Origin of the sequence: Bacillus seohaeanensis, assembly GCF_042684945.1 — a bacterium.
GTDB classification, from domain to species: domain Bacteria; phylum Bacillota; class Bacilli; order Bacillales; family Bacillaceae_B; genus Rossellomorea; species Rossellomorea seohaeanensis.
In genome coordinates, this window is record NZ_JBHUMF010000032.1 from 1 (window position 1) to 49,763 (window position 49,763).

Here is a 49,763-nt window from a genome sequence, read left to right on the forward strand (position 1 = left end):
TGATTAGCTCTTTTAAAATAAAACTTGAATTAACGTTGACGTTTTGCTTTGTTCAGTTTTCAAAGTTCAATGTTTCTGCCACTTTTCAAAGCGACTAAATCATCTTAACATTTTGTTTTTCTGTTGTCAACCTCTGCATGAAAATAATTTATTTAACTAACTATTTTCTTCGCTCGTATCGGCGACGTATATAAATATATCACCCTTATTCGCAGAAGTCAACTTATATAACGATAAAAATTTATATAATTAATTATTTAAACTAAACCAGTTCATTTATTCTACCTTCTCTTATTACAATTATCTATTAAAAAACCTTGTATACGCATATTTTAGTTTCCTAAGAAACAAAAAGAGCAGCCCCTTACAAAGGCTAATAGGGCTACTCTTTTTCCTATTAAAATACTTTCGTTGTCCACGATTCACAATTCCATATATCTGTTGCTACTTCTTGATAGAATTCAGGTTCATGGGATATGAGAAGGATACTACCTTTAAATTCTTTAAGGGCACGCTTTAGTTCTTCCTTTGCATCAACATCTAAGTGGTTTGTCGGCTCATCGAGTACAAGCAGGTTTGTATCACGGTTGATTAGCTTGCAAAGACGAACTTTTGCTTTTTCTCCACCACTTAATACAGAAACTTTGCTTTCGATATGTTTCGTCATTAGACCGCATTTAGCCAGTGCTGCACGTATTTCATATTGTGTGAAGGACGGGAATTCATCCCACACCTCTTCGATACAGGTGTTTTGGCTCGACGTTTTCATTTCTTGTTCAAAGTAACCGATGTGAAGATAATCCCCCTGCTCCACTGTTCCTGAAATTGGCTTGATTTCACCTAATATGCTTCGAAGCAAAGTTGTTTTTCCAATACCATTTGCTCCTGTAAGAGCGATTTTTTGTCCTCTTTCCATTCGCAAGTTCAGCGGCCTTGAAAGTGGTTCATCATACCCTATTACAAGGTCCTTTGTTTCGAAGATGACTTTACCAGCTGTTCTCGCTTCTCTAAACCGAAATTCTGGTTTTGGTTTTTCTGCAGCTAATTCGATAACATCCATTTTATCGAGTTTCTTTTGACGGGACATTGCCATGTTTCTAGTAGAAACTCTTGCTTTATTACGAGCAACAAAATCTTTCAGTTCGGAGATTTCTTGCTGTTGTTTTTTATATGCTGCTTCTAGCTGCTGTTTTTTCATTTCATAAATCTTTTGGAACTCTTCATAATCACCTGTGTAACGGTTAAGTTCTTGGTTTTCCATATGATAAATAAGGTTGATGACACTATTCAAAAACGGAATATCATGGGAAATCAAGATAAATGCATTCTCATAATTTTGTAAATACCTTTTCAACCATTCGATGTGCTGTTCATCTAAATAGTTTGTCGGCTCATCAAGTAAAAGGATATCTGGCTTTTCTAATAAAAGTTTGGCAAGCAGTACTTTTGTACGCTGGCCACCACTTAGGTCATGAACATCACGGTCGAGACCAATATCGTCTAATCCTAAGCCGCGGGCAACTTCCTCTACTTTTGCATCAATAATGTAAAAATCATTATTTGTCAGGGCATCCTGTAATGTCCCTGTTTCTTCTAATAGTTGTTCCAATTCTTCTGGAGAAGCGTCTCCCATTTTTCCGAATAGCTCATTCATTTCAGCTTCCATGTCGAATAAATATTGAAATGCTGTTTTTAATACATCACGGACGGACATTCCTTGCTTTAAGGCTGCATGCTGATCAAGGTAACCGACTCGCACACGCTTAGACCACTCAACTTTTCCTTCGTCAGGTTCCAGTTTTCCAGTAATGATATTCATGAACGTTGATTTTCCTTCACCATTCGCACCAATTAAACCAATATGTTCTCCCTTTAATAAACGGAAGGATACATCATTAAAAATAGCTCTGTCGCCAAAGCCATGACTTAGATTTTTTACAGATAAGAGACTCATATGTTAACACCTTTTCTTTTCATAATTATTCTTTCTATATTATATAGGGTTTGAAAGCAAGTCGATAGGGGTGGAAATATTTTTAAGAGAAAAACAAGATATTCTTAATTTTGCAGCGGACTATCCAATGATGGTTAGCATATTTCCTTATCAAAAAACAAATAATAGAGAAACATTAAGGAGGGTAATTATGGGTTTTTCCATCTTTTTTTTAGTAGCATTTCTTATTTCCGCGACCTTTGTTGTTATGAAAAAAGAGTTATCAATTGTAGAAAATACATTTGTATATATGGTGATACTCGCTATAAGTATTAATGCATCATGGATTGTAGATGAAGAGTTAAAACTCATTAACGTATCAGAGGATTCCGTAAAATACGCAGTTTTTTTACTTATCCGTAGTGTAATTACACCAATGATACTAGTTGTTCAATTAAATATGCTCCAACGCTTTAATACGAGGGTTCAGACATTTTTAGTTACAGTTGTTTCCTTAAGTACACTCGTTTTACTTAGAGGATTGTCTTCTTATTTTGATATTTTACATTACTCAAAATGGAATCACGGCTTTGATGTTATCTATTTTGCACTACTCCAGCTTATAGCTTTTTACTCTTATAAATTCATTCATAAAATAGGTGAACGTGAGGTGAATTACTTATAATGTTATTTGAAAACTTCGATAAAAACGAAATTGGTATTTTAATTATGATTATTATATCTTTTTCTGCATTGTGGATTCTCCCAAAGAGATTACCTCGCAGTATCGCACTCTTAAGTTTGTTATGGGGATTAGCGAGCGGAATGTTGTTTGACTTTACAATAGGCGGAGGACAAATGGATTTTTATAAAGTGAATGACTCACAACACTACGAATTATTCGATTTTTTCTATTATGTTTTATTTACTCCTTCTAGTTATTTCTTTATATATTTTTATGAAACACTTCATATTAATAAAAAAACATTTATATGGTATGTAATTGGATGGAGCCTTGTTGGTTTAGGAGCTAATTGGCTATTAACATTATTAGATATTATTCATTTTCAAAATGGCTATGTTCTTTCCTATTCATTCACTGTTTTCCTACTCATTCAAACTACGACTGGCCTTTATTATGAACTAATTAAATCCAAACAAATACTTAGTAAGAAATACTAAAATTTACGCTTTAAATCTCTCATTAATACATAATAAAAAGAGGCTGGGACATAACTAAAGTACTATCCCCTAAAGACGAACAATGTCAGGTTAAATTGTTTAGTAATCACTGTTACACACCGCTGTTGATTTCCGTGTCAAGACTTCGCTTTCCGCGGGCGGTCGGTGAGCCTCCGAGAAAAGCGGAAGCGGCTCGTTTTGCTCGCGAAGAAAATAGGGAAATACCCAAAAGGCGCTTTTTGCCTTTAGGGTATTTCATCTTTTTCATAGCGAGTTAGCCGCTGGAGCTAGACATGCGCTGCGCTCTTGCGGGGTCTCACCTGTTCCGCTTTTCCCGCAGGAGTCTTCGTCTTGCACTCCAATCAACAGCTAGAACAAGTTAAAAAGAACAACAAGTTTTATGAAGACTTATAAAAAAAACGAACTAATTCGCCTTCAAATGAAAGAATTAGTTCGTTTTTTTATTCACCTAGAGCACATTTGTCCCAGCCTCTTTTATTTAAAGGTCCGTCCCTCAGTGCGTTAAGGCATGAAAGGTTTGTGCTGTATGTTGATTTAATAACTTAGTTCTCAACGGTGATGTATGCTTTATTGGAGAGAGATCATCAGCTAATTATCCCTACGCAACTATTTGTTCCCCACTATTAACGTACTCATTTCTATTATCTATACGTTTTTTCCCTATTGATTTTATCTACCTATTACTTACGTCTCTAGCAAGTCTATTATTAATATGATATATTTTCTGAAGATTCAAATTAATTAAGGAGGGTTCTTTATGGTAAGTGAAATTCGTTTAATTCCATATCAAACGGAGGAAATTTTACTCGATTCTAATGAAGTCCCTAAAGGTGTTGAGATGGTCCAAGCTTCTTCCTTGTGGGAAAAGGGATTTAAAGGGAAAGGAATTACGATAGCCGTACTCGACACTGGTTGCGATTTAGAACATCCAGATTTACAAGGACGAGTGATAGGAAAACGCAACTTTACAGATGATGATAATGGAGATCCAGCTATTGTGACAGATAAAAACGGCCATGGTACACATGTCGCTGGAACAATAGCAGCTAGTAAAAATAACGTTGGGGTAACTGGAGTAGCACCTGAGGCAGACCTTTTAATTGTCAAAGTGTTAGGTGGGCAAAATGGAAGCGGTGCTTATGAATGGATTGTGAACGGCATACAGTATGCTATTGATCAAAAAGTCGATATCATTTCTATGTCCTTAGGGGGGCCTCAAGACCATAAACCTCTTTATGAAGCAATAAAAAAAGCGGTATCTAAGGGGATATCTGTTGTCTGTGCTGCAGGAAATGAGGGGGATTCGAACGACTCAACAGATGAGTTGTCTTATCCTGCTTGTTACAATGAGGTCATTTCGGTAGGAGCCATTGACCTAAAACGAAACTCTTCATACTTTACCAATTCAAATAATGAAGTCGATTTGGTTGCACCTGGTGAAAATATCCTTTCTACTTATCCAGGTCAAAAATATGCAAAATTAAGTGGTACCTCAATGGCAACACCCCATACTTCCGGTGCATTAGCACTTATCAAACAATTTGGTCAACACGCTTTTGATCGCCAACTTTCCGAAGCAGAGTTATACGCACAACTCATTAAAAGAACCATCCCACTTGGGAATGCAAAAACACTAGAAGGCAATGGGTTACTTTATCTTACAGCACCTGAATTGCTAGAGGATCATTTACAAGAAAAGGAAATTACCCTAATGAGTTAAAGCCCTATATGATAAAAAAGCTCGGTCATCAAGGAATTCCTTGATGACCGAGCTTTTCATTATAAAAGTTTACTTTCCACTTGCTGACAAACTTCATCAGCATTTAGTCCATTTGCTTCAATGACGGAACCTTGAATTGATACATCTTGCATTCCCATTACGTTGGAATCAAGGCCTGTAACGACACAGCAATCACACCCTTGAGCGTCTGCTTCCTGTTTAAGCTCTACAACATCATGTCCTTTTTCCCGTAATGCTTGAACAACATTTGTTAAAGATTCTTCTACACCTATTCTTTTACCCATTTATGACAACTCCTTCGACTAGTTCTAGTGGCAATGTTTCCACTTTCAAATTATACCTATAGCATTTTCATTTCTTTCAGTAGATATGCACTCTTTTCTTTCTAATTAAAAGAGTTATTTTTTATTTACTTGCTTCCCGCTTTTTTTCTGACTTTGAGATTTTGCATTTCCTATTTGTACATCCTCGCCAAACTCCACATCATTCTTTCCTTTTTGCTTCGCAAGTTGTTTAGAAGTTTGATCCCTATCTTTTTTTCCTTGTTTGGACATAGTAGAAAACCTCCTCTTATTTTCCCGAAAAAAACGGGTCCATTGGTTGCTGCTCACTATTAGTACATTGTTAGCAGAACACTACAAGATATAGGATTCCCGTTTTATAGTAAATTTATTTTTAAAATTCCTGTTTATTTTAGTGTTGATGGGGTATTTATTAACTAAAGACAAATTTAAAAAAAGGTGGTTTTTTATTATGGATACGAAATTAAAAGAATTAATTGATGGGTTAAATGAAGATTTAGCAAATGAATATGCTGCCGCAATTATGTACACAAACTATGCAGCTGTTGTAACTGGCTTATACCGTCAAGTACTTAAACCTTTCTTCGAGGAAGAAATCCCCGATGAACAAGGACATGCTTTATATTTAGCGGAAAAAATTAAAACATTAGGTGGGGAACCTACTACAACTCCTGCTGCTGTCAAACAAACAAGTAATGTGAAAGAAATGCTTGAAGAAGGTCGTAAAGCAGAAGCGGAAACGATTAAACGATATACTGCTCGAAAGGAACAAGCATCTGAATTAGGTTATACGGAATTAGTCGTTAAGATTGAAGATATGATTGCAGACGAAACGCATCATTTAGAAGAGTTTGATCGTATACTTCAAGATCCAGCTTTTAATTAATAAGAACCAACGGACTGCTGACATGCTCAGCGGTCTTTTTTTATAATCTCTCGTTTAAGCTCTTTAAAATTACTTCTAATCGGTTATCGCCTATCATAATCTTTAAAAGACAAGCTATATGAAAATAGGTGGGGAATAATGATGCGGGTGAAGTTGGCATTTTTTTCATTTGGTTTACTTCTTTTAACTGCTGGGATTTCATTGATTGTTAAAGGAAATTTGGGCGCTGCTCCTTGGGATGCTTTAGCAATTGGGGAATCACAACTATTTCATCTTTCCATTGGGATGTGTATTTTTATTAATGGCTGTTTATTAATTATTGTAAACTCTATTTTACTTAGTGAAAGAATTGACTTTTTTGCAGCACTTTCCATTTTTTTAATTGGGATGCTCGTCAATTTTTGGATTAGTTATGGCTTCATAAATATATCTCCATCAGGTTTATTAGAACAATTCTCTTTCACGATGATAGGAATTATTATGCTGGGAGTAGGAATTTCTATTTATTTGCAAGCACGCCTCCCTTCAAGTCCTATGGATACCTTCATGGTTGCACTACATAAAAGATTCGGTTTAAATCTTAACAATGCTAGGTTATTAACCGAAGCAATTGCTGTTACTTTGGCTGTCATTTTTCAGGGAGCTGTTGGTGTTGGAACATTCCTCGTTGCTTGCACACTAGGCTTTGTTATTCATTTCTTTTACCCCATTATGGAAAAAATTTATGATAGATGGACGTTTAATTAAGTTTTCTATTCTCCCTCAGTCTTGCTTTGTCTAAAAGGTTTCTATGGTAGACTTCCTATTATAGAAACCTTCTATAGACATTTTACTCAACTGAAAGTAACTGCTTTGACATAATAACATTGGTCGGTTCAAATCCTATTTTGTCGTAAAGCGATAATGCACCTTTATTATGAGCAAATACATGTAGGGATAGTTTAGGTATTTGCTTTTCTTTTACGATTTCTTCTAATGCTTTAATAGCCTTTTCCGCATAGCCTTTGCGTCTGTGTTCCTTATAAACTAAAAGGTCATAAATAAATGCTTCTTTCTGAGAACCATGGAGCTTTGCTGCATACCATATATGTCCCACTTTTTCTTCCGTACCATCTTCTACTATAATAAATAACTCATTATTTTCACTGTCTTTTCCATTTGGGAGCAATTTTTGAAATTCTTTCTTCGAGTTTTCAAGTGCTTCTTCTTCTCCCCAATTACCCGATGCTGCTTTTTCCTTTGCATAACTTTCTATAGAGTATTGAAAAAACGATTGAAAGTCGCCCTCTGTCATTTTTTTTAGTTTTACCAAAGTAGTCCCTCACTTTCTCATTTCAAGAGGCTTAAGAACGCAATCACTAAAAAGTGATTACATGCCCCCGCTTAAGTTGCTTGAAACCTTTCCATCCCAGCATCCTCTACATGTCTATTCTCCATTATGCAATGCAATTCCTTTACCTTTTTCAAATTAACTACTGCCTTGGTCCCCAAAGAATAACGGAAACACCTATTAAACATATAGCTGCTCCTAGCCAATCATATAAATCAGGGGCTTTCTTATCAATTCCCCATCCCCAGAAAATTGCCAAAATGATAAATACTCCTCCATAAGCAGCATACACCCTTCCAAAGTCAGGAAACTTTTGCAACGTTGGAATGATTCCATATAAAACAAGAATAATCGCACCTATAATTCCATACCAATAAGGCTGTCCCTCTCGTAACCAAAGCCAAATCAAGTACCCTCCTCCAATTTCCGCTAGTCCTGCTAGTATAAAAAGAATAATGGAATTTACTATATTGAACACCCCTAGTGAATAATACTTTTCTATTGTTATTTTAAATAAAGATTTCTTTTAAGAACAGAGATGCAATAGGAGTTCACTTATATACTGCTTTACTTAATAGTGACTAGATGCAGGTTGACCCATTTGTCTTTATTTAGATTGACTTCCCACTTCTTTCAGTTCCTCCTCCGTTCTTGGTCAATTTCCTGTATTAAACACTCTCTCCTAAAATTCATCCTAATTCCACGTACTAAAATAGGCTGCCGCAACCCCATCACAGCAACCTTCAACATAATTATTACGTTTCTTTGAGTATAATTCTATCAAATAATTGGGTAGTTGAACTCCTTAATTAATTTTCCCTTTACATAATAGCTCAGAAGGGTCAGTGTCATCTAGTTTCCCTTCTAAAATTTTCTCCGCCCCGCTAATGGTGTCTTTTAATGCTACATACTCTCCAACTTTTTTTGTAAATGGCTCTGCTACAAAAAACGGTTGACTACAGAATGCTTCTAGAAGTTCCCCTCTTTTATATAATGCTGTATCCGCTTCGGAAATGTTCTCCATCCCGATTGTATTTGCGAGAACTCTTACTTCTCGGTAACGGCGCAAAAGCTTCCTTGCTTTACGCTGAATCGTCAGATGATTATTTTCTAATAAAGCATCTTCTTGTAGTACGGAAGTGGAGAACACGGGATGAATTGCAGGATATATGCGTCTAGCAATTAGATCCATATCGAAATAACATACTGTATCTAACAGTCCATAAGAATCCTCTTCATCCACTACCTCACCAGTCGGATCAAACAATACTGTTGTAATATCAGGAAAGCCTTCACTTTCTAATTTTTCCCGAAGCTGATACAGTTCACCTGTAAGAACAAAAGAACGATCTACTGCTAATAGAATATTATTTTTGTCCTCAACAAGAGAAACAGATGCAACAGTGTCATCAATAGTATGACAGCTATTATCAACAGTTTGATCTACATCATCAAGATTAGCAGTATTATCTTTAGGTGTCAGAAGTATCGTCGTATACTGTTTTTGTTTTAACCTATGCACTAGTTCAGAAAGTACAACGAGTTGCCCCATTTGCGCACGGGCAACAAAACCTGTTACTCCTCCTTTTACAATGGGGGCAAACAAATCAATCACTTTAATTCCTGTTTCCAGCATTTTCAAACCACTCCCTTGAATAATAAGGTCATCTATGGTGCAGTTTGCTAAGTTGGCTAGTGCTACAATCGTTTTTACTTCCGCCTTACCGACTGAAATTTTCCCTGTACATAAATTAGAAACCGTGGCAGGTCTTAAACCAACTGACTTGGCAGCAGAAGTCAAGTTAGGAACTCTACGCCGTAATAATGAAACATTCAACAGTAAATCATCATTCATATTAACCCCTCCCTTACTTTAAAGAGTAATATATTTTACTTTAAGAAGCAACAATATTTTTCTTTTAAAAGTAATTATTTTTCTCTACAGCGTAATAAACTTAATGAGAATTATTAGCATAAAACCCTTCCTCCACTAATAAATTTAAGAACAGGCTGTATCTAAAGAGTTGTTTTACAAGGAAGGTTTTTGAAATGAATTTACTCCCTTTTTTTAAACAAGAAAAAAAACTCATTCGGTCCATTAGTAATGTCGGGCTTGCATTACTAGTCATTATTTCCTTTGCATGGCTAGGTTATTGGATGCCAACAAAAGGCATAGAGGAAAAACCATTTTTTGAAAATAAAAAGGATGGTCCACTTGTGATTGCACACAGAGGTGGAGAGTCATTAGCACCTGCTAATACAATGGCAGCTTTCGAAAATGCAGTGGAAATGGATGTTGATGTTATTGAAACAGACATTCATATAACAAAGGATGGACATTTAGTTACCATTCATGATCCTACTGTAAACAATACTACGGATGGCCAAGGAGAAGTCGCGGAATACACGTTAGAAGAACTACAAAAATTAGATGCCGGCTATTATTATAGAGATAGAAATGGAGAACACCGTTTTAGAGGAAAAGGCGTTTATATCCCTACATTAGAAGAAGTCTTTCGTTCGTTTCCTAATATGAAATTTAACATAGAAATAAAATACGATAACCCTCCAGAAAGGATAAAAGAGATAGTAACTAAATTATACTCCCTCATTAAAGCGTACAACATGGAGGAAAATGTGCTCGTCTTTTCATTTGATCAAAAGATTATTAACTCGTTTAAAAAATACTCTCACGATGAAATAGCCGTCCAAGGTGGTACAAAAGAAGTGGAAAAATTCATGGTTCTTCACTCATTATTTTTAAGAAACTTGTATACACCTAAAGCAGATGGGTTCCAACTTCCTCTAAAAATAGATGGGTATGATCTATCCACAAAAAGAGTTATAGAGAATGCCCATCGCCAAGGCTTACGGATTCACTATTGGACCATTAATGACAGAAAAACAATGAAGGAGTTAATAGAAAAAGGAGCAGATGGAATAATTACAGACCGACCAGATCTGCTAATTGAGGTATTAAAAAAGATGGGATACAATAGAAAATAGCTGATTTTTAGGACTCCTTTCTTATCATCGCAGTCTCATTTATAATAACAAGATAAACCAATTTTAAAAAGAGGGTCTATATAGTGCAATTGTTTAAACACTTTCGTTTCGTGGGAGGAAGGGTCGTTAAAACAGGGATTGCCGTTTTCTTAACAGCCCTTGTTTGTGATCTATTGGATTGGCCGGCCATGTTTGCCGTTATCACTGCTATCGTGACGATTGAACCTACTGCAACAGATTCGATAAAAAAAGCGTATATCCGCTTTCCCGCTTCTGCCATCGGTGCTCTTTATGCGGCTTTTATCGCTCACTTCCTTGGTGATCGTCCTATTACGTACACGCTGGTTGCATTAGCGACAATCATCACTTGCTACAAATTACACCTAACTGCCGGCACATTAGTAGCAACATTAACAGGGGTCGCCATGATTTCTACCATTCAAGAAAATTACATTACAGATTTTTTTGTCCGATTAGGAACAACAACATTAGGACTGACAATATCTTCGGTGGTCAATATTTTCGTGCTTCCTCCCAATTATTCAACGAGAATAGCTAAAAACATTAATAGTTTATTTGTAAAAACCGGAAATGTATTGCATAGAAGAGGAATAGAGATATTACAAAACAAATCCTTGCACAAAGAAACAAAAATGATTTTTAAAGATATTCAAAGAGAATTGGAAAAAACAGATACATTATGTGAATACCAAAAGGAAGAATGGAAATTCCATCGATCTTCCCGAAAAGATGTTCGAAATTTTCATTATGAATACAAAAAGTTAAATACGTTAAGACAACTACTTTTTCATATTGGAAACTTAATTTATCTCCCTGCCCAGGATTACTCTTTTACAGAAGTAGAAGAGAAAAATATTCTAACTGCAGCTCAATCGATGCGGGGCATACTTCATCACCCTTCTTTTAACATGGAAGATCATCATTATGTATTAATGAAAAAACTGCTAGAAGAGTTTTGGGACGACCCCCAAGAACTTAATAAACAGAAATTCTCAAATGTTCGACATCATTTTACTTGTGAGACAGTACTGCTTTATGAGCTTCTCTCTATTCATGATCTTTTAGAGGAATTAAACCAAATTCATTCTCTTGAAATGCAGCGTGAGAAAGTATTGGAAAAGTCTCGTTCCCACCAACAGTAGATGAAAAATCACCATTAAAAATGGTTAGATAAAGTGAAGTCTCAATCAGTGGAGGGATACTGCCCGTTACTACTATATAAAAAGAAACACATCCTTTTTTTCGCAAGGATGTGTTTCTTTTTATCGGCTGTTTTCTAAAAGATTGTTGCTTTTAAAAACATAGAGTCAAATGGATTAGAGAGGAAAGGAACAGTCCATTTCTCACAAACAACAAACTTTATGAAAATAGCCTTTCAATAAAGATTAAATTCTCATCAATCAAGTGCATTTTTTGCTAGCGCATTAATGACAATATCATCCATTGGTGGATTATGAAGACCCGCTCGAACGTCACGATAGTAACGTTGCATCGGATTCGAACGGAAAAGGCTTCTTGCACCGACAATTCTCATTGCAGTATCTACGACATGAAAAGCACTGTTCGTTACAATATGCTTAACCGAAGAAAGTTCAGCAGCCATTAAAGAACGTTTTTCTGGTTGTTTATCCCACTTATCGGCAATAGAGAATAGTATTTGTCGCGCTTTGAATAATTCAAGTTCTATTACCCCTATTTTCCTTTGCACTTCAGGGACATCTTTTATTGGTCCAGGAAGGCTATTAGGTGCGTAGTTTTTCGCAAATTGAACAGCGTAGTTTCTCGCTGCAACAGCAACCCCTAAATAACAAGCAGGAATATGCAGAAGCCATGCGCTAGGCTCCGTCTTTCTTCGTTTATCCCGATCTCTTTCCACCAAAGCATCTTGCTCTAAAACAACATCTGTAAGAACAAGATCATCACTTCCTGTTCCTTGCATGGAAATGGTATCCCAAGTATCTTCTATTGTTACACCTTGTTGATTATGATCCACAAAGAAAAATCCTTTTTCATCTGATTCACCAATTCTTGCTGATACAAGAGAATAATCAAGAACCTTAGCCATGGAAGTAAAGTTCTTTCTGCCATTTAGGACCCATTTATCCCCCTGAAGCATCGCTTGCGTCTCGGGCATCCCTCCTCTTGTCGGACTCCCCGTTGCCGGTTCAGAGGCAGCACGATTAATTAATGCCTTTTCTGTCATGACCTTTTCACAAAGCAACTTAAATTTCTCTTCTTCCCATGGACGACTACCAGAAAGCTCCATTAATCCTCCAAGATGCCAGCCAATAGAAAGTGTCGTGCCTGCATCTCCTTGTGCCAACCGTTCTTGAATCATAACAAACTCATATAAACTTATCTCTTCCCCGCCATATTCTTTAGGAACCGTCAGTGTCACATATCCTGCCTTCTTTAGATCAGCGAAGTTTTCAAACGGAAACTTGCCTTCTCTATCATAGGCCTCCGCGCGTTTTTCAAACTGGTCAGCTAATGAACCCGCAAGCTCAAGTAATTTTCTCTGACGATCATTTTGTATAAAAGTTTCATATATATCCAAAGCGTAAAGTTCATCCTTTCTTTTCAAACACCCTTTTACCGTAACATTAGGATATTCTTTTTAGCTAATACTATTATGATAATCAAACAAAGCACCAATCTCAAAAATAATGCTTAATTTTGGAAATGGAGAATTGGAAGTGGATTAATTAGAAGAGACAAACTTTTCCTAGAAAACAGAAGTTTCATAAAGCACAATAGAAAGATCCTTACAAATCAAAAGAAAGCAGCCACAATAATAGCTGCTTCCTTTCTTATATTACGAAACGTTTTCTTTGTCAGGTGATTTGTATTCTTCTTCCCAGTATTCAGCATTTTTAATTCCAAGTTTAGCGGAATTGAAAACTGGATCAATCCCCTGTTTCCTTTGCTGCTCATAATCTTTCAGTGCCGCTAAGGCTGGTTTTGCCAAAATGACAATCGCTATCATGTTAAGCCATACCATGATTCCGAGGCCGATGTCTCCCATTGCCCACGCAAGGCCTGCTGTTTTAACAGCACCGTAGAAGGTTGCACCTAATAAAACAATTTTTAAAATAAACATCGCGGGCTTGCTGTTTTTCCCTTTTGTTAAGTAAGCAATATTTGTTTCAGCGATATAGTAGTAGGCCATAATTGTTGTGAAGGCAAAGAAGAAAAGAGCGATAGCGACAAACCCTGATCCAAAGCCAGGAAGCACGGACTCAATTGCTGCCTGTGTATACCCTGGTCCCGCCTCTACATTTTCTAAATTATTAACAATCATTGTTCCATCTGGAGCTTCTGTGTTATAAGAACCTGTGAAGAGAATCATGAAGGCTGTCGCAGAACAAACAAGCAATGTATCAATGTAGACTGAAAATGCTTGCACAAGTCCCTGCTTTGCTGGGTGGGATACTTCCGCTGCAGCTGCAGCATGAGGGCCTGTACCTTGACCTGCTTCATTGGAGTAAATACCACGCTTAACGCCCCAAGAGATTGCCATACCGACAATTCCCCCGAATGCGGAATCTAAAGCAAATGCACTTTTAAATATTAGAGCAAGAACCCCGGGTACTTCAGTAATATTGAAAGCAATAATTACTAGTGCAAGTATTACATATGCAATTGCCATAAATGGTACAACATAAGAGGCAACATTAGCAATACGTTTAACTCCACCAAAAATAATTAATCCGATTAAAACAACAAGGATAATACCTGTAACAGTAGTGTTAATTCCAAATGCATTCTCCAAACCAAGTGCAATCGAATTCGATTGAATACCCGGCATTAACAAACTCATTGCAAGCAATGCTGAAATTGCAAAAAGTACAGAGTACCATTTCCAGCCAATTCCTTTTTCAATATAATAGGCTGGCCCCCCACGATACTCACCATCTTGCTTTACTTTATAAATTTGAGCAAGTGTTGATTCGACAAATGCACTACCTGCTCCAATAAAAGCAATTGCCCACATCCAGAAAACAGCTCCCGGCCCACCAAATGCTATTGCCGTTGCAGTACCAGCGATATTTCCTGTACCGACACGACCTGATAATGAAAGAGCGAGTGCCTGGAACGATGATACCCCTGCGCTTGAACTTCCTCCTTTAAATATCTGCCTTATCATGTCCGTAACAAGTCTGACTTGTAATAGACGGGTTAACACTGTAAATAATAGCCCAATTCCTAAACACAAATAAATCATTGGCTGAGACCACAATACCCCTACTAACCAACCAACAAACTCTTCCAAAAAATTTCCCCCTTTTGTTCATATTTGTCATACTATTCTAAATTATATATCCAAAGACACAATTTAGACAACTTTTTTTAACAATTTTATTGACTTTTTAATAATACATAGATATAAACTCATTGGTAAATTAGCACATACAGGAGGATTTTTTTAAAATTGGGCAACTTAAAATTAAGGCTATAGTAACAAAAATAATTTTAACTATATGCAATGTGAGGAGGAATTATTTCATGACCCGAAAAAATAAAATAATTGTCCCAGAAGCAAGACAAGCATTAGATCAACTTAAAGCAAAGGTCAGTGGAACGGACGACCCTAACCAAGCAAAATTTGAAATAGCACAAGAACAGAATGTACCATTGCAAAAAGGGTACAACGGGAAATTAACATCGGAGCAAGCCGGGAAAGTTGGCGGAAATATCGGCGGAAACATGGTGAAAGAATTAGTGAGAATGGCTCAGGAAAATTTGAATAAAAATTGAGTTGATAACTTTATACCAATACCCTTGTTCCTTTTAGAATTGCAGTATTTTGTGTCAGGAACAAATTAGCAATTGCTTATTAAACAAAAAAACTAGAAATTGTTAGCATAAAAAACATGGAGGTTTGACATTTTACATTATTATGTATACAATAAAGATTCAACTTGTAACATTAACGATAAAAACGAATAGATAATTGTAATTCAATATTTGTTTTTTTATTTCAACTTAATCACACTGGATCGGCTTCGGAGCCGTAAGGATGTAAGAGAGGTAGGGCTTACGTCGTTTAGGTTTTCAGACGACAATGGAATTGCCCGCGGCTGTAATTTATCTATAACGTTCGACAATATATAATGATATTTACTTGTGATGTTGCAAGTTACGAAAGAATATTACCCGTTTGAAAACGGGAAAAGGTGAACTCGAAGGAATCGAGTTCACCTTTTTTATTTTTATTCAGCCTATCTCTTTTAATTGGCTATGAAAAAGTTCATAATAAAACCCTTCCTCTTCAAGTAGAGACTCGTGCGTACCATTTTCGATTACTTTTCCGTCATTGATTACCAATATCTGATCCGCCCGCTGAATTGTATTAAGCCGATGTGCGACAACGATGCTCGTTCTATCTTTCATCAACCTTCCTAGTGCTTCTTGAATTTTCACTTCTGTAACCGTATCAATACTGCTCGTTGCTTCATCCAAAATTAATAATGATGGGTCGGAAAGTATTGCTCGAGCAATTGAAAGCAATTGTTTTTGTCCCTGACTTATCCCGCTCCCTTCCTGCTTTAATACAGTGTCATACCCATTTGGGAGTTTTTCAATAAAGGTATGAGCATTAGCAAGCTTTGCAGCCTCTTCTACTTCCTTATCCGATGCAATCAATCTGCCATATCGTATATTTTCACGAATGGTACCTTTGAAAAGGTACGAGTCTTGGAGTACGAATCCCATATGTTCACGCAATTTTTCTCTGCCAATATTTTGAATATCTCGACCGTCTACTAAAACTCTTCCACTGTCAATTTCGTAAAATCTTGACAGGATGTTCGTAATGGTCGTTTTCCCTGCACCAGTTGGCCCGACTAATGCTAATGTTTCTCCTGGTTTTATCGTAAAACTCACATCTTCAAGTATTTTTCCATCTACTAAATTATAAGAAAAAGAGACATGTTGAAACGTAATCTCCCCTCTAATAGAAGAAATATTTTCTACTCCATGGTTCTCTATCCCCTCTACTTCTTCATCTAAAATATGGAAAACTCTTTCTGCCCCGGCAACCGCTGATAAAAGCGTGTTGAATTGATTCGCAAGCTCGTTCAATGGACGAGTAAACTGTCTTGCATACTCGGCAAAAATAACAATAACCCCAATGGTAATCATCCCGTTTAAGGCAAATATTCCTCCAACTCCTGCAATAATCGCAAAGCTCACGTTATTTAATACGTTCATTAACTTAGGAATAAACCCAGAGTATGTATCAGCCCAGTATCCGGCGCGACGCAACCTTTCATTCTTCTTCTCAAGCTCTGCCTTTACCATTTCTTCTCTTGAAAAAGTTTTAATTATGCTATGTCCAGAAATCGTTTCTTCAATGAAGCCATTTAAATCCCCAAGGTTTTGCTGGTACTCTTTAAATAACCGTCCAGTTCTATTGGTAATCCATCGTAATCCAAAAAACATGATTGGAATAACGGTAAGTGTAATAAGCGTTAAAAGTGGGCTAAGCCACAGCATAACAGTGACTGTTCCTATTAATGTAAGTATGCTCGACAGAATCTGGATAAAAGAACTATTAAGTGTTGAACTGACATTATCAATATCATTTGTCACCCTGCTCATTAACTCTCCATGCTGACGCCGGTCAAAAAACGGAATAGGAAGTTGATGAAAAGTGTGAAAAAGATCCTTCCTTAACCTGTATACGGTGTCCTGTGAGACCCTAATCATCCAAATATTTTGAAGCCAAATAGATAGAGAATGAAAAATATAGATAACGATTAAACTTCCGATTAACACAACAATACCGTTCCTATCTTTTGTAACGATAAAATCATCAATAGCCATCCCTACTAAGAACGGTCCTAGTAAACTTGCAGCTGAACTTATCATAACCATAACGAGAACGGACAGGAGCAACCCTTTTTTATAAGACAAATACTTCCATAACCGTTTCAACGTCCCTCTTGCATCTTGGACTTTTTCTCTTTTCCCTGGGTCCCTACTATGCCTTGACATGACTGTCCACCTCCATACCAAATTGAGATTGATATATTTTTTGATAAAGAGAGGAGTTCACTAGCAACTCTTCATGACTTCCTTCGGCTATTAGTCTGCCACCTTCCATCAATAAAATTTTATCTGATTCTAATGCAGTACTTACTTTTTGTGTAATAATGATGGTTGTACATGTGTATCCTTTTAATGCTTTTAATAGTTTCGCTTCTGTTTTTAAATCCAATGCACTGGTGCTATCATCTAGTAAAAGAAGCTTCGGCTGACGTATAAGCGCACGTGCAATAGATAGACGCTGCTTTTGTCCACCTGACAAATTGATCCCTTTTTGCCCTAAAAGAGTGTCATATTGGTTAGGCAATGTCTCGATAGTTTTATCTATTTGTGCATCTTTAGCAGCCTTTATAACTTCCTCCATCGTCGCATCTTCTTTTCCCCATAAAAGGTTCTCTTTTATACTTCCTGAAAAAAGAAGCGGTTGTTGTGGAACATATCCTATACTTTTCCTTAATGAGTCTGAAGTTATGTTTTTAACATTTTCACCATCAAGCAATATCTCCCCTTGTGTCACATCATATAGACGAGGAATTAGCTGAAATAATGAAGTCTTCCCTGCCCCTGTCGCTCCCATGATTGAAACCGTCTCACCAGGGCGAACAGCAAAAGATACATTGTGCAATATAGTTGTTTTTGTGTTAGGGTAACGAAAACAAACATTCTTAAATTCAATTAATCCCCTTGTAACATGATGCTTAGCATCTACTTCTTCCTCTTCCAATAAGTCTACCTCCGTATCTAATACTTCGCCGATACGGTTGGCAGATGCTCGAGCCCGCGAAAAGCTAGTAATAATGAAAGAAAAAACAGAGAAGATAGAAGAAATCCGCGTAACATACGTCACAATAGCTACCACTTCCCCTACTTGTGCTCCACCTGTACTTACTTCAAAACTTCCATACCATAAAACCACCAAAATAACACCATTCATCACAAGCATTAAAATCGGCATAATAATTTCCATAAAATTCAAAGCAGCCGTCGTTCTAAATTTCGCTTGCCTGTTTGAATGTTCAAAGCGCTTCTCTTCATAATCCTTTCTTATAAATGCCCGGATCAGTCTCATCCCTGCTAAATTTTCTTTTACGACGTTATTCACGCGATCGAGATTCTCCTGCACAAGTTGAAAAAGACCCCATCCTTTTTTTAACACCCAAAACAAGAATACCCATAAGAAAGGTATTACAACGAGGAGTATCAATGATAATTTCGCATTAACAAATAAAGCCATAATCGTAGCTCCAATCACAAGTAATGGAGCCCTTAGCATAATTCTCAAACTCATAAAAATAGTATTTTGCACTTGCTTAACATCATTCGTCATTCTTGTTATCAAGGAAGACGCAGGAATCTTATTAAAAGTTGCAAAGGAAAAGGACTGAATCTTATCATACAAACTTTTTCTCACATCAAAACCAAACCCCTGACTTGTATGGGCAGCTAAAAATGAATTCGACAGACCTGCAATAAATGCAAGAAGCGATATTCCAACCATTATCCCTCCCCATAGCATGACAACCGAAAGATCTTCTTTCACGATTCCTTCATCTATAATTTTTGCCATAAATAATGGATTCAGTAACTCCACCGCAAGTTCAACTAGCATGAGTGCCCAAGCGACGCCAACCGCTACCCGATAAGGCTTTATATATGTAAATATTTTCGACACTCTTTTTCCTCCTAAACCTTATTAATTTTCATTTTATTAAAAATTAAAAAAACTATATATTCACTATCATATCTCTTCTTTTTAGATCTTTTAAATAATATGTATCGTTAAAATTTGATTATTACCATCCTAAGGTTAAATCTATCTACAAAACAACAACCCCGAGCGCAAAAATAGGGTTCGGGGTTGTTCTATAATTATTGTAATTTTACTGAATTCATTTTTTTAAATTCTCCCATAGTATAAACAGCCACTTCCCTATTCGATATCGTATAAACTTTATCTTTAATATAAATTAGTCGTTGAATTTGGTTTGCCCAGCCTTCACCTGGAGACAAACCAGTTCCTTTTGACTCGTCAGCTAATTTCGCTTTACTTACTATACCGTTTTCAGGCGTTATCTCATACATCAGTGCCCCTTGAAAACTAAATGTTTGTTCCATGTCACTACCTTCTTTGTTGTTGTATATGGAGACTGGAAATCCATATAAGTTATCTTTGGGATAATGAAACAGTGCCTTATGATCAGCTAATAATGGAGAATGGGTTCCTCTCCCTCCTATTACTTCCGTATCGATTTCTTTCGGATTTGTAAAATCAGTTACGTCAAACAAGGAGATTTTCATTCCACCTCTTATCAGTAATGGCTCTTTATTATTTCCATTTTTATCTTCTACGACCTTTGTATCCACCCCAAAACCGATTAAGTGGTTTTCATCTATTGGGTGAAGATAGGTACTAAATCCAGGTATTTTAAGTTTTCCAAGTACTTTTGGTTGTTCAGGCTTTGATGTGTCAATGACAAATAACGGATCAACTTGTTTGAAAGTCACAACATAGGTTTTGTCTCCCATAAAACGGACAGAGTAGATTTGTTCCCCACGCGCAAGCCCCTTAAGACTTCCGACTTGTTGCATATTTTCATCTAAAACAAACAGGTGATTGGCAGATGGTTTTTCTTCATTCCAGACTTTCCCCTCCGTCGTTGCTACACGAAAATATCCATCATATTCATCCATTGAAAATTGATTTAACACAGTACCTGTTACTTCTCCCCTTGTATCAAATTGAACACCTGTGCCATTTACCGTAAATTTATAAATCTCTGTGTTTGGTGCTGCCCACTCCTTTTGTTTTTCTGTTGTGTACTTAGTAACAGCTATATAAAGATTTTCCTTTGACATATACAGTTGATTGCCACTACCTAAGTAGGATTCGACTTTGAATTCTGAACTATCGTCATTTATGTCAAGTGAACCAATCAATGTAAAATTTGTTTCTATCGATTGGGGCATGTACTTGATTTTGTTTAGTGCAATTGGCTCTAAATGGTCGCTTTTTTCACTATCATAAATTTTTGGACGAAGGTCGGTTTCTCGTTCTTCTTCCAATTTCCAGTAATCCGGGGAGTGGTTCGCTATAAGATAGAGATTTGAATCAATTTGTCTTGCTGATACAAAATGTCCTTCTAAGCCGATTTCTCTTACTAGTTTTGGTTTTTCTTGATTTGTAATGTCATAGACGAAAGCCTTTGTCACTCCCTCAACAGGCATTATCGCTATATTGGGGCTAGCCTGCGATTTCTTATGGGGAACAGGTTCACCCCATGAGTTTCCAATAACAATTAATTTGTCCTTTTGGAGGAACAATTGTCTTGGTGAAAAGTTTTCCTTTACTGTCATGGATGACACTACATTTAATTCTTCAGCTGGTAATGCTTTTGTAATGACCAATTTTTGTTCTTTAAGTTGATAAATATATTCACCGTCTGTTTTTACTATGTCCCCTTCAACTACATCTTCTACTTGATTATTTGTTTGTGAAAATCCTTCATTGGAGGACTTAGCGGTTTCTGTCTGATTAGCATTAGCGGATGATTCACTCATTTCTGCATTTTCTTGTCTAACCAAAGGGAACGTGCTACTATTTTCCTTTTTCATCACTTCTTTAAAATAACGAGTAAGCTGATTCTTTGATTCGATTACAGGCAATGTTTGTTTTACAGCAAATTCTATCTCCTTATTACCTTTAACGGAAAAACCAAATGTAGATTTAACATTATTGGAAATATGCAGGGTGAAAAATTCGTTTTCTAATGGGTACCCTTCTTTAGGTGCATGAATAAGGAGACTTTCTTGATTCTCCTGTAATTCAAGTGTTACGGGTACTTTCTTTCCAGAAGAGTCCGTAACAAAAACATTTTCTTCGTTTACGGTTTCTTTCTTGATTGGTCTTGAAAATTGTAAATTCCACGTTTTATCTGCTAACACTACCGGTCTATCCGCAATCTTTATTCCAGCACTGACAGTCGGCTTTTGTATATAATAAACAAGACCAAATCCAAGAATAAAGAGAATCACAAGACTAACTTTCAGATAGGGACGATGACGAAACATAGTTTTTCCTCCTAAATAGATAGAATTTGAAAAGAAACATTGAAGAATGGACGATGGGTTAGTTAGTGTCGAGATGAATGGTACGATTTCCTTAAAACCTTTACCAATTAGACGAAGTAGTAATACGAAGGTTACAGTTTGTATTGAAAGAAGTTGTACTAAAAAGAATAGTATTTACGCCCTTATACGTTTTGAGAAGAATGCTATAAAATAAAAAAGACCATCATGGCCTTTTTTATTTAGGGTATTTTCTAAAAGATTGTTGCTTTTAACAACAACTAAAAATTCAGAGTGGATTGGAGCGGAAGGCACTTGACTCCTGCGAGATATAGAGGAAAGCAAGTACCTGCAGCGGAAAGGAATGGTCCACTTCCCATAAACAACAAACTTTACAAAAACAGCTTTTATTTAAAACTGGATATTATAACTTAGCTTTCGGGTTAAGCTTTGCATTCCGAATAATTTGATTAATAACTTCCGAGAAAATTAACCCGACAGCAATGCTCCCTGAAATCATAAATGCCTTTGCAGCGAGGTTGATTGCGGCATTGTAATCATTTTCGACGAAGTTCCGCATTGCATCGTATGCGATGCCACCTGGAACTAACGGAATGACACCTGCTACACTAAATATAATGACAGGTGCTTTATACACCTTTGCAAAAATTTGACTTATAACCGCCACAACAAAAGAAGCCACTAGCGTCGCAAGAATCGTATCATACTCATACATAACCAGGATGATATAAATAATCCAGCCGAACATTCCAACGACTCCACATTTTATTAGCGATCTCTTCGGGGCGTTAAAAATGATACCGAATGCCGCTGCTGCAATAAAACTTGTGAGTAATTGTTCTATGTATATCATTTGCTTGCCCCCTTTTTACATTATCATGAACACAACGGCTATCCCTGTTCCAATTGCGAAAGCAGTCAGAAAGGCCTCTGCTCCTTTGGACAGACCTGATACGAGATGACCCGCCATTAAATCACGAACAGCATTCGTAATCAACAGTCCAGGAACAAGCGGCATAACAGAACCAATAATAATTTTATCTAGTTCTTGACCAAGTCCTAAAGAAACAAAAATAAAAGATAGCATTCCGATAAAAAAAGAAGCCAGAAACTCTGCAAAGAACTTAATCGGTACTACTCTGTGAAAATAAATTACACTAATGTATCCAACGCCTCCAGAAACAAGTGCTGGGAGGAAATCATTCCAGTCTCCTTGAAACATAATAAGAAAGCAACCACTTGAAATTGCAGCAGCAAGAACTTGTGTCAAAAAAGAATAAGATAAATTTGCTCGTTGTAAATCTTCCAATTCGTCATAAGCTTCATCAACCGTTAGTTCTCCCCCGCTGATCTTTCTTGAAATATTATTCACTAGCACTACCTTTTCCAAGTCCGTTGAGCGTTCGTTTATTCGTATTAACTTTGTTTTTGTTGGCTCTGACGTTTCAATCGAGAAGATAATTCCCGTAGGTGTCACATAGCTATGAGACTCCCTTATTCCAAAGGAAGCAGCAATTCGCATCATTGTGTCCTCTACACGATATGTTTCCGCACCACTCTGAAGCATAATTTTTCCTGCTAAAAGACATACTTCCATCACGTCATAACGATAAATCATTTTTTGTTCCAATAGTATCTCTCCAAATATTAGCCTAAGTAGACTATAGTTTAATGGAAAATAGTCGATCATAGCAATTTATTTTTTGACAAATGTAAAAATAAACCTAAACCACTTGAGGTTTTTTCCATAAAAAAAGCCGATTCAAACTTTGTTGTAGCAACCGCTCGTAGTGAACAACTACTACCTCAGAAAAAGAATCAACTTAAAAAGACCATTGCAAATTATAATCTTAGACGAGCGGAAATTCAATAGTAAATATCGTACCTTTCCCTACTTCACTATCTACTTTTATTTTCCCCTTCATCGCTTCAACTACTCTAAAGACAACCATCATACCTAGTCCCGTTCCCTTTTGATCTTTCGTTGTAAAATATGGTTCACCAAGTCTAGCTATCTGTTCTTTTGTCATACCACAGCCTTTATCAGATATTGTTAACAAGGCATGGGTATTATGCCTCTTCATCTTTATCGATAATTTCCCCCCTGACGGCATAGATTCAATTGCATTTTTAGCAATGTTAAGTAAACATTGTTGCAACTGCGCCTCTTCTCCTTTGACTGCTGCTTGAAACAAAGCAAGTTCAATTTCGACACTGTTCATATTGGCTAATGGTTGAATAATAGCCACTGTTTTATCTATTTGCTCTTCCAAATCTAATAACTCAAGCTTTTCGGGAGCTGGTTTTGCATAGGTCAAATAATCCCGAACAATTCCTTCTGCTCTTGATAACTCATCTAATGCAAGGTTTATGTATTGCGTTTTTTTCAGATCTGTTTCCTGTTCTTTTAACAGCTGAAGAAACCCATTAGTTGTTGTTAGAGGATTGCGAACCTCATGAGAAATACTTGCGGCAAGGTGGCTAACAATTTCCAGCTTTTCTGAATATGCAATTCTGTTTCGCAAATAGTTTGTATTACAGATAGCCTCAACAAGGTAAACAATGACCCCCATCGCTATTAATTCTGCAAGTAATATAGGAATAAAGACAAAGGTCCAAGTGTTTGGTAATTCATAAATATACTGACAGGATATAAGCAAAATAACCGAATAAAGTACTACTAAAGAACAAGCTGTAAAAAGTTTATTTCGAATTCTCATTTCCATGAATCGCTTAGATAGGATTGCGGAAAAAATCCCTAGGAACGATAAGGTAATAATAGTAATTCCGATCCCTAGCCCTCCAAATAGAAGGCGGTAACCAATAGTTAAGAAAAGTAGGCTAATCGCTACCACTGGTCCACCATATAATCCACCAATGATAAAAGGAATTTCTCTAAGATCGTAAAAGTAATTATCCGTAATTTTCACAGGAAAGGTTATGCAAAGAAAAATGGAAATGAATGCAAATAAAAAAATTAATATTTTAAAAGGTTTTTCATCATAATTCAACATTTGTTTTTTTACAAGAAAAAATTGAAACACTAATAACGTTGTTAATATGTAAAATAGGTTTGGTAGTAACTCCATATAAATAGATTTCATCTATTTCAACAACTCACAATTCGACAGGATATACAATAATTGTAATGGATACAACACGAGAAGAAAACATCAATGTTTAATTTTTTAGAAAATTTATAAATTAAGTAAAAACAATCCTCTTGCATAATGAAAGTACTTAACGAATTATCTAGCCGAACAGAGCACCAAATAATGTAAATCGGTACTCTGTATCGGTCAACTTAGAGAAGCTAAGCCCTTGTTAAACTAGCTTATATAAAATACAATGGTTACTCTCAGCCTAAAGCAACGTCTAAAATCATCATAACGACAAAACCGGACATCAAACCTAATGTTGCTAAGTCTGTACTTCCAGAGGATTGAGACTCAGGAATAAGTTCCTCCACTACTACAAAGATCATAGCTCCAGCAGCAAACGCAAGTGCGTATGGTAAAATAGGCTGAATAAAGAGAACGGCAGCTGCCCCTATTACTGCAGCAATCGGTTCTACAATTGCAGATAGCTGACCATAATGGAATGCTTTGTATCGAGACATCCCTTCTCCTCTTAATGGAACAGATAGCGCTGCTCCCTCCGGCATATTTTGAATACCAATACCAATTGCAAGGCCAATCGCCCCTACAATTGTTGCATCCCCGATTCCTAATGAGGCTGCACCGAATGCTACTCCGATTGCAAGTCCTTCTGGAATATTATGGAGGGTTATCGCTAGAAACAATAATGTTGATTTTTTTAATTGCGTTTGTGGACCCTCCGCTTTTTCTGCTGTGTTGCCGAGATGCAAATGCGGAACAACAAAGTCTAACAGTCTTATAAATAATCCACCTAGTAAAAAGCCAATTGCTGGAGCAAGCCATGGAATCTGGCCGCTTTCTTCACTGAATTCTATTGATGGGGCAAGCAATGACCAGAATGATGCTGCAATCATAACCCCTGCTGCAAAACCGAGCATCATATTAAGTAAATGTTTATCAATACGGCGAAAGAAAAAAACAGTTGCTGCACCAAGAGCCGTCAGTCCCCATGTCAACATTCCTCCAAAAAGTGCCTGTACAGTGGGACTTAATTCTTGGAACCATTCCATGAACATGTATACTGCTCCTTTCCTAACTAATCCCTTCATTATTCTGTTCCACTATGACTTGAGTGCGGAAACATTTCTTAATAGAAGCCATTAATTAGCCCTACGGGAGTATTTTCATGAACATCATATGTATTTACAACAAAAAAGTGCCTAACTATAAAAGTGGAAGCGGCTTGAGCAGCTCGCGAAGAAAATAGGGATTTCCCTCAAAAAGGCGCTTTTTTCCTTTAGAAGGAAATCCTCTTTTTCACAGCGAGTTAGCCGCTGAAACTGGACAAAGAAAAGTGGAAGCGGCTTGAGTAGCTCGCGAAGAAAATAGGGATTTCCCTCAAAAGGCGCTTTTTGCCTTTAGAGGGGAATCCTCTTTTTCACAGCGAGCTAGCCGCTGAAACTGGACAAAGAAAAGTGGAAGCGGCTTGAGTAGCTCGCGAAGAAAATAGGGATTTCCCTCAAAAGGCGCTTTTTGCCTTTAGAGGGGAATCATCTTTTTCACAGCGAGCTAGCCGCTGAAACTGGACAAAGAAAAGTGGAAGCAGCGTAGTAAAAAGCAACAAACGTTTCTAAGGAGTTCACTAAATCTAGCCATAAACTACTCAAACCAAAAAGAGCACCTGGCATCCCCAAAAAAATGCTAAGGGAGATACTAGGCGCTTTAACAGGCTGTCTTTGCTACTATTCTGAGTAAACAGAGGAAGGATTACCTATTTTCCTCATCTTTTCAAGTTGAAGAAGTCTTACTTCAAAAACAGCAAGAGGATCGTTATATAACTCTGGATTTTGCCTCATGTTACTTAACTCTTCTTCCTGCTGTTCAACGGCTAATTTAGTGTCTTCTATCGTCCGATTAATATTATTAAATGATGCGTTAAAAAATGCTGCGATATCTCTTTCTAAAGCATTCTCAAAGAGGTCAAATTGAACAAAGAATTTAGAAGAAATGGACGCCGTGATATCCTCGTAACTTTCATTTTCAAGATACTTCTTATATTGGTTATAAAGCAGCGTCTTGTTTTGTGGAAGAACTCCAAGCAATTTACCTGCACTTTTCAATAAAAACTGAGCAGGTTTGAGACGAAGCATGATATTTTCTTTTTCCACTCCTGCTCTATTGGCCATTCGATTGATATCCCGTCGCCAATCATCTAATACTTTGAAATCACAATTCAATTTTACCTTTTCTTCCCCAAACATTTCATTAAATGTTTCGCTCATTTCATTTAAATATTGCTGACTTTGCAGAAGATTTTCTAGAGATACTTCTACCCATCCATCTAATGAAGAACAAAGTTCCGGTATTACTTCTTTTTGTAAATACGTTTGGATTTTTTCATTCATCTTTTCATTTAACTCAGTGTGTATTTGTTTAAAATTACTATCTTCTTTTACAAGCTCCGAAGACTCTTTCAGAAGGGTTGGAATTCCTTTCTCAAGCTTCTTCTTTATTTCAACTTTTACAGAATGATAGGAATCTTTTATATCACTTGTCTTTTCCTTTTCGATGTCATCCAATTTATTTTGGAAGCCCTTCAAGCGAACTAAAATATCTTCGTTTAATTGAATAGAATCGATTAAGCCGTTTTCCTTCTCCACACGTTTCGTTTTCAAATCTATAATAACTTTACGAATAAGATAGAGCAGCTTTGCTACCCTGTTTTCCTCTGAAACGAAGTTGTGGAACGAATAATTAGAACGAACAAATTGTGACAAGTCTTTTTGCTGTATGGAAACAGCCTGTTCTGACGAATACGGAAATACGTTTGCGCTAGGGAATATCTCTTGAACACGCGCCTCCGTTACCTCTACAAGTTTATCTGCATCTTCTACCCGGGCAACTGTATCCATCTTATTCAAAATAAAGTGAACCGGAATATCTTTTACAAACTGCTTTAATTTCAATAGATTGTCTCGTTCTACCTCTTTTGCAATCGTGCTTGCATCAAGTACATATAACAAGCCATCGCTCAATGGAACATATTCAAAGAATTCCCTCTGTTCTTTTTCATTACCACTTAACCCTGGTGTATCAATAAAAGAACAATAATTATCACTTAATATCGTGGAAGAAACATTATATTCAACCCAAGAATCCTCGATAGCTTCCTCCTCCGAACTAGAATCATCAAAGTTGTTAGTGTCTCCTTCTTCTTGTGAATCAGAGTCGAAGGCATTTGCTTCGATAGTATTCTCTGTTAAAACAGAATGAATAAAGGATGATTTTCCACTTTTAACAGAGCCCGCAACAAATAGGTGGTTTCGTTTCCGATCAAGTAGTTGTTGGACAAGCAAGGAAACATTATTCCCTAGCTTAACCCCATTACTTTCCGCCCAATGTAAAATCAGTTCAACAAATGCTACTAATTCATCGACATTACCTTTTTGTGCTTCTGCTTTAAATAGAATGTTTTCTGCCTTAACAACAACGGATGAATCTATTGTTGATGGAAATACTTCACTCCATGCTAAAATTCCTGCCGATGGAATTAAGGCATTGTGTAGTTTAGAAGTTGTTAGCCAATTGGATACCAAATTCGGAATAACTTCTTTCAACTTGTCTACTAACAGTTCTCCGTTCATCAACTCAAAATACGTCGTACTGAATTGCATTGATAATTCATCATCTGCTTCCACACTGTCCCAATTGCTATTAAGAAAAATATTGTTAACCGTTTTGACCCATTCCAAGTAGAAAGATTCTGTCCTGTAGCTTTCCCAAAGCGAGATAGTTATTGTTTTAAATCGAGCTCTATCCACTGCATAAACCGTCATTAGGACATTAAAGAAATAATGTGGGTTCATCACTTTTGTAAAGCCTTTATCAACATACTCTTCTAAAATTACAAACCATTCCAAGGATTCTGTCCGAATCGACTCACGGACTGCAAGTTCGATAGCATTAATCCAATCTTCTTGCTCCTCGTAAAACGCACGAGCAATTTCTGTCACATTAGGATAATCTGGATCTAATTCTAATGCCCTCTTAATGGCTGAATAAGCATCCTCCATCTTACTTTGCTCCAGATAAAGTGAGAATAACTGTAAGGAAACCTCTACAGAAAGAGTGTTACTATCAGAATGAATCGCTGTATAAATATCCTCTGCAGCAGATAGCAATCCTAGTTCATAATAAGAATCACCAATATTCTTTTTTGCCCATGGTTCTAATTCATTATTAATATTTTCCCATTTAAAGATAGCTGCTTCAAAATCCTGACTGTGAAAATATACCTCTCCTTGAGCAAAGCGAATATAGGATAAATCATACATATCGTTTTTCTGCTCTTCCATATAGGCTTTTCCCAGTACTTCAACTGGATGATTTCTTTCTTCATTTGGATAATATTTCTCATAATACCTTTTTTCTATTAACTGTTTCTCTAATGTCATTTCGTCCTCCATCATGTAAAAAGTTCTGTTTTAGTCCAAAACATTATCAAAACTTTCGTATCTACTATCTATTTTAACAAATATACAAGCTTGTAAAATTTCAATTACTTTTCAATTTCAAAGTCGAAACAGCTCACTGAAACTAAACAAAACCACTACATTCACAAGCTACTATTCAATTGCTGCACTGATGTAAAGTTAGTATTGAAGGATAATAAAAAATCGTATCCCCTATTAAAGAGATACGATATGTTTTCCCGTTTTATTTCGGTTAAAAACTATTTTATTTTCTCCCATCTATTAGGAAAGGCCACTCTCCAAGCAATTATATTTACTACTAGCAGTATTCCCATATACATGTACACTCCGTAAGAAAACATTGTACTAAAATAATGAATTCCAAAAAATACTCCCGTTAAAAGAAGAAAGGGAAGTACTTTCCACCCATCACTCTGCTGTACAGCATCAAATGATTCTGAGAAAGGCAATCCATTATGTAAAAATTTAAAGCTAATAATCGTATACAGCATAAAGCTTAAAAATATTGTGATGAGATCCGGTAAAATTCGAATTCCGAAAAGAAAGATATACACGGCGCACAACGGGATATACACTGGAAGCAATAATCTCACGATAAATGCTTTTAATGTTCCTTTAAACAAGGAGGAGAGCTTGTTGATTGGAGTAGTCTTGTAAATCCAAGATCCTTTATACTTCCCAGAATATTTCAGCATCATAATAACCGTCGAAATCATCATACTAGCAAAATAAATAGATAAGTACCATTTACTATCCGCCACTTCTGCTAATGAACTCATCCGCACTTCATTAAAAAGAAAAATAAACGGAAAAATTAAGGAAAAACCTAGTGCAGGATATACCTTTAATTTAAATTCCCTTTCGTTTTTCATCATAATTGTTCCAAAGCGATAAAAAGCCTTTTCCTCTTTACTCGAACAAATAATGTTAGAGATGGCTAACCCTCTGTTTCCTTTTTGGCTTTTCACCTTGGAACTGTGATCGGAAAGCTTTTGAAGATGACGTTCAAAAGAAGCGATCATTTTTACATAAATAAAAATAGCCAGTATCGGAATGATGATAGCCAGTAGGGAAAGAACAATAAAATAAGTGTTTGTATTCTGTTTTAACAGCAATTCGTATGGTGCACCATACCACATTGGTGGTATAAAAAACTGCCACCACATTGGTGTAAAGGTTACATTTAATTCAACAATTTCAAATGACCTTGCTACAAATTGATACCCGACTGCTATCCCGATAGATAAGGCAATTTGCACATAATTAATGATATCCTTAAGCTTCTCACCATCAAAGAATCTTAATATCAAGAAATACAATAGAGCTGTAAGTACCACAATTAAAAGGTCAATTAGTACAATCTCTACCAAAAATATTATAAAAAAGGCAATTCCGTGTTTAACAAGTGAAACGACTAACGGGATTGCCGTTAACGCTCCCGTTAAAAAGAAGAGATAAATACAGATATGTAGTGTTTTTGCTGCATTCATAGTTTTTTGATTAATCGGTTTTGTACCCAAAACCGTTTTATCGCGAATATCTAACAGAACCGATGAAAAGTCTGAAATCATCGAAGTCGTAATAATAAACATCAACACACCAAAGATAATGCTCATCTGAAAAATATAGTTATTCCCAAATAGAAGAAATGGCACTAAAAACAAGCCGTAGAGAGCATAAATCCATAAAGACTTTATGAATCGATTCTCATTCTTATTTTCGTCCCCCTTCTTTTTTCCTGATTGATTAAAGATAGTCGGTACCCGTCTTTGATCCATCGTTAGTTTAACTTGTAAAATTTTACGCATAACAGGATAGTCAATTCCGATACTATCAAATAGCCGCTTGAATTTATCTAGAAACTTAAGTGTACGAAAATTTTTCATACTACTCATTCCCTTGAACAATGGAGACAAATTTTTCAGCTATCTCCTTATGCTCATGGAAGCCTGTTAGCTGATTAAAGATTTGTTCCAATGTCCCTTCCATGTTCTTCCCTTTCAATTCTTCGAAACTACCATCAGCGACAATTTGCCCTTTATTAAGCAAGACAATGCGATTGCTGATTTTTTCTACTACGTCCATAATGTGAGAAGAATAAAAAATGGTTTTCCCTTGGGCAGCAAGTTGTGCAAGTAACTCTTTAAACACCATTACACTATTTGCATCCAGCCCATTAATTGGTTCATCGAAAAATAATAATTCCGGGTTATGCAATAAGCTCGAGATGATTAATACCTTCTGCCGCATTCCCTTCGAGTAAGTAGCAATGCGAGAGTCGTACACGTTTGATAGACCAAATATATCCATTAACTTTTCAGCTTTATTGTCTACAATCTCATAATCTAGACCATATAATTCGCCGATAAACGTCAGATATTCTCTCGCCGTCAGATTATCATACACCTCAGCCGTCTCTGGTACATAGCCAATTTTTCTCTTGTAATCTATATCATTAGTAGAAACTTGCTTTCCAAAAATCTCAACTTCTCCTGTATAACCATCTTCAAGACCAAGCAAGATTTTGACTGTCGTACTTTTTCCAGCACCATTTGCTCCTATGTATCCAATAATCTCTCCTTTATAAACCTCTAAATCTATCCCCTTCAAAACTTGATTAATGCCATAACTCTTCTGTAAGTTCTGTATTGATAATACAGGCTCTCTAAACCCTTCGATCATATTCTCCTCCAAACTACTTTTTCCACATATTAACATAAAAGGTCCGTCCCTGGCTACTTTAACGCGGTAGCGTAGCCGGGGACGGACCTCTCAGTTATTAAATTACAGATTTCCTTCGACTTCTTTTACCATTTCAGAGACGGAGATTAGTCCACCGCCAGATAGGTACCAATAATTTGGATCTAAGTAGACAATGTTGTCATTTTTAAATGCTTTTGTCTTTTCTACTAAGCTATTTTCTACGATTTCTTTGGCTGATGATTCACCGCCAACTACAGCTCCACGATCAATAACAAACAGGTACTCTGGGTCTTTTTCTACAATATATTCAAATGAAACGTTTTGTCCATGAGTAGAAACTTCAATGTTTTCATCAACAGGTGTAAATCCAAATACATCATGAATGATACCAAATCTTGAACCTGCACCGTAAGCACTGATGTTTCCATCGTTTGCTAGAATAATAAGAGCATTTTTCCCTTCTGCTGTTGCTTTTTCATTTAAGCCTTTAATGGACTCCTCCACTTTTGCAAGCTCTTCTTCAGCAGCTTCTTGTTTATCGAAGATTTTACCTAGTGTTTTTGTATTCTCTTTGAATGATTCCATATATTTCGCTGTATCTACACCGATATAAATCGTTGGAGCAATCTCACTTAATTCTTCGTACGCATCCGACTGTCTACCAGAAATGATAATTAAGCCTGGATCGATTTCACTGATCTTTTCAAAATCAGGTTCTTTTAAACCACCAACATTTTCATATTTAGAATCTTCATATTTTGATAGATAAGACGGAATATTCGCTTGTGGAACCCCCGTTACTTCTACTCCTAATTTATCTAATGTATCAAGTGCACCGAAATCAAACACAACAACGTTTTCCGGATTCTTTTCTACTTTTGTTTCTCCCAATTCGTGCTTAATTGTTAACTCTGTAGATTCTTTAGATGCCCCAGAATTCTTATCTGATTCTGCATCTGATGAGCTTTCCTTTGTGCCACATGCTGCTGCAAAGATAGCTAACATAGCTATTATTAAAAATAAAATTAATTTATTCTTCACTTTGTTTCACTCCTAAAATTTTTTATAGTTAAATCAGTGGAGAAGGTTGCTGAAAGCTATTCCTTCTTTTTTAGGCTCTTTTCTCACAGAATGTTGTTTTTGTTAAAAAGCAACATTCTTTACGAAAAAAGCCTTTTTTAAAAGAATTGACTTCCTAGACCATCACACTAATTTTTAAACAATTAATAAGTTAAGCGAAATAAACACATATCCTCTCTTCATTAATGTCCTGAATAGCAATATCCATATCGTAGACTTCTTTCAGGACAGGCTGTGTAATAATCTCTTTAGCAGGACCATCTCTTACAACTTCACCGTTTTTAAGTGCTACGATATAATCGGAATAACAAGAAGCAAAATTTATATCATGCAATACAATTACGACGGTTTTGCCCAGTTCATCGACAAGTCTTCGCAACACCTTCATAATTTGAACAGAATGTTTCATATCCAAGTTGTTCAATGGCTCATCCAGTAAAATATATTCTGTATCCTGCGCGATAACCATGGCGATATAGGCTCTTTGCTTTTGACCACCACTTAGCTGATCAAGGAATTTATCTTGAATTTCTTCTAACTCCATATAGTCAATTGCTTCATTAATAAATTTCTTATCTTCTCTTGTTAACCTTCCCTGTGAGTAAGGAAAACGGCCAAAACTAACTAGTTCCTTCACCGTTAAGCGGAGATTAATATGATTGGATTGCTTGAGAATTGAAATTTGTTTCGCTAAATCATTACTCTTACACTTGCTAATTTCTTTCCCCTCAATGTAAATCTCTCCAGCATCTTTACTAATCAGTCTGCTTACCATCGAAAGCAACGTACTTTTTCCAGCTCCATTAGGTCCTATAAAACTTGTAATTTTCCCTTTATTAATTTTTAACGAAACATTATTGACAACATTTTTATTGCCATATCGTTTGGAAACTTCTCTTACATCTACCATGTTTTATTCTCCTTTAATAAAAGATAGATAAAGTACACACCACCAATGAAATTGATGATGACACTCAAGGAAGTGGAGAAGGTGAAAACTCTTTCCACAATGAGTTGACCGCCTACTAAGGCTACGATACTAATAAATACGGAACCAGCAATTAAATGTTTGTGCTGATATGTTTTTAAAAATTCATGTGCGACATTGGCCACAAGTAACCCGAGAAAGGTGATTGGTCCAACTAGTGCTGTTGAAACCGATACGAGGATCGCAATAACAACAAGCAACCTTTTGACAACATAGTCATAATCAACACCGAGATTTACCGCTTGTTCTTTTCCGAGTGAAAGAACATCCAAATATTTAACAAATCTTGAAACATAAATCCCTACAATAGCGATTGTCACAATTGAAATGATTAAGAGATCTGTATTGACATTATTAAAGCTCGCAAACATTCTATCCTGTACAATCAGGAATTCATTTGGATCGATCAGCACTTGCATAAAGGAGGAAATACTTCCAAAGAATGTGCCAAAAATCAATCCGACGAGTAGAAGAAAGTAAATATTCTGACCTTCTCGTTTAAAAAGAAGCCTGTAAAGAATCCCTGCAAATAGCACCATCAATCCAACTGATAACATAAAATTAATATTCTTATCTAAAACGGTTACACTCATGGATCCAAATACGAAAATAAGAACGGTTTGAATGAGCATATACAAGGAATCTAAGCCGATTATACTTGGTGTCAAAATCCGGTTATTTGTTATTGTTTGGAATACCATTGTCGAAAAAGCAATAGCAGATCCTGTAACGACGATTGCCAGAAGCTTTTCTCCTCTACGTGGAAGCACATATCCCCAGTTACTTCCAAGATCAATAAATAGAAACACTAGTATTAAAATGATAGACAATACTGCAAGAATGCTGATTTTTATCTTATTACTCATATGCCTTTCTCCTCATAATCAAGTAAAGGAAGATTCCGCTGCCAATAACCCCGACCGTAACACCTATCGCAATTTCATAAGGATAGATAATTACCCGGCCAAGAATGTCACAGAACAACACGAATACTGCTCCAAGAAGTGCTGTATGAGAAAGACTTTTTTTCAAGTTATCTCCCTGGTACATGGTGACGATATTCGGAATAATCAACCCGAGAAACGGGATCATTCCGACAGTCAGAACAACAACGGTAGTGACAAGCGCAACAATAACCAAGCCAATATTGACGATTTTTTTATGATTCATCCCTAAGTTAGTCGAAAACTCTTCTCCCATTCCTGCTATTGTAAACTTATTAGCATAAAAATAAGCAATGATTAATAGCGGAATACTAATATACAAAAGCTCATATCGCCCTTGTAAAATCATTGAGAAATTCCCTTGCAACCATGATGACATGTTTTGGATAAGGTCATTTTTATAAGCAAAAAATGTCGTGATCGACCCAATGATATTACCAAACATAAGTCCGACTAGCGGAATGAAAATCGCGTCTTTGTACTTTACTTTGTCTAGTATTTTCATAAATATAAAGGTTCCGAGAAGCGCAAAAACAAACGCAATAAGCATTTTTACAATCGGGCTTGCGGAAGTAAAGAGCATGAGTGAAACCAAAATACCTAGTCTCGCTGAATCCATTGTTCCTGCAGTTGTTGGTGATACAAATTTATTTCGGCTCAACTGCTGCATAATCAATCCACATATACTCATACTGACACCCGCAATAATAATACTGATAAGTCTCGGAAACCTACTGACAAACAGAATTTCCAATTGATCCTCACTTAGATTGAAAATATCAAGTGGTGTAATGTTTTTTACTCCAATAAATAAAGAGGTAACAGATAATATAACTAGTGCTGTAAATAAGTATCTTTTTTTCATAAATCATCCCTAAAATTCTTTGTGCAGTTACGTGAACTACTTATTCTGTTTCCTACAAATACTGCTAATTAGTAATTTGAATATTACTAATGGTCGTTATGTACTTGGCGCAATTGATAATCATTATCAATAGTTCATAAAAAAAGAGGGTGACAATTTATTAACTGTCTCTCCTTTCTACAAATACAATGATAATGATTATCAATATTATTTGTCAACGTTTTTTTAAAAAAACTGTAAAATTCACACATTTTTAACAAATTAACGTCACAAATAGGACATTGTACCCTCTAGATAATAGAAAGACATCACCTTACTTAAGATGTATTCACTCTGTATGACTTTTAAAACTGTTTGCACTGATTAATAAACGAAAAGGAGCAACCAGCATTATACTGATTACTCTGATATAGGTACCAAAAATATGTTACTTATCCAATCTATTTTAGTAATTAGTGCTTTTTATCCATTCTTCTTAGAAAATGCAAAAACGGTTGCTACTAAATGCTCCGCCATATCTTTTAACGTAGTAAATGCATAGTCTGCATGTAACCTTTCTGTTTGTTGATGAGGGTCCCGTCCAACTGGACCTACGTTTAATACAGGAACTCTCAACTGTTTCATTTCATAAACAGGAATTGAATACGTAACATCCCATACCGGAACATTTTCTATAAATGATCCAAGTGATGATAAATCTTCTTTCAAATTAACATAGCTTAAATCTGAAATACCATTGTAATAACGAACATTTTCTAATGAAATATCATGCTTTTGTTTAGCATAATTTTTTAAATCCCCCGTTAGCATACTAATAAATTCATCGTTATGATTCCCGACAGCAGGATAATAAGGTGGAGCAAAAAACAGGACAATCATTGGTGCTAGGTCTTTGCACAACATGGCATACTCATCGACAATTTTTATTGTTAACTGACGGTCATCGTACTGATCACGGTCCGCATAAATCTTTTGTTCAATTTCTTGTACTTTTGGAGCCCCGTATGTTTGCATCGCGTAATTTCGGATTTGCTCGAACGTAAGCACACCAACCCCTACGCTTTGTTCCCCCTTTTCTTTTCCTTGTAACTCAGCATAGCTATCGGTCCGTTTTTGATAAAGGGATTCAATTTGTTTCCCTACCCTTTTTCCAACGTCTAATAGATCATTTACAATTTTTTCTAGCGATCGTTCAAAAATAAATAAATTATATAAATTAACTGCACGGTGAGGAATTTGAACCGAGTAATCTAGTTTCAAATCTTTTTGGATAAGACTCGTTGGCGGAGGACTCGTTTGTTCTCCTGACGTTTCGCAAAAATGTGTATTTAGTTCCATCTCAGCCGTAATCAAAGAAGACATTAAGTTTGCATTTAACCCAGAAAGCGGCTCGCCTACATGTGTTTCCCGTCCATAGCACAAAAAACCTGGCATTACTTTTCCAATCGAACCTGTATAAAGATACTGGTTCGTATCACCTGGATATTGCGTAAACATTGGCTCTGAATTTAAAATCAATTCATACTCAAGGTCGTATTGTTGTGCTAGACGTAATAAAGCAGGAACCGCTTTTCGCATCCCTTCTGAATTTGCTTCCTCATCTGGAACTGCTAGTAAAACCAAATTGCCCTCAAACTCCCCAAGTGCCGCTTTTTCCAAAAGGGACATTTGAAGTGTTAACCCTGCCTTCATATCCATTATTCCACGTCCAAAAAGCCATTCGTCTGATTGTAAATGTTCTTGTACTTCTTCCGTATATTCTTCTAACCTGCTACACATCAATTCTTTCAATCTATAAGGGTCAAAAGCTTCCTCTTGCAACATACCGTAGTCTTCGACATTGACGACATCAAAATGATTCACCATTACCACAGTTTTCTTTGTATTTTCCTTTTTTGCTAGTGCCATAACAAAATACCTGCCATCGCCTGTTGGGTGTAATTGGAGATACTCGGGATAGTCCTGGTAGTAACGTAATTCTGCTAGTTTCTCAACGATTGTGTTCGCCATCTTCACTTCATCAGGAGTACCTGTAATACTTTTTACACTTACAAGCTCACATAACAATTCGATTAATTGTTCTTTTGTTTGCATTTTTTTAATAGTACTCATCTCATTGTCCCCCCTTTTTGAAAGCCAATATAGAAAATCTGAGAAGAGATAGGGTTTCCCTCTAAAAAGATAGCAATTCACCTTTTCTCAACTCTTTTAATTTTTAATATTATAGCTTATGCTATCATAATAATAAATGATTTTTCAGAAAAGTAAGCTAATTAGGAGAGTGTGCGTTTTGGAATTATTTAATGACCTAAAAAGAATGTTGCAAAGTGAGCAAATTTCAGCAAATGAAACGATTTTATACGAGCATAGTTTTGATGAATCTTCCCATCCATCTACCCCACCTAACATCGTCATCTTTCCTTACGACGTTTCGGACATTCAAAAAGTTGTTGGCTATGCAAATGACCGTAGCGTGCCATTGACACCTTATGGGATCGGGTCTGGCCTGGAAGGACAAGCTATCCCTGTTAAACAAGGGATTTCACTAGACTTCCAACATATGAATAAAGTATTAGAAGTTCGCCCTGAAGACCTATTAGTCAAAGTACAACCTGGTATAACAAGAGAAGAATTGAATCAAACATTAAAGAAATACGGACTATTTTTCCCTATCGATCCTGGAGCTAATGCAACAATCGGCGGCATGGTTTCTACTAATGCGAGTGGGACAACTGCAGTACGATATGGAGCAATGCGACAACAAATAGTTGATTTAGAGGTCGTATTGGCAGATGGTAGAAAGATACGGACAGGAAGTCTTGCAAGCAAATCATCATCAGGGTACAACTTAACTAATTTGTTTGCAGGTTCAGAAGGAACACTTGGAATATTTACTGAAATTGTTCTAAAAGTGTACGGCATTCCCGAGACCGTTTCTTCCGTTCGATCTTGCTTTCCGTCTGTTAAAGACTGTGGACAGGCAGCAGTCGCATTACTTACAAGCGGGGTATCCATTACTCGAATTGAACTTGTCGATGAACGCTCTATTCGAGAAATGAATAAGTTTCATAATACTACATACGAAGAATTACCAACTCTTTTTATCGAGATAACCGGCAATGAAGCTGGAGTAAATCATGATACAGCTTTTACAAAGGATATTTTAGAGGATTTAAACTGCTCTACTGTACTTATTGAAACAGACTCTAAAAAAAGGGCTGTTCTGTGGAAAGCCCGACATGAACTTTCCTATGCATTTCGACATAAACCTAACTGTAGCACCATTGGCACCGATGTCTGTGTCCCTCTTTCATCACTTCCAACCATTATTGAAAAAACAAGAAAAAAAATAGATTCATTAGGTTTGGATGGTGCCATTTTTGGTCATGTCGGAGATGGAAACTTTCACACTCTTATTCTATTTGATCCAAACTCTCCAACTGAAACGGAGAAGGCAGAAACAGTAAATGAAGCGATCGTTTCATGGGCTTTATCTTATGGTGGTACATGCACAGGGGAACATGGAGTTGGTTTAGGAAAACAAAAGTTTCAAAAAAAGGAACATGGTGAATCGTTGGAGATTATGATGGGAATTAAACGTATGCTTGACCCGAATAATATTATGAACCCAGGTAAAATATTTCCTGAATTGGATAAATGACTAATTAATAAGCGGTTATTGGGTTAGACGAGGGAACAAGAGTCGATGCTTGTCGCTTCGCTGATAAAATAGAAACATCACCGTTCGCTAATAATAGAGACAAATTCAAAAAATCCCTGAGTCTTTGGACTCAAGGATTTTTTGAAAACTTATAATGAAGCCGCACGCTCTTGTTGCTGTGCAATTTTTCTTTTTCTTCCTTCAAAAATCGTTACAGCGATTGCAACAAGAAGAAAAAAGCTCGAAATTTGGAAAAGCGTTGCGATTTCTACATACTCAGCGAGAATCCCAAAAACAAGCCCACTTAATCCAATACCAAGATCAATAGAAGAGAAAAACATTCCATTAGCAACTCCGCGTCGATGTGCAGGAGTTTGAGATAATATCCACGATTGTAATGTTGGAATAAGCGTACCATACCCTACCCCAAATAAAATACCTGCAATGACGATAAACAAGTTGGAATGAGCAAAGGATAAAAACCACATCCCAATGAACGTTAGGAATGTGCACAATAATACAAGCCCTTTTGGTCCATGCTGATCAAACCATTTTCCGGCAATCGGTCTCGAAATCGAAGCTACAATCGCATTACACAAATAGAAAAGAAATATTTGATCAATCCCTCGTTCCTCCCCAAAAATAACGATAAACGTAACAATTGACCCATATGCAAATGTTACCATTATCGTTACAAATGCTGGAAACCAACTTGATTTCTCTATTAATGAATCAAAATAGGAAAATTTCAACTCTTCTTTATTAGTGTTTTTTACAACTTCTGGTGTTTGGTAATGAACAGTTGCAAGTAATATTATTGCAATTACCCCTAAAATACTTGAAATTAATATCAAGTTAAAAAAGGTAGTGACTTGAAATAAATAGATACCTAGACTTGGCGCAACAATCATCCCGATTGTAATCGATAGCCCATAATAACCCATTCCTTCACCAAGCCTCTTGTTCGGAACAACGTCAACTGCTGCTGTTCCGTTAACTGTTGTTGACCATCCCCATGCTAAACCATGAATAAATCGGAACAGCAAAAATATCACCACAACTTGGGAGACCGGGTAAATAACAGTAATAAGCAATAGCGATAATGCACCAATTAAAACGAGTGGTTTTCTCCTTCTATACTCCAACATAAATCCAATAAACGGACGGGATAACACAGCACCTACTGAGAACAATGTTGTTACTAATCCTATTTCTAGGCCAGACGCCCCAATTGACTTTATATACGGAGGCATCGTTGGAATAAGCATTTGAAAAGACATGAACACAAATAAGTTTCCTATAATAAGCATAACGAAGGATTTCGTCCATAATGGTTCTTTTGCTATGTTGCTCAAGATTTCTCCTCCCTCAAAATATACTAAACTAAAAAACAACTGCCAAAAGACAGCGTTTTTCAGTCAATTAAGCACCTCTAAAAGCAATATTTCGCATCACTAAATATTAGCACAGAACCCCCATATTGAAAAGGTAAAAAAGTCTTCCAATGTCCGTCCCTATCCACTTCACCGCGCCACCGTGATGAGGGACGGACCTTTAGCACGTTACCGTGATTATCTATTAACACGTCAGTGCATCTTAGATAACCCTTTTATTATGTATAGTTTTTGTATATAATAGTTCTTATGGTCCGGAATTTTCAGAATTATAGACTAATTTGATATACTTTTACATCCAAAGTTAGATTGGAAAAACCATCCACTATTCAACTATTATTTTTGTAAATCCCTACTGTATCTTTATGCATAATAATGAATTCCAAGGAGGTGTTCAAAATGGAATTTCGTTTACGACCACTTGGGGACAATGCTGTTATCGTGGATTTGGGGACTGAAATCAATGTCGAAACACAACAAAAAATAAAAGAGGTTACATCCTTTTTTGACGAAAACAATTTTGAGTGGTTAATTGAGTACGTCCCTGCTTTTACAACCATTACTTTATTTTATGATCCAATAAACTTAATAGATGTATTTAATAAAAAGAACAAGCAACTTCCCTATGAGCTAGTTTGCGAAAAACTAGAAACGATTTTCACTCGCTTACAAACACAACAAAGCTTTCAATCTAGGGTAGTGGAAATTCCAGTTTGTTACGGTGGAGAATATGGACCTGATTTAGAGTATGTTGCAACTCATAACAACTTAACACCGGAAGAGGTAATTGCTATTCACTCTAGCGGAGACTACTTAGTTTATATGATTGGATTTGCCCCTGGCTTTCCATATATCGGCGGTATGTCAGAGAAAATAGCCACCCCTCGAAGAAGCTCTCCCCGTCTAAAAATACCAGAAGGAAGTGTAGGGATAGCGGGTGCACAAACTGGCGTCTACCCTATCGAAACTCCCGGTGGATGGCAATTAATAGGAAAAACACCATTAAAGCTATTTCGTCCTAAGGAAGATTCACCAAGTCTTCTACAGGCAGGAGACAAAATTCAATTCAAACCAATCACTCAAGAAGATTTCAAAGAATGGGAGGCAAAATATGATTAAAATAGTGAAACCAGGCCTCCTATCAAGTATCCAGGACTTAGGAAGATACGGTTACCAAAAATATGGTGTTATCGCAAGCGGCGTAATGGATCCACTTGCTCATAGGATTGGTAACTTATTAGTGGGAAACGAAGAAAACGCCGCAACAATAGAAACAACACTACTTGGTCCAATCATTGAGTTTACAGAAACAACATTAATTTCCCTTTGTGGTGGAAATCTCACCCCAACTATCGATGGACAAAATGTTCCGTTATGGCGTTCTGTTTTAGCAAAAAAAGGGAGTACACTCAAATTTGGACAAGCTAAAAACGGCTGCCGTTGTTACATTGCAGTTGCTGGAGGATGGGATGTCCCGACAGTCATGAACAGCAAGTCAACCTATTTACGTGCTGGGATTGGTGGGTTCAACGGACGTTCTCTTCAAAGTGGGGATGAATTAACTACAGGAACCATGAGTAAAATCTCCCGAGACATATATGATAGTCTCCTTCCTGAACTTGAAAGCAACCCCTACTCCGAAATGGATTGGTCTGTTACTTCTGAGCTCATTCCAATTCACCATAACAATCCGGCTATTCGAGTAATAAGAGGTAGAGAATATGATTTATTCTCCACAGAAAGCAAAGAAAAAGTTTTTTCCGAGGCATTTGAAATCACCTCTCAATCAGACCGGATGGGATACCGCTTAAAGGGTCCTAAATTAGCTTTGGAATCAGCGGCAGAGATGCTTTCAGAAGCAGTAAATTTTGGTACAATCCAGGTTCCTTCAGAAGGGAATCCGATCATTCTTTTAGCTGATCGGCAAACAACAGGCGGCTACCCGAAAATAGGACAAATCGCAACTATTGACCTACCGTATGTTGCCCAATTAAAACCAGGAGATAAACTCAGATTCCAAGAAATAAGCCACGAAGAGGCACAACTACTTTATTTAAAAAGAGAACAACAACTTCAACAACTAAAACAGGGAATCTCACTGAAAATTAACTAAGAAGTATATTTTGTTCCTGGTACAAAAACGGCATTCTGTGCCAGGAACAAATTAATATTAGGAGGAGAAGAAATGTATACCGTTGACTTAAATTGTGATATGGGAGAAAGCTTTGGCTCTTATAAAATGGGAAGAGATGCAGAAATATTAGACTATATTACTTCTGCGAACATAGCATGTGGATTTCACGCAGGTGATCCATCTACAATGAAAAAAACAGTGCGCATGGCACTATCCAAAGAAGTAGGAATCGGTGTTCATCCTGGACTTCAGGACTTACCTGGATTTGGGAGAAGAAATATGGACATCTCTCCTGAAGAAGCCTATGATCTTGTCACTTATCAAATTGGTGCCCTCTACGGCTTCGTCAAGTCGGAAGGTGGAAAATTACAGCATGTTAAACCACATGGTGCATTGTTTAATATGGCTTCTAAAGACGCAAAACTGTCTGAAGCAATTGCGGAGGCCATTTATAAAATTGATCCTGAACTAATTTTATTTGGACTTGCAGGTAGCGAGTTGGTCAAAGCAGGAAAAAAAATCGGGATTCGATCTGCGCACGAAGTGTTTTCTGATCGTACCTATCAAGAAGACGGCACATTAACGTCAAGAAGGCTTCCTAACGCATTAATTAAGGAGCACGAGACAGCAGTTAACCAAGTTATTCGAATGGTAAAGGAAAACAAAGTTACATCCTTGCAAGGAACAGATGTCAGCATTCAGGCTGATACTATATGTATTCATGGGGATGGAGAAAAGGCTTTAGAATTTGCTCAGTATATTTCTACTGCTTTAAATGAGGCTGGTATCAAGATAAGAAAAATTGGCGATTCTCTTTAAACAAGAAATTTAATTTCTAAGGCTCCCTACTCTAGAAATTAAATCAAGAATAATCATCTTTTAATAAAGGAGCAACGTGTATGAAAAAGTCAAATGCAAGCATACTTCTTGGTGCTGCCTTCTTAATGGCAACGTCTGCTATTGGACCAGGATTTTTAACGCAAACAACCGTTTTTACAGAAAAATTGTTAGCAAGCTTTGGTTTTGTCATTTTAATTTCTATCATTATTGATATTGGGGCTCAGCTAAATATTTGGCGGATTATTGCTGTTTCTGAAAAACGTGCACAAGATATTGCAAACGATGTTCTTCCCGGACTTGGCTATTTTTTAGCGATATTAATCGTAGCAGGTGGGCTTGCTTTTAATATCGGTAATATTGGTGGTGCTGGACTTGGAACAAATGTTTTATTCGGTGTATCACCTGAAATGGGTGCCCTTTTTAGCGGAATAGTAGCCATCGGTATATTTTTGGTACGAGAAGCCGGTAAATTAATGGACCGTTTCACCCAAATTCTAGGATTTGTCATGATTGCTTTAACTGTCTACGTAATGTTTACAGCAAACCCACCGGTGGGAGAAGCCGTTACAAAAACTTTCGTACCTGACACAATTGACTTTCTTGCCATTGTGACACTTGTTGGTGGTACAGTTGGGGGTTATATCACCTTTGCCGGCGGACATCGATTATTGGAAGCAGGCGTAAAAGGAAAAGAAGCACTTCCTGAAATTACAAAAAGTTCAGTATCCGCGATAGGGATTGCTTCAATCATGCGTATCTTTCTGTTTTTAGCAGCTCTCGGAATTGTTGCCCAAGGATTACAACTTGATCCTTCGAACCCACCAGCATCTGTGTTCCAACTTGCTGCCGGAAATATTGGTTACAAAATATTTGGAGTTGTCATGTGGGCTGCGGCCGTTACATCGGTTGTCGGCGCTGCCTACACATCCGTATCTTTTATTCGAACATTACATCCTATCATTGAAAAATATCATAAATGGTTCATCGTCGGATTTATCGCTGTTTCTACGTTTGTATTTGTAGTCGTAGGAAAACCCGTTAAAATTCTAGTATTAGTAGGTTCTCTCAATGGACTTATTTTGCCGATTGCATTAGGCGTGATGTTAATTGCCGCCTATAAAACAAAAATCGTTGGAGATTACAAACATCCATTATGGATGACACTCTTTGGACTATTTATCGTTATCGCTATGTCTTATATGGGAATCTATTCACTTGTAAATGGAATTCCAGAGTTATTTAAATAAGCAAAAAGGTGTGCCGTATAGCTGCGGTACACCTTTTTGCTTATGGGCAGTATGGGCGGAAACTTCCAACCGACAAATTCAAATTATTCTGTTAAAATAGAAATATATTCAAGGATGGGAGACTTGTGAAAAATGCATAAAAGAAAATTAGTTATCACGCAAAATTTAGAAGAAGAGCTAGTTCAAAAAATAAGTAATATTATACCCAATTGGGAGATTATCACCGGTAAAGACAATAAAATTTGGAGTAAACATATTGAAGATGCTGAAATTATCGCTGGGTGGAAAAAAGAAATCAATCACCAGATAGACTCCCTCGCAAAACTACGTTGGATTCAAACATGGAGTGCAGGAGTTAACACCCTACCACTAGAACAATTAAATTCAAAATCCGTACATCTAACTAGTGCTAACGGGGTCCATGCTTACCCAATATCCGAAACGATTTTTGCCCTCATGCTTGCCTTGACTAGAAACATCCATACATATGTAAAAAATCAACAAACCAAACACTGGCACCATGAAAACTTGAAACTCGAAATTCATAAGAAGACGATTGGCATTCTCGGGGTTGGAGCGATAGGAAAAGAAACTGCAAAAATTGCTAAAGCTTTTGGAATGAAAGTTTTAGGTGTACGTCACTCTGGAAGAAAAGAAGACTATGTAGATGAAATGTATACAACAGAGCACTTATCCGAAGTGTTACCTCGATGTGATTACGTTGTTGTTACACTTCCCCTCACAAAGGAGACCTATCAACTATTTGGTACTGAACAGTTTCAACAAATGAAGACAACTGCGTTTTTTATTAACATCGGACGTGGTGATATCGTTGTTGAAGAAGAACTTGTTCAAGCATTACAGGACGGCAGCATTGCAGGAGCTGGTCTTGATGTCTTCGAAATCGAACCTCTTGAAGAGAAAAGTCTACTTTGGGAAATGGATAATGTGATAGTTACTCCTCATACAGCAGGATCAACAGAACATTACGACAAACGAGTTATTGAGGAAATTTTTATTCCTAATTTACAGAATTATATTGATCACAAGGCACCTTCCGTTAACCTTGTTGATTATAAGAAAGGTTACTAAAGAAGCGAGGGATGGATATGAAAGGTCCGTCCCTCACTTCTTTAATGTATTAACGTAGCCGGGGACGAACCTTGTGTAGTGTTGCGTAGTTCTGCATCGTTAATTGCATATTTCATTATTAAAAGGACAATCTTAAAAGAAACATGCTAATCAAACGAAAGGATGAATACCGTGTCAGATTGGAATGAGCAAGCAGCACCTAATAATAATATCCCTTCCAAAACACTACGAAGTTCTAAAGCTAATTCTAATAATAAAGTCGAACAACGCAAATCTAAAATAGATAAACAAAAATAAAAAGAACCCAAAAGGTTCTAAAATAGAACCTTTTGGGTCATAAATTCGCAGTAGTGTATCTCAATTGCCCCCGATAATCTCTTTCACTCTTCCAACATTCCCATCCTTTAAACGAACTTTAATACCGTGCGGATGCGATGCAGAATTGGTTAAGATATCTTTTACTACTCCACGAGTTATTATCCCTGTTTTCTGATCTTTTTTCAACACAATGTCGACCTCAAGCCCTGGTTTAATGGATGCACGCTTTTGACCATTCATATTATACCCCCGTTCTTTTTCGTTGATTGTTTGGTTTTTTTGACAGCTGGTTTTTAAGCGGTTGTGTTTTTTTCACTAGGCCCTGGCCCTGTCTTTCCACAGCTTGACTTGTTTGTTGAGCAAGTTTTTGTTTCATTGCTTCGGCCAAACTTACCTTTTTCTTTTCAGACATAGTAATATGTCTCCTTCTTCATTCAATTTTTTCTTATTATACTAAATTTCACAGGAATAACCTCGTTTTCCGGTAGCCCTTTTAATCTTCATCTTTTATATCTGGATCTTCTGGCAGAGGCTCCTTCTTCCACTCCTCTAATTGCTGCTTTAGTTTCTCTAACTGTTCCAAATGTTGATTAAACTGGTCTTTGTTAATTAAATACTGTTCCCCATCATGAAATGCTTTAACTTTTCTTTGCGTAATTAGGCTTTCAATATAATTTTCCGGCATCGACAAATACTCTGCCGTTTCCTTCAATGTTAAGTACAAAAAAGTCCCCTCCTTTAATGCTTGTCCGCGATTACTTTAACATGCTACTACTATCTATTTATGATCTATTATAATACAAAGGTGTTAGTATTGAGTAATTTTTCTATCGTATCTACTTCTCTCTGTTTCCTATTCCTTCGACTACCAAAAGACAAAAAGATTTCTAAAAAGGCTTTGACGTTTCATTCACTCCTCTTATCAAAACAACCTCTACCAATTCATGTTATAATCAACTAATCAAAGTCCATTGGAGGGATACATAGATGACAAAAAACTTTATCGGATATATCGGAACTTATACCAAGGGAGATAGTGAAGGAATCTATTCTTTCACCTTGGATACAGAAGCAGAAAAAATAACCAATATTAAACTCGCGGCAAAGCTTGATAACCCTACCTACTTAACAATAAGCGACAACAATAAATTCCTTTATTCTGTCATTAAAGAAGGTACATTGGGAGGTGTTGCTTCCTATGCACTTAATGCTGAAACTGGAATGATTGAAGCACTAAACAAACAACTAGCAGAGGGATCACCTCCATGCCACGTTAGTGTGGACGCTAAAAACAGTGTTCTGCTCTCTAGTAATTACCATAAAGGAACAGTGGACTCTTATCTAATTAGTCAAGCAGATGGCACAATAAAACCGCCTTCTTCTATTGTCGAACACCATGGTTCTGGTCCTGACCATAGACAAGAAAAACCCCATACTCATTATGCTGCATTTACGCCTGATGAAAAATTCGCAACTGTCGCTGAATTAGGTAGCGACAAGATTTATACGTATGAAGTAAATAACGGTACATTAAAAGAAGTGAGCAGACTATCTGTTCAAGCAGGCAGTGGACCAAGACATATGGTGTTTCACCCTACGAAAACAATCGCCTATGTAATGACAGAATTTAGTTCAGAAGTAATTGTATTAAACTACAATACCGAAGATGGAAGCTTTACAGAGCTTCAATACATCCGTGCAATTCCGGAAGATTTTACAGAAAACAATCAAGGAAGCGCGATTCATATTTCCTCTGACGGCCGTTTTGTTTATGTTGGAAACCGTGGTTATAATAGCATTACCGTTTTTAAGGTAAAGGAAGATTCCGGTGAATTAAGTTTAGTTGAATATACACATACAGAAGGAAACTGGCCACGGGATTTTGAACTAGATCCTACGGAAAAGTTCATAGTTGCCTCAAACCAGGAATCTGGTAGCATTATTTTGTTTTCAAGAGACAAAGACACTGGAAAACTAACACTACTGCAATCGGACATATCCGTTCCAGATCCTGTATGCGTAAAGTTTTTACACGTTTAAAGGACAGCAATAATACCAAAAAGGATGAGCAAGTTAGCTGCTCATCCTTGATTTGTTTGCAATTCAATATTAATGGCACATTGGAAAAACTTTTCTCATAAAGATTTTTTAAGTGCTTTTTATTCTAACGTCTTAAATAACTTAGTCCTACACCATTACAACTCATCCTAGTGTATCATTAATAAAAACTTTATTAATTGCCTCTTCTAGTTTTAACTCCTCAACACAGAGTTTTACATATCTTCTTGTTATATTAATGTCTTTATGCCCTGCTAGTAGGGAAACAACCTCTAAACTGATTCCTTTATCAACAAGTTTTTGGCAAAAAGTATGACGCAACAAATGTGGGTAAACTCCATACTTTTTTAAAATATACTGGATAGATCTTTCTGTTAAACGGCTATTTGATTTAGAGCTAAAAATAGCTTCTTCCTTTATACCAGGTACCTTTGAATTCATATAATTTTGCAAGTGATACTTAGCATCTTTAGAAAGCGGTATAATCCTCTTTTCTCCCTTATTTGCAACAACGAGTTGATTATTAACAAAATCAACATCTGATTTATTCAAAGAGCATAGCTCGGATACCCTAATTCCAGTATGAAGTAATGTATATACAATAGCTATATTTCTTAAGTGTCCACTTTCCTTAACTTTAGCTAATAGAAGTACACAGTCATTAGGTGACAATGTTTCTACTTTTTCCTTTTTTTCTATCGGTTTTATTTGCACTCCAAATGTAACCTCTGGTTTTTTTAAAAATTTAGCAAATGTGCGTATTGCACCGAATGTTTTGTCAATCGTCACTGGACTTTTACCTTGCTGCTCCAAAAAAGTCATATATAATTGAATATCATTCTTTGACAAATTACTAATATCACCATTTTTTCCTTGAAGCCATTCTTGATATCTCTCTAATTCGCGTTGATAAGTTAGAATTGTATTTCGAGATTTCTTTTGTTCTTCCAACCATTCACAAAAATTAGCAATCAGCGGAACAGCTTCAATAGAAGTCTTTTTCAAATGAAGTCCTCCTAATTAATTAAGTTATTTAAATTGTAAATCAATTAACCTCTTGAAGTCAACTTCTACGAATATATTTTTTCTATTTTCTGAATATAGCACTTGGTTAGGTTAAAAGTCGAGAAACAAGCCATTTTGGGTTCTATCAAACAGCGCTTTATCATAGGTTTTCTTATTTTCCATAACAAAAAAAGCAACTCTAACATGAGCTGCTTTTTCCTTTGCCTGGCAACGTCCTACTCTCGCAGGGGGAGATCCCCCAACTACCATTGGCGCTGAAGAGCT

Annotated in this window: 44 protein-coding genes; 16 read left to right on the top strand and 28 right to left on the bottom strand. The window is 36.6% G+C overall.

Going from position 1 to position 49,763, the window contains the following annotated elements; all coding sequences use genetic code 11:
* Positions 1-397: 397 nt before the first annotated feature.
* Positions 398-1,954, bottom strand: a complete 1,557-nt coding sequence (locus ACFSUL_RS19615) for an ABC-F family ATP-binding cassette domain-containing protein (RefSeq protein WP_377937812.1) — start codon at positions 1,952-1,954, stop codon at positions 398-400.
* Positions 1,955-2,144: 190 nt separating this feature from the next.
* Here ACFSUL_RS19615 and ACFSUL_RS19620 point away from each other — a divergent pair, with 190 nt between their 5' ends.
* The 3 genes from ACFSUL_RS19620 (at position 2,145) to ACFSUL_RS19630 (ending at position 4,856) form a co-directional block, all read left to right on the top strand.
* Complete coding sequence (locus ACFSUL_RS19620) at positions 2,145-2,618, top strand: hypothetical protein (RefSeq protein ID WP_377937814.1); 474 nt, start codon at positions 2,145-2,147, stop codon at positions 2,616-2,618.
* Positions 2,618-3,115 carry a hypothetical protein gene (locus ACFSUL_RS19625; RefSeq protein ID WP_377937816.1) on the top strand — a complete coding sequence of 166 codons (498 nt, stop codon included), beginning with the start codon at positions 2,618-2,620 and terminating at the stop codon, positions 3,113-3,115. The genes ACFSUL_RS19620 and ACFSUL_RS19625 overlap by 1 nt, the downstream gene beginning before the upstream one ends.
* Positions 3,116-3,893: 778 nt before the next feature.
* The gene (locus ACFSUL_RS19630) at positions 3,894-4,856 is read left to right on the top strand and encodes a S8 family peptidase (RefSeq protein WP_377937818.1); all 963 of its coding nucleotides are present in this window, start codon (positions 3,894-3,896) and stop codon (positions 4,854-4,856) included.
* A gap of 59 nt (positions 4,857-4,915) precedes the next feature.
* On the opposite strand, the gene ACFSUL_RS19635 is transcribed toward ACFSUL_RS19630, so the two are convergent.
* Both ACFSUL_RS19635 and ACFSUL_RS19640 read right to left on the bottom strand, forming a co-directional pair.
* Positions 4,916-5,161 carry a YkuS family protein gene (locus ACFSUL_RS19635; RefSeq protein WP_071414263.1) on the bottom strand — a complete coding sequence of 82 codons (246 nt, stop codon included), beginning with the start codon at positions 5,159-5,161 and terminating at the stop codon, positions 4,916-4,918.
* Between the two features lie 114 nt (positions 5,162-5,275).
* Entirely contained in the window at positions 5,276-5,431 is a 156-nt protein-coding gene (locus ACFSUL_RS19640; protein WP_377937821.1) for a hypothetical protein, read from the bottom strand.
* Positions 5,432-5,630: 199 nt separating this feature from the next.
* On the opposite strand from ACFSUL_RS19640, the gene ACFSUL_RS19645 reads away from it, so the two are divergent.
* The gene (locus ACFSUL_RS19645) at positions 5,631-6,065 is read left to right on the top strand and encodes a ferritin-like domain-containing protein (protein WP_071414264.1); all 435 of its coding nucleotides are present in this window, start codon (positions 5,631-5,633) and stop codon (positions 6,063-6,065) included.
* Positions 6,066-6,203: 138 nt separating this feature from the next.
* Positions 6,204-6,812: a YczE/YyaS/YitT family protein gene (locus ACFSUL_RS19650; protein WP_377937823.1), complete on the top strand. Its 609-nt coding sequence runs from the start codon at positions 6,204-6,206 to the stop codon at positions 6,810-6,812.
* Positions 6,813-6,894: 82 nt separating this feature from the next.
* Here the strand turns inward: ACFSUL_RS19650 and ACFSUL_RS19655 are convergent, their stop codons facing one another.
* From ACFSUL_RS19655 to ACFSUL_RS19665, 3 genes are all read right to left on the bottom strand, one after another.
* Complete coding sequence (locus tag ACFSUL_RS19655) at positions 6,895-7,377, bottom strand: GNAT family N-acetyltransferase (protein ID WP_377937825.1); 483 nt, start codon at positions 7,375-7,377, stop codon at positions 6,895-6,897.
* Between the two features lie 160 nt (positions 7,378-7,537).
* Positions 7,538-7,864 (bottom strand): YnfA family protein, encoded by a 327-nt coding sequence (locus tag ACFSUL_RS19660; protein WP_071414266.1) that lies wholly within the window; start codon positions 7,862-7,864, stop codon positions 7,538-7,540.
* Between the two features lie 336 nt (positions 7,865-8,200).
* Positions 8,201-9,250: an ATP synthase beta subunit C-terminal domain-containing protein gene (locus ACFSUL_RS19665; protein WP_377937827.1), complete on the bottom strand. Its 1,050-nt coding sequence runs from the start codon at positions 9,248-9,250 to the stop codon at positions 8,201-8,203.
* Positions 9,251-9,444: 194 nt separating this feature from the next.
* On the opposite strand from ACFSUL_RS19665, the gene ACFSUL_RS19670 reads away from it, so the two are divergent.
* Positions 9,445-10,401: a glycerophosphodiester phosphodiesterase gene (locus tag ACFSUL_RS19670; protein ID WP_377937829.1), complete on the top strand. Its 957-nt coding sequence runs from the start codon at positions 9,445-9,447 to the stop codon at positions 10,399-10,401.
* 83 nt (positions 10,402-10,484) lie between these two features.
* On the top strand, positions 10,485-11,564 hold the full coding sequence (locus tag ACFSUL_RS19675) for an FUSC family protein (RefSeq protein ID WP_377937831.1): 1,080 nt from the start codon (positions 10,485-10,487) through the stop codon (positions 11,562-11,564).
* Positions 11,565-11,818: 254 nt separating this feature from the next.
* Here the strand turns inward: ACFSUL_RS19675 and ACFSUL_RS19680 are convergent, their stop codons facing one another.
* Positions 11,819-12,979: an acyl-CoA dehydrogenase family protein gene (locus ACFSUL_RS19680; RefSeq protein ID WP_377937833.1), complete on the bottom strand. Its 1,161-nt coding sequence runs from the start codon at positions 12,977-12,979 to the stop codon at positions 11,819-11,821.
* A 258-nt stretch (positions 12,980-13,237) separates the two neighbouring features.
* Complete coding sequence (locus ACFSUL_RS19685; protein ID WP_377937835.1) at positions 13,238-14,695, bottom strand: alanine/glycine:cation symporter family protein; 1,458 nt, start codon at positions 14,693-14,695, stop codon at positions 13,238-13,240.
* A 233-nt stretch (positions 14,696-14,928) separates the two neighbouring features.
* Between ACFSUL_RS19685 and ACFSUL_RS19690 the strand changes: the two genes are divergently transcribed.
* A complete protein-coding gene (locus tag ACFSUL_RS19690) occupies positions 14,929-15,180 on the top strand; it encodes a small, acid-soluble spore protein, alpha/beta type (protein WP_377937837.1) in 252 nt (83 codons plus the stop codon).
* A gap of 459 nt (positions 15,181-15,639) precedes the next feature.
* Here ACFSUL_RS19690 and ACFSUL_RS19695 read toward each other — a convergent pair whose 3' ends face one another.
* The 15 genes from ACFSUL_RS19695 to ACFSUL_RS19765 all read right to left on the bottom strand — a co-directional run bounded on the left by ACFSUL_RS19695 (position 15,640) and on the right by ACFSUL_RS19765 (position 37,832).
* Positions 15,640-17,421 (bottom strand): ABC transporter ATP-binding protein, encoded by a 1,782-nt coding sequence (locus ACFSUL_RS19695; protein ID WP_377937839.1) that lies wholly within the window; start codon positions 17,419-17,421, stop codon positions 15,640-15,642.
* Positions 17,408-19,144 carry an ABC transporter ATP-binding protein gene (locus tag ACFSUL_RS19700; protein ID WP_377937841.1) on the bottom strand — a complete coding sequence of 579 codons (1,737 nt, stop codon included), beginning with the start codon at positions 19,142-19,144 and terminating at the stop codon, positions 17,408-17,410. The genes ACFSUL_RS19695 and ACFSUL_RS19700 overlap by 14 nt, the downstream gene beginning before the upstream one ends.
* Before the next feature lie 197 nt (positions 19,145-19,341).
* Complete coding sequence (locus ACFSUL_RS19705; protein WP_377937843.1) at positions 19,342-21,540, bottom strand: beta-propeller domain-containing protein; 2,199 nt, start codon at positions 21,538-21,540, stop codon at positions 19,342-19,344.
* 421 nt (positions 21,541-21,961) lie between these two features.
* Complete coding sequence (locus ACFSUL_RS19710; RefSeq protein WP_377937845.1) at positions 21,962-22,411, bottom strand: threonine/serine exporter family protein; 450 nt, start codon at positions 22,409-22,411, stop codon at positions 21,962-21,964.
* A gap of 15 nt (positions 22,412-22,426) precedes the next feature.
* Positions 22,427-23,176: a threonine/serine exporter family protein gene (locus ACFSUL_RS19715; protein WP_377937884.1), complete on the bottom strand. Its 750-nt coding sequence runs from the start codon at positions 23,174-23,176 to the stop codon at positions 22,427-22,429.
* Positions 23,177-23,408: 232 nt separating this feature from the next.
* Positions 23,409-24,662, bottom strand: coding sequence for an ATP-binding protein (locus ACFSUL_RS19720; protein ID WP_377937847.1), 1,254 nt, complete (start codon positions 24,660-24,662; stop codon positions 23,409-23,411).
* Between the two features lie 254 nt (positions 24,663-24,916).
* Positions 24,917-25,732: a ZIP family metal transporter gene (locus tag ACFSUL_RS19725; RefSeq protein WP_377937849.1), complete on the bottom strand. Its 816-nt coding sequence runs from the start codon at positions 25,730-25,732 to the stop codon at positions 24,917-24,919.
* Between the two features lie 666 nt (positions 25,733-26,398).
* A complete protein-coding gene (locus ACFSUL_RS19730; RefSeq protein ID WP_377937851.1) occupies positions 26,399-29,110 on the bottom strand; it encodes a GTP-binding protein in 2,712 nt (903 codons plus the stop codon).
* Positions 29,111-29,388: 278 nt separating this feature from the next.
* Positions 29,389-31,035, bottom strand: coding sequence for a hypothetical protein (locus ACFSUL_RS19735; protein WP_377937853.1), 1,647 nt, complete (start codon positions 31,033-31,035; stop codon positions 29,389-29,391).
* 1 nt (position 31,036) lies between these two features.
* Entirely contained in the window at positions 31,037-31,831 is a 795-nt protein-coding gene (locus ACFSUL_RS19740; protein ID WP_377937855.1) for an ABC transporter ATP-binding protein, read from the bottom strand.
* A gap of 102 nt (positions 31,832-31,933) precedes the next feature.
* Complete coding sequence (locus ACFSUL_RS19745) at positions 31,934-32,857, bottom strand: siderophore ABC transporter substrate-binding protein (RefSeq protein ID WP_377937886.1); 924 nt, start codon at positions 32,855-32,857, stop codon at positions 31,934-31,936.
* A 226-nt stretch (positions 32,858-33,083) separates the two neighbouring features.
* On the bottom strand, positions 33,084-33,842 hold the full coding sequence (locus tag ACFSUL_RS19750; protein WP_071414282.1) for an iron ABC transporter ATP-binding protein: 759 nt from the start codon (positions 33,840-33,842) through the stop codon (positions 33,084-33,086).
* Positions 33,836-34,786, bottom strand: a complete 951-nt coding sequence (locus tag ACFSUL_RS19755; RefSeq protein WP_377937858.1) for an iron chelate uptake ABC transporter family permease subunit — start codon at positions 34,784-34,786, stop codon at positions 33,836-33,838. The genes ACFSUL_RS19750 and ACFSUL_RS19755 overlap by 7 nt, the downstream gene beginning before the upstream one ends.
* Entirely contained in the window at positions 34,779-35,729 is a 951-nt protein-coding gene (locus ACFSUL_RS19760; protein WP_377937860.1) for an ABC transporter permease, read from the bottom strand. The genes ACFSUL_RS19755 and ACFSUL_RS19760 overlap by 8 nt, the downstream gene beginning before the upstream one ends.
* A 462-nt stretch (positions 35,730-36,191) precedes the next feature.
* Positions 36,192-37,832 (bottom strand): M20/M25/M40 family metallo-hydrolase, encoded by a 1,641-nt coding sequence (locus ACFSUL_RS19765; RefSeq protein WP_377937888.1) that lies wholly within the window; start codon positions 37,830-37,832, stop codon positions 36,192-36,194.
* 214 nt (positions 37,833-38,046) lie between these two features.
* On the opposite strand from ACFSUL_RS19765, the gene ACFSUL_RS19770 reads away from it, so the two are divergent.
* Complete coding sequence (locus tag ACFSUL_RS19770) at positions 38,047-39,390, top strand: FAD-binding oxidoreductase (protein WP_377937890.1); 1,344 nt, start codon at positions 38,047-38,049, stop codon at positions 39,388-39,390.
* Between the two features lie 149 nt (positions 39,391-39,539).
* Here ACFSUL_RS19770 and ACFSUL_RS19775 read toward each other — a convergent pair whose 3' ends face one another.
* Entirely contained in the window at positions 39,540-40,700 is a 1,161-nt protein-coding gene (locus ACFSUL_RS19775) for an MFS transporter (RefSeq protein ID WP_377937892.1), read from the bottom strand.
* A gap of 483 nt (positions 40,701-41,183) precedes the next feature.
* Here ACFSUL_RS19775 and pxpB point away from each other — a divergent pair, with 483 nt between their 5' ends.
* The 6 genes from pxpB to ACFSUL_RS19805 all read left to right on the top strand — a co-directional run bounded on the left by pxpB (position 41,184) and on the right by ACFSUL_RS19805 (position 46,394).
* Positions 41,184-41,903, top strand: a complete 720-nt coding sequence (gene pxpB / locus ACFSUL_RS19780) for a 5-oxoprolinase subunit PxpB (protein WP_377937862.1) — start codon at positions 41,184-41,186, stop codon at positions 41,901-41,903.
* Positions 41,896-42,897 (top strand): 5-oxoprolinase subunit C family protein, encoded by a 1,002-nt coding sequence (locus ACFSUL_RS19785; protein ID WP_377937864.1) that lies wholly within the window; start codon positions 41,896-41,898, stop codon positions 42,895-42,897. The genes pxpB and ACFSUL_RS19785 overlap by 8 nt, the downstream gene beginning before the upstream one ends.
* Positions 42,898-42,969: 72 nt before the next feature.
* Positions 42,970-43,737, top strand: a complete 768-nt coding sequence (locus tag ACFSUL_RS19790) for a LamB/YcsF family protein (protein WP_377937866.1) — start codon at positions 42,970-42,972, stop codon at positions 43,735-43,737.
* A gap of 80 nt (positions 43,738-43,817) precedes the next feature.
* On the top strand, positions 43,818-45,005 hold the full coding sequence (locus ACFSUL_RS19795; RefSeq protein WP_377937868.1) for an NRAMP family divalent metal transporter: 1,188 nt from the start codon (positions 43,818-43,820) through the stop codon (positions 45,003-45,005).
* 132 nt (positions 45,006-45,137) lie between these two features.
* On the top strand, positions 45,138-46,097 hold the full coding sequence (locus ACFSUL_RS19800) for a D-2-hydroxyacid dehydrogenase (RefSeq protein ID WP_377937870.1): 960 nt from the start codon (positions 45,138-45,140) through the stop codon (positions 46,095-46,097).
* A gap of 171 nt (positions 46,098-46,268) precedes the next feature.
* A complete protein-coding gene (locus tag ACFSUL_RS19805) occupies positions 46,269-46,394 on the top strand; it encodes a hypothetical protein (protein ID WP_377937872.1) in 126 nt (41 codons plus the stop codon).
* 60 nt (positions 46,395-46,454) lie between these two features.
* On the opposite strand, the gene ACFSUL_RS19810 is transcribed toward ACFSUL_RS19805, so the two are convergent.
* The 3 genes from ACFSUL_RS19810 to ACFSUL_RS19820 form a co-directional block, all read right to left on the bottom strand.
* Positions 46,455-46,655: a YwbE family protein gene (locus ACFSUL_RS19810; RefSeq protein ID WP_377937874.1), complete on the bottom strand. Its 201-nt coding sequence runs from the start codon at positions 46,653-46,655 to the stop codon at positions 46,455-46,457.
* A 1-nt stretch (position 46,656) separates the two neighbouring features.
* Entirely contained in the window at positions 46,657-46,827 is a 171-nt protein-coding gene (locus ACFSUL_RS19815) for a hypothetical protein (protein ID WP_377937876.1), read from the bottom strand.
* A gap of 81 nt (positions 46,828-46,908) precedes the next feature.
* The gene (locus ACFSUL_RS19820) at positions 46,909-47,139 is read right to left on the bottom strand and encodes an excisionase family DNA-binding protein (RefSeq protein WP_071414292.1); all 231 of its coding nucleotides are present in this window, start codon (positions 47,137-47,139) and stop codon (positions 46,909-46,911) included.
* Between the two features lie 263 nt (positions 47,140-47,402).
* On the opposite strand from ACFSUL_RS19820, the gene ACFSUL_RS19825 reads away from it, so the two are divergent.
* Positions 47,403-48,455 carry a lactonase family protein gene (locus ACFSUL_RS19825; protein ID WP_377937879.1) on the top strand — a complete coding sequence of 351 codons (1,053 nt, stop codon included), beginning with the start codon at positions 47,403-47,405 and terminating at the stop codon, positions 48,453-48,455.
* A 162-nt stretch (positions 48,456-48,617) separates the two neighbouring features.
* Here the strand turns inward: ACFSUL_RS19825 and ACFSUL_RS19830 are convergent, their stop codons facing one another.
* The gene (locus ACFSUL_RS19830) at positions 48,618-49,478 is read right to left on the bottom strand and encodes a tyrosine-type recombinase/integrase (protein WP_377937881.1); all 861 of its coding nucleotides are present in this window, start codon (positions 49,476-49,478) and stop codon (positions 48,618-48,620) included.
* Positions 49,479-49,763: the final 285 nt, after the last annotated feature.

Excerpts from the sequence above, each read along its gene's own strand:
- ACFSUL_RS19615 (WP_377937812.1), bottom strand. The coding sequence starts at position 1,954 with ATGAGTCTCTTATCTGTAAAAAATCTAAGTCATGGCTTTGGCGACAGA.
- ACFSUL_RS19620 (WP_377937814.1), top strand. The coding sequence starts at position 2,145 with ATGGGTTTTTCCATCTTTTTTTTAGTAGCATTTCTTATTTCCGCGACC.
- ACFSUL_RS19625 (WP_377937816.1), top strand. The coding sequence starts at position 2,618 with ATGTTATTTGAAAACTTCGATAAAAACGAAATTGGTATTTTAATTATG.
- ACFSUL_RS19630 (WP_377937818.1), top strand. The coding sequence starts at position 3,894 with ATGGTAAGTGAAATTCGTTTAATTCCATATCAAACGGAGGAAATTTTA.
- ACFSUL_RS19635 (WP_071414263.1), bottom strand. The coding sequence starts at position 5,161 with ATGGGTAAAAGAATAGGTGTAGAAGAATCTTTAACAAATGTTGTTCAA.
- ACFSUL_RS19640 (WP_377937821.1), bottom strand. The coding sequence starts at position 5,431 with ATGTCCAAACAAGGAAAAAAAGATAGGGATCAAACTTCTAAACAACTT.
- ACFSUL_RS19645 (WP_071414264.1), top strand. The coding sequence starts at position 5,631 with ATGGATACGAAATTAAAAGAATTAATTGATGGGTTAAATGAAGATTTA.
- ACFSUL_RS19650 (WP_377937823.1), top strand. The coding sequence starts at position 6,204 with ATGATGCGGGTGAAGTTGGCATTTTTTTCATTTGGTTTACTTCTTTTA.
- ACFSUL_RS19665 (WP_377937827.1), bottom strand. The coding sequence starts at position 9,250 with ATGAATGATGATTTACTGTTGAATGTTTCATTATTACGGCGTAGAGTT.
- ACFSUL_RS19670 (WP_377937829.1), top strand. The coding sequence starts at position 9,445 with ATGAATTTACTCCCTTTTTTTAAACAAGAAAAAAAACTCATTCGGTCC.
- ACFSUL_RS19690 (WP_377937837.1), top strand. The coding sequence starts at position 14,929 with ATGACCCGAAAAAATAAAATAATTGTCCCAGAAGCAAGACAAGCATTA.
- ACFSUL_RS19695 (WP_377937839.1), bottom strand. The coding sequence starts at position 17,421 with ATGTCAAGGCATAGTAGGGACCCAGGGAAAAGAGAAAAAGTCCAAGAT.
- ACFSUL_RS19705 (WP_377937843.1), bottom strand. The coding sequence starts at position 21,540 with ATGTTTCGTCATCGTCCCTATCTGAAAGTTAGTCTTGTGATTCTCTTT.
- ACFSUL_RS19710 (WP_377937845.1), bottom strand. The coding sequence starts at position 22,411 with ATGATATACATAGAACAATTACTCACAAGTTTTATTGCAGCAGCGGCA.
- ACFSUL_RS19715 (WP_377937884.1), bottom strand. The coding sequence starts at position 23,176 with ATGATTTATCGTTATGACGTGATGGAAGTATGTCTTTTAGCAGGAAAA.
- ACFSUL_RS19720 (WP_377937847.1), bottom strand. The coding sequence starts at position 24,662 with ATGAAATCTATTTATATGGAGTTACTACCAAACCTATTTTACATATTA.
- ACFSUL_RS19725 (WP_377937849.1), bottom strand. The coding sequence starts at position 25,732 with ATGTTCATGGAATGGTTCCAAGAATTAAGTCCCACTGTACAGGCACTT.
- ACFSUL_RS19730 (WP_377937851.1), bottom strand. The coding sequence starts at position 29,110 with ATGACATTAGAGAAACAGTTAATAGAAAAAAGGTATTATGAGAAATAT.
- ACFSUL_RS19735 (WP_377937853.1), bottom strand. The coding sequence starts at position 31,035 with ATGAAAAATTTTCGTACACTTAAGTTTCTAGATAAATTCAAGCGGCTA.
- ACFSUL_RS19740 (WP_377937855.1), bottom strand. The coding sequence starts at position 31,831 with ATGATCGAAGGGTTTAGAGAGCCTGTATTATCAATACAGAACTTACAG.
- ACFSUL_RS19745 (WP_377937886.1), bottom strand. The coding sequence starts at position 32,857 with ATGTTAGCTATCTTTGCAGCAGCATGTGGCACAAAGGAAAGCTCATCA.
- ACFSUL_RS19750 (WP_071414282.1), bottom strand. The coding sequence starts at position 33,842 with ATGGTAGATGTAAGAGAAGTTTCCAAACGATATGGCAATAAAAATGTT.
- ACFSUL_RS19755 (WP_377937858.1), bottom strand. The coding sequence starts at position 34,786 with ATGAGTAATAAGATAAAAATCAGCATTCTTGCAGTATTGTCTATCATT.
- ACFSUL_RS19760 (WP_377937860.1), bottom strand. The coding sequence starts at position 35,729 with ATGAAAAAAAGATACTTATTTACAGCACTAGTTATATTATCTGTTACC.
- ACFSUL_RS19770 (WP_377937890.1), top strand. The coding sequence starts at position 38,047 with ATGTTGCAAAGTGAGCAAATTTCAGCAAATGAAACGATTTTATACGAG.
- ACFSUL_RS19775 (WP_377937892.1), bottom strand. The coding sequence starts at position 40,700 with ATGCTTATTATAGGAAACTTATTTGTGTTCATGTCTTTTCAAATGCTT.
- pxpB (WP_377937862.1), top strand. The coding sequence starts at position 41,184 with ATGGAATTTCGTTTACGACCACTTGGGGACAATGCTGTTATCGTGGAT.
- ACFSUL_RS19785 (WP_377937864.1), top strand. The coding sequence starts at position 41,896 with ATGATTAAAATAGTGAAACCAGGCCTCCTATCAAGTATCCAGGACTTA.
- ACFSUL_RS19790 (WP_377937866.1), top strand. The coding sequence starts at position 42,970 with ATGTATACCGTTGACTTAAATTGTGATATGGGAGAAAGCTTTGGCTCT.
- ACFSUL_RS19795 (WP_377937868.1), top strand. The coding sequence starts at position 43,818 with ATGAAAAAGTCAAATGCAAGCATACTTCTTGGTGCTGCCTTCTTAATG.
- ACFSUL_RS19800 (WP_377937870.1), top strand. The coding sequence starts at position 45,138 with ATGCATAAAAGAAAATTAGTTATCACGCAAAATTTAGAAGAAGAGCTA.
- ACFSUL_RS19810 (WP_377937874.1), bottom strand. The coding sequence starts at position 46,655 with ATGAATGGTCAAAAGCGTGCATCCATTAAACCAGGGCTTGAGGTCGAC.
- ACFSUL_RS19815 (WP_377937876.1), bottom strand. The coding sequence starts at position 46,827 with ATGTCTGAAAAGAAAAAGGTAAGTTTGGCCGAAGCAATGAAACAAAAA.
- ACFSUL_RS19825 (WP_377937879.1), top strand. The coding sequence starts at position 47,403 with ATGACAAAAAACTTTATCGGATATATCGGAACTTATACCAAGGGAGAT.